The organism is Lysobacter yananisis (assembly GCF_031199375.1).
In the GTDB taxonomy this organism is placed as follows: Bacteria; Pseudomonadota; Gammaproteobacteria; order Xanthomonadales; family Xanthomonadaceae; genus Lysobacter; species Lysobacter yananisis.
In genome coordinates this window covers 1,977,233-2,032,382 of record NZ_CP133568.1, presented here as the reverse complement: position 1 = coordinate 2,032,382, position 55,150 = coordinate 1,977,233, and the positions used below count along the sequence as shown (strand labels likewise).

Annotated in this window: 52 protein-coding genes and 2 pseudogenes (2 of these 54 cut by a window edge); 23 read left to right on the top strand and 31 right to left on the bottom strand. The window is 72.1% G+C overall.

Annotated features, from left to right (window positions below):
* The 4 genes from RDV84_RS08580 to RDV84_RS08565 form a co-directional block, all read right to left on the bottom strand.
* Positions 1-2,457, bottom strand: the 5' portion of a protein-coding gene (locus RDV84_RS08580; RefSeq protein WP_309153082.1) for a DUF6624 domain-containing protein. It extends 51 nt beyond the left edge of the window; the window shows 2,457 of its 2,508 coding nt (coding positions 1-2,457); its start codon is at positions 2,455-2,457; the stop codon falls past the left edge of the window.
* Between the two features lie 154 nt (positions 2,458-2,611).
* Positions 2,612-2,752 carry a hypothetical protein gene (locus RDV84_RS08575; RefSeq protein ID WP_157490453.1) on the bottom strand — a complete coding sequence of 47 codons (141 nt, stop codon included), beginning with the start codon at positions 2,750-2,752 and terminating at the stop codon, positions 2,612-2,614.
* A gap of 94 nt (positions 2,753-2,846) precedes the next feature.
* Positions 2,847-2,978, bottom strand: a complete 132-nt coding sequence (locus tag RDV84_RS08570) for a hypothetical protein (RefSeq protein WP_256375635.1) — start codon at positions 2,976-2,978, stop codon at positions 2,847-2,849.
* A gap of 354 nt (positions 2,979-3,332) precedes the next feature.
* Positions 3,333-4,016 carry a YdcF family protein gene (locus RDV84_RS08565; protein ID WP_057949449.1) on the bottom strand — a complete coding sequence of 228 codons (684 nt, stop codon included), beginning with the start codon at positions 4,014-4,016 and terminating at the stop codon, positions 3,333-3,335.
* A gap of 476 nt (positions 4,017-4,492) precedes the next feature.
* On the opposite strand from RDV84_RS08565, the gene RDV84_RS08560 reads away from it, so the two are divergent.
* Genes RDV84_RS08560 through RDV84_RS08550 form a run of 3 tightly spaced genes read left to right on the top strand, consistent with a single transcriptional unit; the run spans position 4,493 to position 7,384 of the window.
* Complete coding sequence (locus RDV84_RS08560; protein ID WP_309153704.1) at positions 4,493-5,692, top strand: beta-ketoacyl-[acyl-carrier-protein] synthase family protein; 1,200 nt, start codon at positions 4,493-4,495, stop codon at positions 5,690-5,692.
* Positions 5,689-6,516 carry a beta-ketoacyl synthase chain length factor gene (locus tag RDV84_RS08555; RefSeq protein WP_309153081.1) on the top strand — a complete coding sequence of 276 codons (828 nt, stop codon included), beginning with the start codon at positions 5,689-5,691 and terminating at the stop codon, positions 6,514-6,516. Before RDV84_RS08560 ends, RDV84_RS08555 begins: the two co-directional genes overlap by 4 nt.
* Positions 6,509-7,384: a glycosyltransferase family 2 protein gene (locus RDV84_RS08550; RefSeq protein WP_082644719.1), complete on the top strand. Its 876-nt coding sequence runs from the start codon at positions 6,509-6,511 to the stop codon at positions 7,382-7,384. The genes RDV84_RS08555 and RDV84_RS08550 overlap by 8 nt, the downstream gene beginning before the upstream one ends.
* A 108-nt stretch (positions 7,385-7,492) precedes the next feature.
* Here RDV84_RS08550 and RDV84_RS08545 read toward each other — a convergent pair whose 3' ends face one another.
* The 9 genes and pseudogenes from RDV84_RS08545 to RDV84_RS08505 all read right to left on the bottom strand — a co-directional run bounded on the left by RDV84_RS08545 (position 7,493) and on the right by RDV84_RS08505 (position 14,912).
* Positions 7,493-7,981 carry a DUF4156 domain-containing protein gene (locus tag RDV84_RS08545; protein WP_138885433.1) on the bottom strand — a complete coding sequence of 163 codons (489 nt, stop codon included), beginning with the start codon at positions 7,979-7,981 and terminating at the stop codon, positions 7,493-7,495.
* Positions 7,982-8,110: 129 nt separating this feature from the next.
* A complete protein-coding gene (fabG, locus tag RDV84_RS08540) occupies positions 8,111-8,851 on the bottom strand; it encodes a 3-oxoacyl-ACP reductase FabG (protein ID WP_078997208.1) in 741 nt (246 codons plus the stop codon).
* Positions 8,848-9,348: a hotdog family protein gene (locus tag RDV84_RS08535; RefSeq protein WP_309153080.1), complete on the bottom strand. Its 501-nt coding sequence runs from the start codon at positions 9,346-9,348 to the stop codon at positions 8,848-8,850. The genes fabG and RDV84_RS08535 overlap by 4 nt, the downstream gene beginning before the upstream one ends.
* Positions 9,335-11,707, bottom strand: a complete 2,373-nt coding sequence (locus RDV84_RS08530; protein ID WP_425606292.1) for an MMPL family transporter — start codon at positions 11,705-11,707, stop codon at positions 9,335-9,337. The genes RDV84_RS08535 and RDV84_RS08530 overlap by 14 nt, the downstream gene beginning before the upstream one ends.
* Positions 11,707-12,423 (bottom strand): LolA-related protein, encoded by a 717-nt coding sequence (locus RDV84_RS08525; RefSeq protein WP_309153078.1) that lies wholly within the window; start codon positions 12,421-12,423, stop codon positions 11,707-11,709. Before RDV84_RS08525 ends, RDV84_RS08530 begins: the two co-directional genes overlap by 1 nt.
* A complete protein-coding gene (locus RDV84_RS08520; protein ID WP_057949455.1) occupies positions 12,347-13,336 on the bottom strand; it encodes a lysophospholipid acyltransferase family protein in 990 nt (329 codons plus the stop codon). Before RDV84_RS08520 ends, RDV84_RS08525 begins: the two co-directional genes overlap by 77 nt.
* A gap of 166 nt (positions 13,337-13,502) precedes the next feature.
* Positions 13,503-13,701, bottom strand: a pseudogene (locus RDV84_RS26055) (ApeI family dehydratase); the annotation flags it as partial.
* Positions 13,702-13,881: 180 nt separating this feature from the next.
* Positions 13,882-14,592 (bottom strand): COG4648 family protein, encoded by a 711-nt coding sequence (locus RDV84_RS08510; RefSeq protein WP_309153076.1) that lies wholly within the window; start codon positions 14,590-14,592, stop codon positions 13,882-13,884.
* A gap of 50 nt (positions 14,593-14,642) precedes the next feature.
* Positions 14,643-14,912, bottom strand: a complete 270-nt coding sequence (locus RDV84_RS08505; RefSeq protein ID WP_057949458.1) for a phosphopantetheine-binding protein — start codon at positions 14,910-14,912, stop codon at positions 14,643-14,645.
* 370 nt (positions 14,913-15,282) lie between these two features.
* Between RDV84_RS08505 and RDV84_RS08500 the strand changes: the two genes are divergently transcribed.
* Positions 15,283-16,299, top strand: a complete 1,017-nt coding sequence (locus RDV84_RS08500) for a chorismate transformation FkbO/Hyg5 family protein (RefSeq protein ID WP_309153075.1) — start codon at positions 15,283-15,285, stop codon at positions 16,297-16,299.
* Between the two features lie 187 nt (positions 16,300-16,486).
* On the opposite strand, the gene RDV84_RS08495 is transcribed toward RDV84_RS08500, so the two are convergent.
* From RDV84_RS08495 to RDV84_RS08480, 4 genes are all read right to left on the bottom strand, one after another.
* Positions 16,487-19,105, bottom strand: a complete 2,619-nt coding sequence (locus RDV84_RS08495) for a YadA family autotransporter adhesin (RefSeq protein ID WP_309153074.1) — start codon at positions 19,103-19,105, stop codon at positions 16,487-16,489.
* Between the two features lie 148 nt (positions 19,106-19,253).
* Positions 19,254-19,433, bottom strand: coding sequence for a hypothetical protein (locus RDV84_RS08490; RefSeq protein WP_250448794.1), 180 nt, complete (start codon positions 19,431-19,433; stop codon positions 19,254-19,256).
* Positions 19,434-19,688: 255 nt separating this feature from the next.
* Complete coding sequence (locus tag RDV84_RS08485) at positions 19,689-21,239, bottom strand: dipeptide ABC transporter ATP-binding protein (RefSeq protein ID WP_309153073.1); 1,551 nt, start codon at positions 21,237-21,239, stop codon at positions 19,689-19,691.
* On the bottom strand, positions 21,236-22,102 hold the full coding sequence (locus RDV84_RS08480) for an ABC transporter permease (RefSeq protein ID WP_250448792.1): 867 nt from the start codon (positions 22,100-22,102) through the stop codon (positions 21,236-21,238). Before RDV84_RS08480 ends, RDV84_RS08485 begins: the two co-directional genes overlap by 4 nt.
* 211 nt (positions 22,103-22,313) lie before the next feature.
* Between RDV84_RS08480 and RDV84_RS08475 the strand changes: the two genes are divergently transcribed.
* The 9 genes from RDV84_RS08475 to RDV84_RS08435 all read left to right on the top strand — a co-directional run bounded on the left by RDV84_RS08475 (position 22,314) and on the right by RDV84_RS08435 (position 30,794).
* Positions 22,314-22,829, top strand: a complete 516-nt coding sequence (locus RDV84_RS08475; protein WP_078997193.1) for an RrF2 family transcriptional regulator — start codon at positions 22,314-22,316, stop codon at positions 22,827-22,829.
* Positions 22,826-23,077 carry a hypothetical protein gene (locus tag RDV84_RS08470; protein WP_309153072.1) on the top strand — a complete coding sequence of 84 codons (252 nt, stop codon included), beginning with the start codon at positions 22,826-22,828 and terminating at the stop codon, positions 23,075-23,077. Before RDV84_RS08475 ends, RDV84_RS08470 begins: the two co-directional genes overlap by 4 nt.
* Positions 23,078-23,277: 200 nt before the next feature.
* Positions 23,278-24,729, top strand: a complete 1,452-nt coding sequence (locus tag RDV84_RS08465; protein WP_309153071.1) for an OprO/OprP family phosphate-selective porin — start codon at positions 23,278-23,280, stop codon at positions 24,727-24,729.
* Positions 24,730-24,802: 73 nt separating this feature from the next.
* Complete coding sequence (locus RDV84_RS08460) at positions 24,803-25,804, top strand: sulfate ABC transporter substrate-binding protein (protein WP_082644723.1); 1,002 nt, start codon at positions 24,803-24,805, stop codon at positions 25,802-25,804.
* A gap of 349 nt (positions 25,805-26,153) precedes the next feature.
* Positions 26,154-27,017 carry a sulfate ABC transporter permease subunit CysT gene (cysT, locus tag RDV84_RS08455; RefSeq protein WP_057949466.1) on the top strand — a complete coding sequence of 288 codons (864 nt, stop codon included), beginning with the start codon at positions 26,154-26,156 and terminating at the stop codon, positions 27,015-27,017.
* Positions 27,010-27,867, top strand: coding sequence for a sulfate ABC transporter permease subunit CysW (gene cysW / locus RDV84_RS08450; protein WP_057949467.1), 858 nt, complete (start codon positions 27,010-27,012; stop codon positions 27,865-27,867). Before cysT ends, cysW begins: the two co-directional genes overlap by 8 nt.
* A gap of 15 nt (positions 27,868-27,882) precedes the next feature.
* On the top strand, positions 27,883-28,926 hold the full coding sequence (locus tag RDV84_RS08445; RefSeq protein WP_057949468.1) for a sulfate/molybdate ABC transporter ATP-binding protein: 1,044 nt from the start codon (positions 27,883-27,885) through the stop codon (positions 28,924-28,926).
* 287 nt (positions 28,927-29,213) lie between these two features.
* The gene (gene hemB / locus RDV84_RS08440) at positions 29,214-30,206 is read left to right on the top strand and encodes a porphobilinogen synthase (RefSeq protein WP_057949469.1); all 993 of its coding nucleotides are present in this window, start codon (positions 29,214-29,216) and stop codon (positions 30,204-30,206) included.
* 9 nt (positions 30,207-30,215) lie between these two features.
* Positions 30,216-30,794, top strand: coding sequence for a hypothetical protein (locus RDV84_RS08435; protein ID WP_138885438.1), 579 nt, complete (start codon positions 30,216-30,218; stop codon positions 30,792-30,794).
* A 35-nt stretch (positions 30,795-30,829) separates the two neighbouring features.
* Here the strand turns inward: RDV84_RS08435 and RDV84_RS08430 are convergent, their stop codons facing one another.
* A complete protein-coding gene (locus RDV84_RS08430; RefSeq protein ID WP_309153070.1) occupies positions 30,830-31,735 on the bottom strand; it encodes a TolB-like protein in 906 nt (301 codons plus the stop codon).
* A gap of 49 nt (positions 31,736-31,784) precedes the next feature.
* Here RDV84_RS08430 and aroE point away from each other — a divergent pair, with 49 nt between their 5' ends.
* The 3 genes from aroE to RDV84_RS08415 all read left to right on the top strand — a co-directional run bounded on the left by aroE (position 31,785) and on the right by RDV84_RS08415 (position 33,335).
* Positions 31,785-32,654 (top strand): shikimate dehydrogenase, encoded by an 870-nt coding sequence (gene aroE, locus RDV84_RS08425; RefSeq protein ID WP_309153069.1) that lies wholly within the window; start codon positions 31,785-31,787, stop codon positions 32,652-32,654.
* Between the two features lie 70 nt (positions 32,655-32,724).
* Positions 32,725-33,069 carry a hypothetical protein gene (locus RDV84_RS08420; RefSeq protein ID WP_309153068.1) on the top strand — a complete coding sequence of 115 codons (345 nt, stop codon included), beginning with the start codon at positions 32,725-32,727 and terminating at the stop codon, positions 33,067-33,069.
* 11 nt (positions 33,070-33,080) lie between these two features.
* On the top strand, positions 33,081-33,335 hold the full coding sequence (locus tag RDV84_RS08415; protein ID WP_309153067.1) for a YkgJ family cysteine cluster protein: 255 nt from the start codon (positions 33,081-33,083) through the stop codon (positions 33,333-33,335).
* Positions 33,336-33,377: 42 nt separating this feature from the next.
* Here RDV84_RS08415 and RDV84_RS08410 read toward each other — a convergent pair whose 3' ends face one another.
* The 8 genes from RDV84_RS08410 to RDV84_RS08375 all read right to left on the bottom strand — a co-directional run bounded on the left by RDV84_RS08410 (position 33,378) and on the right by RDV84_RS08375 (position 41,651).
* Positions 33,378-34,763 (bottom strand): DUF58 domain-containing protein, encoded by a 1,386-nt coding sequence (locus RDV84_RS08410; RefSeq protein ID WP_309153066.1) that lies wholly within the window; start codon positions 34,761-34,763, stop codon positions 33,378-33,380.
* A complete protein-coding gene (locus tag RDV84_RS08405; protein WP_057949474.1) occupies positions 34,760-35,749 on the bottom strand; it encodes an AAA family ATPase in 990 nt (329 codons plus the stop codon). Before RDV84_RS08405 ends, RDV84_RS08410 begins: the two co-directional genes overlap by 4 nt.
* Positions 35,746-36,963 (bottom strand): DUF4350 domain-containing protein, encoded by a 1,218-nt coding sequence (locus RDV84_RS08400; RefSeq protein ID WP_078997201.1) that lies wholly within the window; start codon positions 36,961-36,963, stop codon positions 35,746-35,748. The genes RDV84_RS08405 and RDV84_RS08400 overlap by 4 nt, the downstream gene beginning before the upstream one ends.
* Positions 36,960-38,801 carry a DUF4129 domain-containing protein gene (locus RDV84_RS08395; protein WP_309153065.1) on the bottom strand — a complete coding sequence of 614 codons (1,842 nt, stop codon included), beginning with the start codon at positions 38,799-38,801 and terminating at the stop codon, positions 36,960-36,962. The genes RDV84_RS08400 and RDV84_RS08395 overlap by 4 nt, the downstream gene beginning before the upstream one ends.
* On the bottom strand, positions 38,798-39,811 hold the full coding sequence (locus RDV84_RS08390) for a stage II sporulation protein M (protein WP_078997203.1): 1,014 nt from the start codon (positions 39,809-39,811) through the stop codon (positions 38,798-38,800). The genes RDV84_RS08395 and RDV84_RS08390 overlap by 4 nt, the downstream gene beginning before the upstream one ends.
* A gap of 16 nt (positions 39,812-39,827) precedes the next feature.
* The gene (locus RDV84_RS08385; RefSeq protein WP_057949478.1) at positions 39,828-40,511 is read right to left on the bottom strand and encodes an RDD family protein; all 684 of its coding nucleotides are present in this window, start codon (positions 40,509-40,511) and stop codon (positions 39,828-39,830) included.
* Complete coding sequence (locus RDV84_RS08380) at positions 40,511-41,017, bottom strand: RDD family protein (RefSeq protein ID WP_309153064.1); 507 nt, start codon at positions 41,015-41,017, stop codon at positions 40,511-40,513. The genes RDV84_RS08385 and RDV84_RS08380 overlap by 1 nt, the downstream gene beginning before the upstream one ends.
* Before the next feature lie 91 nt (positions 41,018-41,108).
* Positions 41,109-41,651, bottom strand: a complete 543-nt coding sequence (locus RDV84_RS08375; protein WP_057949480.1) for a gamma carbonic anhydrase family protein — start codon at positions 41,649-41,651, stop codon at positions 41,109-41,111.
* Positions 41,652-41,747: 96 nt separating this feature from the next.
* Here RDV84_RS08375 and RDV84_RS26045 point away from each other — a divergent pair, with 96 nt between their 5' ends.
* From RDV84_RS26045 to xth, 5 genes are all read left to right on the top strand, one after another.
* On the top strand, positions 41,748-42,056 hold the full coding sequence (locus RDV84_RS26045) for a DUF6053 domain-containing protein (RefSeq protein ID WP_425606427.1): 309 nt from the start codon (positions 41,748-41,750) through the stop codon (positions 42,054-42,056).
* Entirely contained in the window at positions 41,945-43,372 is a 1,428-nt protein-coding gene (locus tag RDV84_RS08370; protein WP_309153063.1) for a coniferyl aldehyde dehydrogenase, read from the top strand. Before RDV84_RS26045 ends, RDV84_RS08370 begins: the two co-directional genes overlap by 112 nt.
* Before the next feature lie 67 nt (positions 43,373-43,439).
* Positions 43,440-44,705, top strand: a complete 1,266-nt coding sequence (locus RDV84_RS08365) for a hypothetical protein (protein ID WP_309153062.1) — start codon at positions 43,440-43,442, stop codon at positions 44,703-44,705.
* A 58-nt stretch (positions 44,706-44,763) separates the two neighbouring features.
* Positions 44,764-46,098, top strand: a complete 1,335-nt coding sequence (locus RDV84_RS08360; RefSeq protein ID WP_309153061.1) for a hypothetical protein — start codon at positions 44,764-44,766, stop codon at positions 46,096-46,098.
* Positions 46,099-46,174: 76 nt separating this feature from the next.
* The gene (gene xth / locus RDV84_RS08355) at positions 46,175-46,942 is read left to right on the top strand and encodes an exodeoxyribonuclease III (protein WP_309153060.1); all 768 of its coding nucleotides are present in this window, start codon (positions 46,175-46,177) and stop codon (positions 46,940-46,942) included.
* 207 nt (positions 46,943-47,149) lie between these two features.
* Here the strand turns inward: xth and RDV84_RS08350 are convergent, their stop codons facing one another.
* Positions 47,150-47,425, bottom strand: coding sequence for a GlsB/YeaQ/YmgE family stress response membrane protein (locus tag RDV84_RS08350; RefSeq protein ID WP_057949485.1), 276 nt, complete (start codon positions 47,423-47,425; stop codon positions 47,150-47,152).
* 588 nt (positions 47,426-48,013) lie between these two features.
* On the opposite strand from RDV84_RS08350, the gene RDV84_RS08345 reads away from it, so the two are divergent.
* Entirely contained in the window at positions 48,014-49,075 is a 1,062-nt protein-coding gene (locus RDV84_RS08345) for an IS30 family transposase (RefSeq protein ID WP_309152148.1), read from the top strand.
* Positions 49,076-49,499: 424 nt separating this feature from the next.
* On the opposite strand, the gene RDV84_RS08340 is transcribed toward RDV84_RS08345, so the two are convergent.
* The 3 genes and pseudogenes from RDV84_RS08340 to RDV84_RS08330 form a co-directional block, all read right to left on the bottom strand.
* The gene (locus RDV84_RS08340) at positions 49,500-50,522 is read right to left on the bottom strand and encodes a 3-oxoacyl-ACP synthase III (protein WP_057949486.1); all 1,023 of its coding nucleotides are present in this window, start codon (positions 50,520-50,522) and stop codon (positions 49,500-49,502) included.
* Between the two features lie 271 nt (positions 50,523-50,793).
* A pseudogene (locus RDV84_RS08335) lies at positions 50,794-51,096 on the bottom strand (DUF4156 domain-containing protein); the annotation flags it as partial.
* A gap of 211 nt (positions 51,097-51,307) precedes the next feature.
* Complete coding sequence (locus tag RDV84_RS08330; protein WP_309153059.1) at positions 51,308-54,178, bottom strand: M16 family metallopeptidase; 2,871 nt, start codon at positions 54,176-54,178, stop codon at positions 51,308-51,310.
* Positions 54,179-54,317: 139 nt separating this feature from the next.
* Between RDV84_RS08330 and RDV84_RS08325 the strand changes: the two genes are divergently transcribed.
* Positions 54,318-54,797 carry a tRNA (cytidine(34)-2'-O)-methyltransferase gene (locus RDV84_RS08325; protein WP_057949488.1) on the top strand — a complete coding sequence of 160 codons (480 nt, stop codon included), beginning with the start codon at positions 54,318-54,320 and terminating at the stop codon, positions 54,795-54,797.
* 136 nt (positions 54,798-54,933) lie between these two features.
* Here the strand turns inward: RDV84_RS08325 and RDV84_RS08320 are convergent, their stop codons facing one another.
* Positions 54,934-55,150, bottom strand: the 3' end of a protein-coding gene (locus RDV84_RS08320; RefSeq protein ID WP_309153058.1) for an MFS transporter. The gene runs 1,013 nt beyond the window's last position; 217 of the gene's 1,230 nt are visible here — the last part of the coding sequence; its start codon lies off the right edge, out of view; it ends in the stop codon at positions 54,934-54,936.

Sequence of the window (55,150 nt, the reverse complement as noted above, 5' to 3'; positions counted from 1 at the left end):
CAGCGGCTCCAGCCCCATCGCCCGGCGCCGCGCGTCGACCTGCGCCGGCTGCTCGATCGGACACGGCTCCAGCGCCGCGCCGCGGCGGCGGAACTTGGTGCCGAAGCGCTGCTTGCGGCCGCGCTGCACGCGCAGCGCGTCGGTGAGGTAGGCCAGCTCGCGCAGGCTCATGTCGCCGTCGCGGGCGGCGCGTTCGACCAGGCGCAGGCAGCGGTCCTGGAACGCGCGCGGCCCGTCGGCATGCTGCAACAGCCGGCACGCGGCCGCGGCGGCGTCCGCGCCGACCAGGGCCCGGCCGGGCCAGCCGTGGCGCGCGACCACGCGCTGCAGCCAACTCATCGCCGCATCCACGCGTTCGCGCAGCTGCGCGTCCAGCGCGGCGTCGGCGAAGCCGCTGGCGGTCCACGGCGCGCGCAGCGCCGCGTCGATGCGGTCGATGCGCAGCAGGCGCTCGGCGATCCGCGTGGGGTCGTCGAGCGCATCGTCCTCGACCGGATCGCCGTCGCTCGCCGTCGGCGCGGACAGCGCCTCGATCCGCAAGTGCATCGACTCGCCTTCCCAGCGATAGATCAGACGCCGGTCCTGCGCCGGCCAATCGAACGCGGCCTCGCCGTCGCGCGCGCCCCACCAGCGCAGCCACACGCCCAGGCGCGCGTCGCCGCGTTCGCCGCACACCGGCAGCCGCGCCGCCGGGTCGGCCAGCGCGTGCGCGACCGCGTCGCGCAGCGCCACGCACAGGTCCAGCGGCGCGAACTCGGGCCCGGCCAGCAACTCCGGCGCCGGATTCATCGGCGGGCGTTGCGGCCCGCGCAACGGCACGCGTTGCAGCCGCGACTGCGGCGGCGGCGACAGCGCCAACAGCGGCGCATCGGCGCGCAGTTGGCGAAAGAAATACGGCACGTCGCCGCGCGCGAGCTGGCGGCGTTCGGCGGCGTTGAACGGCCGCGCCGAGGCGGCGTCTTCGACCGCGCCCTGGTCGAACGCGCCGGCGTCGAGCGCGGCCAGGTAATCCGCGGTCGGCCGCAGCAATACCCGCGTGCAGCCCCCGCGCAGCGCGCGGCGCAGTTCGTCGGCGACGCGCTCGTTGTTCAAGTGCAGCAGCATCCAGGCATCGAACATGCCGCGCAGGAAGCCCGGCAAGTAAGCCGCGTAGCCGACCGCGCCGGCGCGGTCGCGCACCAGCGTGCGCGAGGCGCGGCGACGCCACGGCCGCCGGTTCGCGCACAGCCGCCAGCCGCCGGCCTCGATCGGCGCGCCGGCCGGCACTGCGCCTTCGCCCGCGCGCAGCCGCGCGCGATCGTCTTCGCGCAGCCACACCAGCGCCGGCCCTTCGCTCTGCGCCGGGCCGGCGCGCTCCAGCCCGGGCGCGTAACTGCCTTCGTCGCGCTCGCCGACGACCAGGCCGGTGTCCTCCAGCCGCCGCACCGGGAACAGGCAGATTTCCAGGTCCACCGGGATCAGCACGGTCTCGCCGTCGCGCTCGCCGGCCAGCACGTTGCCGGGGCCGAGATCGACCAGGCCGAAACCGAAGCACGCCGCGGCCAGATTGCCGGCCCGGCGCCACAGCTGCGCGGCCGCGCGCGGCGCCAGCACGGTGGCGCGCTCGTGCTCGCCGCGGTCGGCGCCGCGGATTCGGCGGTAAGCCGGCGGCGGTTCGATCCATTCCTGCCACAGGTAGCGGCCGCGATCGCGCGCGCGCGGCGCGCCGTGGAACGCGTCCAGGGTCGGCAATCGCACCGGGCCGGCCGCGGCCGGCAGGGCGTTGATCGCGGCGAACACGCCGGCGCGTTCGCGCGCGGCCAGGAACGCGATCTCGGCGTCGGCCGGGCGCGGCTTGTAGGCCAGCGCGCCGCCGCGCTCGAATTCGACCCGCAGCACGCGCTGGCGGCCGTTGTGGGTTTCTTCCGGATGCGCCCACAGCGCGACCGCCGCGCCGCTGCGGCCGTGGGCGCCGAGCGCGCCGGCCTCGCCGTCGCGGCGCAGCCGGCGCAGGAACAGTTCGAGAAAGCGCCGGTGGCTGTCGCGCAGCGCCTGCAGCCGCGCATGCAGGCGCGTGCGCCGCGGCGCCAGGCAGTGGCGCAGCGCCTGCAGCACCACCGGCGCGTGCAGGTCGCCGTTGTCCAGCGCCAGCGCGGCCGGCGCCACCCGCGCCGCGTGGCGGCGCGCGAGCGCGGCGCAATCGCGCTCCAGCGCGGCCAGGAATACGCGCCAGGCGCGCAGGCGCGGATCGGCCAGCCACTCGCGCAGGCGCGCGGCATCGACGGGGCCGCGCCACGCGCGTGCGGGTTCGAGCAAACCGCCCGCGCCCAGGCGCGCGCGCGGCGGCCACCACCACGCGTCGCCGCCGCGCTCCAGCGCGCACAGCCAGCGTTGCAGCAAGGCGCCGGCCTCGTCGCGCTGCGGGCGCGAGGCGGTGCGGGTCGGCGAAGGGGGCGGAACGGAGCGGGCGGACGTCATCGCGCGGCGCGGCGGCATCTCATCGTGGAGCGCGCGGCGGCGTACGCGGACGGCGGCGGCGGGCGGCGGCCGCGACGCACGCGTCCTCGCCGCGCGGCGGCGCAGAAACGACGGCCGGCGCGCGGCCGGCCGTCGTCGGGTGCGGCGATCGGCGTCAGAGGATGCAGTAGATGCGGATGCAGGTGGACGCGCGATAGGCGGCCTGGGCCGGCGCCTGCTTGCGCACTTCGCCCAGCTTCAGCGCGGCGTTGGCCGGCTTGGCGGCGGGCTTCACGGTGGCGGCTTGCTTCTTCATGGGTCGGTTCTCCTACGGTGGCGAAGCCGCGGCGACGGCCGCGGCGGGGGAACGTTGCGCGGGACGCGCCCGCGCGCCGCTGACGGGCGGCGACTCAGACGCAGTAGATGAAACGCGAGCACGAGCGCGGCGCGAACTGCTGGCCCTGGCCCTGGGTCTTCTTCTGCTGCTGGCCGGGCGCCAGCTTCGGCGACGGCGCGGCGGACTTGGCATTGGCGGTCTTCATACGGCTCTCCTTGACGTGATGTCGTCGCGGAACGCGTGGGTCCCGGACGTTGATGGCCTGAAGCAGGCGCGGGCTCCGCCGACCGTCGCCGCGCGATCGCGCGCGACGGCCCGGAGGCGTTCCGACTCTAGCCCAGGCTCACGCTTTTGCTTCCCACAGGCACCAGAAGCGTGAGCAGGTTCTCAGCCGAACGTGAACGTCGAGACGCCGCGCGGTCGCGCGCGGCGGCCGCGGGAGCGCGGAAAACAGCGGGTTTTCGCCGCTTGCGCGCGGCGCGGGCGGATTGCCGGCGGATGTGCGATTGCAGCAAGCCGCGGCAGCGCCGCGATCGATGAACGATTCAGCCGCGTCGCGTCAACTGACCCGCGCCAGCATGCGCCGGTTGCCGATCAAACGCGCCCAGCGCGCGCCCACGTCGCTCAGGCAGACATACGCCGCCTCGCCGGCCAGCCGCACCAGCATGCGCGCGTCCAGGCGCAAACGCGGTTCGGCCGCGCACAGTTCGAAGTCGTAGCCGAGCCGGCGCGCGAACCAGGCGCAGCGCGCCAGGTGATAGCGGCTGCTGAGCAGGGTCACCCGCGAACGCATGCCTTCGCCGAGCAGTTCGCGCGCGTTGCGCAGGTTCTGCAGGGTGTCGCGCGATTGGTTTTCCAGCCGCAGCGGCGCGTCGCTGGCCAGGCCGCGCGCGAGCAAGCCCAGGCGGGCCAGTTCGGCTTCGCTGGTTTCGTCCGCGGCGCCGCCGCCGAGCAGCACCACGCTGCGCGGCGGACGCTCGCGCCACAGCGACACCGCGCGATCCAGGCGCGCCTCGAAATCGCGGTCGAGGCGTCCGCCGGGCGCGTGCTTGCCGAACAGCAGCACGCATTCGCCGCGTTCGGGCCGGCACGGCGCGTTGCGCGCGACCCGCAGCACGTGGACGAAATAGCCCAGGTAGACCAGGCCGGCGCTGAGCGCGCACGCGGTCGCGGTCACCGCCGCGACCTGCAGGATGTCGCGGTCGCCGAACAGGGACAGGCGGTGGGCGGTGCGGGTGGTCAAGGCGGGCGCGCGGGATCGCAAGTCGGGCGGCCGCGGAGCGCGGCGCGGGCGCCATGATACTCGCGGCGGCCAGGGTTCGCGGGCGCCGGGCGGAGCGCGTCGGGCCTGAAGGCCCTCCCACAAAAGCCAAGGTCCTTCTGCAAAGGCCAAGGTGCTCCCACCCAAAGCTGAGGCCTTCCCGCAAACGCGCTGCGAACGCCAGCCTGCCCCGTGCGACGGGACGACCTACAGACCCGGCGCCGTTCGCTCCGCCGGCGGGGGGACCTTCAGGCCCGATGCTGTCCACTCCGATCGCAGGAGCAGCTTCCGGCGCGACACTTTCCGCTCCGGTGGCGGCAGGGCTTTTCGCTCTCGTCGTGGGAGGGCCTTCAGGCCCGACGCTTTCCGCTCCCGTCGCCGCGCGCCCCGGCTGGCTATACTTTCGCCGTCTCCATCCCAGCCGACCGCCCGCCGCAGTGACGCCCGCCGCTCCACCGATGCCGCCGCTGGCGATCCGCGCCTACACCGCGACCACCGCCCTGGGCCGCGGCCTGGACGCCCAGGCGCGGGCCTTGCGCGAGCGCCGCGGCGGGCTGCGCCGCAACGATTTCCCGACCACGGCGCCGCAGCAGGCGCCGCTGGACTGTTGGATCGGCCGCGTCGACGGCCTGGAAGACGCGCCGCTGCCGGCGCACCTGGCCGTCTGGGAATGCCGCAACAACCGCCTGGCCTGGCTGAGCCTGCAGCACGACGGCGTCGTCGAAGCCGCCGCCGCGCTCGCCGCGCGCTATGGCGCCGAACGCGTCGCGGTGATCGTCGGCACCTCCACCGCCAGCATCGGCGCGACCGAGGAAGCCTATGCCGGCTTGCGCGGCGATCCGCCGCGGTTCCCGCCGTCGCTGTCGCGCGCGCACCTGCACACGCCGCATTCGCCCGGCGCCTTCGTCGCCGCGGCCACCGGCCTGCGCGGGCCCTGCGTCACCGTCGCCACCGCGTGCTCGTCCAGCGCCAAGGTGTTCGCCCAGGCCGCGCGCCTGATCGGCGCCGGGCTCGCCGACGCGGCCCTGGTCGGCGGCGTCGACACGCTGTGCGGCAGCGTGCTGTTCGGTTTCAATTCGCTGCAGTTGGTGTCGCCCGACCCGTGCCTGCCGTTCGACGCCCACCGCACCGGCCTGTCGCTCGGCGAAGCCGGCGGCTTCGCGGTGCTGGAGCGTTGCGGCGCGGACGAGGCCGGATTGCAGCTGCGCGGCTACGGCGAATCCAGCGACGCCCACCACATGTCCACGCCGCACCCGCAGGGCCAGGGCGCGCGCCTGGCGATGGCCGACGCGCTCGCGCGCGCCGGCGTCGAAGCCGCCGAGATCGGTTATCTGAACCTGCACGGCACCGCCACGCCGGCCAACGACCAGGTCGAGGCGCTGGCGGTCGCGTCCTTGTTCCCGCCGCAGCTGCACGCGTCCTCGACCAAGGGCTGGACCGGCCACACGCTCGGCGCCGCCGGCATCGTCGAATCCGCCTTCGCCCTGCTCGCGCTGCAATCGGGCGAGCTGCCGGGCACCCTCAACAGCCGCGAGCCCGATCCGGGCAACGGCCCGCAGATCCGTTTCGACAATGCGCGCGCGCCGATCCGTTACGCCATGAACAATTCCTTCGGCTTCGGCGGCAACAACTGCTCGCTGGTGTTCGCGCGCGCATGAGCGCCGCCGCCCACTCCGCCGGCGCGCGTCCCGCCACCGCGCTCGCCGCCGCGATCGAAGGCGTCGGCTATTGGAGCCGCGGCCTGCCCGACTGGAACGCCGCGCGCGCCTACGCGCTCGGCGGCGAAGCGGCGCCGGACGCGCCGGCGCGACCGTCGCCGCAACTGCTGCCAGCCAACGAACGCCGGCGCGCGCCGGAGACGGTGGCGGTGGCGCTGGACGTGGCCGCGGCCGCCTGCGCCGCGGCCGGACGCGATCCGGCCGCGCTGTCGTCGGTGTTCGCTTCCAGCCACGGCGACATGGCGATCACCGACTACATGTGCGCGACCCTGGCCGCCGATCCGCGCGCGATCTCGCCGACCCGCTTCCACAACTCGGTGCACAACGCCGCCGCCGGCTACTGGACCATCGGCGTCGGCGCGATGCGCCCGGCCACCGCGCTGAGCGCGCTGGAGGCGAGCTTCGCCCAAGGGCTGATCGATGCGCTGGCGCAATTGGCGGCCGGCGAAGCGGCGGTGCTGCTGGCCGGCTACGACGGCGCCGGCTACGGCCCGCTCGGCGCGGCGGTGCCGAGCGAAGGCCTGCTCGGCGCGGCGCTGGTGCTCGGCCGCGCGCCGCGCGCGGGCGCGCCGCGCCTGCACGCCTGGCTCGGCGATCCGCCCGCCGCGCCGGCCGCGCCGGGCCGCCTGCTGCAGCGCGACGCCGGCAACGCCAGCGCGCCGATGCTGCCTTTGTTCGACGCGCTGGCGACCGGCGCCGTCCCTCGCATCGCCCTGCCCGCCGGCAGCGGCCGCAGCCTGTGGCTGGAACTGGACCATGACTGACACGTCTTCGCGCACGCGCGTGCCGGTGCTGGCGCCGGCCCCGCGCACCGAGCGCGCGCGCCTGCACCGCGACAACGTCGCCGTGGTGATCCCCGCGCTCAACGAAGCGCTGCGCATCCGCGAAGTGGTCGAAGGCGCGCTGGCGCAATGCGCGCTGGTGATCGTGATCGACGACGGCTCCGACGACGGCACCGGCGAGCGCATCGCCGACCTGCCGGCGGTGCTGCTGCGCCACCCGCAACGCCAGGGCAAGGGCGCGAGCCTGCGCGACGGTTTCGCCGAAGCGCTGCGCCGCGGCGCGGCGGCGGTGCTGACCATGGACGGCGACGGCCAGCACGCGGCCGCCGACATCGCCCGCCTGATCGACAGCGGCAACCGCCATCCCGGCCATATCGTGATCGGCGCGCGCCTGCGCAAGCGCGCGGCGCAGCCCACCTATCGCCGGCTGGCCAATAATTTCGGCGACTGGGGCGTGGCCTGGGGCACCGGCTACCAGGTCGCCGACAGCCAGAGCGGGCAGCGCCTGTACCCGGCCGAGGTGGCCGCGCTGGAGCGGGTGCCGGGCGAGGACTTCGTGTTCGAGGCGCAGATCCTGATGTCGGCCGCGCAGCGGCTGGGCACGCGCTGCGTCTCGGTGCCGATCGAATCGCGCTACAACGCCGACGGCGAGCAGGCCTACCGCGCCAGCCACTTCAAGCCGCTGCGCGATTTCAGCCGGATCACCTCGCACATCGTGCTGCAGTGCCTGCGGCGCGGGCGGGTGCCGGAGGTGTACCGCAGCATCCGCGCCAATCCGCCGCTGATCGACGATCCCAGCGGCGAATTCGCCAGCGCGCCGCGGCGCGAAGCGTCGACCGGGCCGCGCTGAGGCTTGCGGGCGTTGTCCGGCGAGCGGACACAAGAGCATCGGGCCTGACGGCCCTCCCACAAAAGCGCGAATGCCTCGGGCCTGAAGGCCCTCCCGCAAAAGCCGCGCTCAGCGGGTGGACGGCGGAGGCGGAGGCGGCAGGCCTTGCGGGCCGCGGTCGCTCATCGGCGGCGGATTGAGCACATAGATCGCCACGCCGCGCGCGAACTTCTGCCGCGGGCTGATGCTCACGCCGACGCCGCCGCCGCTGAAATGGCGGCCGCCGCCGTAGCTGCCGCCGCCCGCGCCGACGCTGACGCCGGTGCCGCCGTCGCCGTCCTGGGTGCCCTGGAACAACACGCCGTTGGCGCCGAGCTTGGCCGCTTCGGCGCGCAGCTTGTTGATCACCGAATTCATCTTGTTCTGCTCGCCGTAGGTGAACGCGCCGCTGTTGCTCTGCAGCAGGGCGATCTCCTCGTAGCGGCTCGGCGGCGGCGCGAAGTACACGCGCACCTGCTCGAGCGGCACCGGCGGCCGCGGCTGGCCGGTGATCACATGGGAGCTGGCGCAGGCGCTCAGGCCGAGCGCCAGGACCAGCAGCAAAAGAGGTGTGCGCATGGCGGCTTCCATCGACGGACCTGGCGCCATGCTAGTACGCCGCGGCCGACCGCGCGGTGAAGCGCGCCATGGCGGCCGCGGCCGCATTCATCGGCGGCCGCCGCGGGCCGACCGGCGGCGCCGACGCGCTCAGATCATGCCGCCGTTGACCCCGATCACCTGGCCGTTGACGTAGCTCGCATCGTCCGAACACAGGAACGCGACCACCGCCGCGACCTCGTCGGCGCGGCCGGCGCGGCCGGCCGGCACCATCTGCTTGATCGCCTCCGGCGCGAACGCCTCGGCGGCCATGCGTCCCTCGACCACTCCCGGCGCGACCACGTTGACCGTGATGCCGCGGCTGGCCATCTCGCGCGCCAGCGACTTGGACGCGCCGTGCAGGGCCGCCTTGGCCGCGGCGTAGTTGCTCTGGCCGCGATTGCCGAGCACCGCCGCGACCGACGACACGCTGACGATGCGGCCGAAGCGGGTGCGCGCCATCGGCAGCAGCAGCGGTTGGGTGACGTGGAAGAAACCGTGCAGCGACACATCGATCACCCGCCGCCACTGCGCGTCGCTCATGCCGGCCATCGGCCCGTCGTCGTGGATGCCGGCGTTGTTGACCACGCCCTGGATCGGCCCGGCCTGGAGCAGGCGCTCCAGCGCCGCGCGCGCGGCCTCTCCGTCGGCGACGTCGAACGCCACCGCCTCGGCCTGCCCGCCGTCGGCGCGGATCCGCGCCACCACCGCCTCGGCGCGCTCGACGCCGCTGTTGGCGTGCACGATCACCCGCCATCCCTGCGCCGCCAGGCGCAGGCAGATCGCCCCGCCCAGGTCGCCGCTGCCGCCGGTCACCAGGGCCCGCCGCACCGGCGTGTCCGCTGCGCTCATCGTTCGTCTCCTTCGGCGCCGGACGGCGTCGCCGCCGCGTCCGCCCGTGCGTGGTCGTCGACCGTTTCCTGTTCGCGCGCCATCACCGCCGCGCGGCCGCTGGCGAGCAGCTCGCCGGCGTGCAGGACCTCGAATTCGTACTGCCAGCTGCCCTCGCCCGCGGCGAGCTGGCGCGCGCGCCCTTCCAGCGCGCCGGGCAGGTCGTCGATGCGCGCCGCGCGCAACTCCACGCCGCGCAGCGCGACCAACACGCCGGGCCGGGCGCGGCCGCCGCGCGCGCGCGCCAGCAGGCCGCCGTGCACGGCCATCAGCTGCGCGCCGTATTCGCACAGGTGCAGCGCATGCAGACGCCCGCCCTCGCGCAGCGGATGGGCCGGATCGCGATGGCCTTCGCTGCGCGCGACGATGCGCTCGGGATCCCATTCGAGCACTTCTTCCCACAGGCACATCAGGCCCTGGTGCGGAATCAGCGCGGCGATCGCTTCACGGCTGCGCATCGGCGCCCTCCTCCGCGGTCGCCATCGCCGCCGGTTCGCGCACGATCAGCAGGGCCAGCGCGAAGTTGAACACCACGCCGAGCGCGACCGTCGCGCCGATCGCGCGCAGCACCGGGATCGAGGACAGCGCCAGCAGCGCGAACACCATGAACGTGGTCAGGCTGCAGACGATCACCGCGTGCAGGGTGCGCAGTTGTTCGTCGCGGTCGTCGCCGGCGTGGTCGAAGAACAGCGCGTAGTCCAGGCCCAGGCCGGCGGCGAGGATCAGCGAGACCAGGTGGAACAGGTTGAGCTCGACCCCGACGCCGCGCAGCGCGGCCAGGATCAGCAGCGTGCTCAGCGCCATCGGCGCCAGCACCCGCAGCACCCGCCGCGGCGAGCGCAGCGCCACCCACACCGCCAGCGCCAGCAGCACGCCGGCCAGGGCCAGCGCGGTCAGCACCCGGCCGCGGTATTCGGCCACCAGCGATTCGGACGCCTGCTTGAGATCCAGCAACTGCCCGCCGTGCCTGCGCACCACCGCGTCCACCGCCTCGGGATCGTGCAGGCCGGTCAGCGACACCAGCGCGGTGGCGCGGCCTTCGCGTTCGCGCAGCAGGCCTTCGATGCTGGCCGCCAGCGCGGTGCCGGCGAGGTCGCGCGGGCGCAGCGGCGGCGCATGCCGCGCGGCTTCGACGTCGCGCAGGAAGTCGGCGAAGGCGTCGCCGCGGAACGGCGTCGCCGCGACCGCGGCGTCCAGCGCCGCGCGCAGCACCTGCGGTTCGGGCAGTCGCTGCTGGCGCTGCAACTGGGTGCGCGCGCTGGGCAGGTAGCGCGCGGCCAGGTCGTAGCCGGCGATGGCGCCGCGCTGGCGCAGCAGCGGCAGTTCCGCGAGCAGGCCTTCGGACTTCTGCAGCGCGGCTTCGGCGTCCTTGGCCTCGATCGCGATCACGTAGCGCACGTCCGGCGCGCCGAGCGCTTCGCGCAGCTGCGCGTCGCGCGCCAGCGCCGCTTCCGGCACCGGGGTCAGCTTGGCCAGGTCGTTCTGCCAGAACGGCCCGGGCACGAACAGCACCACCGCCAGGGCTAGCGCCGCCAGCAGCGAGACGCTGGCCACGCCGAGCCGCGGCCAGCGCGCCAGCGCGCTCCACACCCGCGCCAACCGCCGCGACTGCGCGACGTCGCGCGGCGCCGGATCGATCAGCGCCGGCAATACGAAGCGCGTGGTCAGCGCGGCGGTGGCGAGGCCGACGATGGTGAACACCGCCAGTTGCTGCAGGCCATCGACGCCGGAGACGAAGAAGGTCAGGTAGGCGATGCAGGTCGAGGCCACGCCGGTGCCCAGCGTCGGCCACAGGCTGCGCGCGCTGGCCCACGGCGACAGGCCCGGGCGCTGGTGGCTGTAGAGGTGGATCGGATAGTCCTGGACCACGCCGATCAGGGTGAAGCCGAACGCCACGGTGATGCCGTGCACGCCTTCGAAGATGCACGCCACCGCGCCGAGCCCGGCCAGGCCCGCGGTCGCCAGCGGCAGGCCGCCGATCAGCGGCGCCTTCCAGCTGCGGTAGGCCAGCCACAGCAGGGCGACGAACAGCAGGCTGTCGATGGTGCCGATCAGGCTGGCCTCGCGCTGGGTGCGTCCGCCGATCTCCAGCGAGAACGCGCCCGGGCCGCTGACGGTCAGCCGCGTCGGGCTGGCGCCGCGCGCGCGCTCGAACGCGGCGCGGATCGCGGCGATCGCCTGCTCCTGCCCGGCCGGGTCGAAACCGGCGGCGCGGGTTTCCACCGCCAGCAACGCTTCCTTGCCGGCCGGATCGAACCACACCCCGTCCAGCGTCTGCGGCGCCTGCGCCGGCTGCCAGGCCTCGGCCACGCGCAGCATTTCCATGGTCGGGTCGCTCGGCAGCAGCGGCTCGATCAGCTCGCCCGCGGGCGAGCCCAGGTCCTGCACCCGGCTGTCGAGCTGTTCGCGCAGGTAGCCGGCGTCGAGGCGCTGCGCGTCGAGCGTGGGCGAGAGCAGGTAGCGATACGGGCGCAGGCGTTCGGGCACCGCGTCCAGGCCCAGGCCGGCGCCGTTGGCGACCAGCTTGAACGCCGGCTGCGTCGCCAGCGCCGCGCGCAACGCCTGCGACTGCGCGGCCAGCGTCGCCGGCGCGTCGCCGTCGATGGCCAGCAGCAACAGGCGCGAACCCGGGCCTTCGCCGAGTTCGTCGATCAGCAGCTTCTGCGCCGGCGTGCGCGCGCTGGGCATGAACCGGCGCAGGTCGCCGCTGAGCTGCAGGTGCGCGCCGATCGCCCAGCCGGCTACGGCCAGTACGCCCAGCCACAGCAGGGCGAAGGCGATGCGGCGGGCGGGGGTCATCCGGATCGGCGCGGCCATCAACGCGCCGGGCCGTGGCTGCGGCACAGCGCGGCCAGCTGGCCGGCATCGGCGATGCCGGCGGCGGCGCGCGCGGCGCTGCCGAGCAGGGTGCGCTGTTGCTCGCTGCCGCGGGCCGGGCGGGTCTCGATGCAGCGCAGTTCGTCGTCGCGGCCGAGCAGCACGATCTCGCGCACGCGCGCGGCGACCTGCGGATCGCGCGGCTTCATCGCCACGATCCACTGCTTGCGCGTGCCCTGCGCGTCGAGCGCGTAGTGCCGCTCCAGTTCGGCGCGGTCGCCGCCGAGCAGGGCGCCGAAGCTGGCCTGCAGCGCGACCAGTTCCGGCGCGCGCGACAGCGAGAAGCGCCGCGGCGGCTTGCCGGCGCGGGCGATGCTGACCTCGCCCTGGCCCGGCTTGGCGCCGGTGCGGATGGTGGTGGTTTCCGGGTACGGCTCGCGCACCTCGCGCACCAGGGTGCCGGGGTCGGGGCGGCGGTATTCGCCGGACACGCGCAGCGGCGCCTTGAGCAGGGCCGAGCCGCGCACCTCGACGAAGTCGGTGCGCGCCGGCACCGGCTGGGCCAGGCGCGGCAGGATCCAGGCCGCGTCGGCCGGCTGCGCGCCTTCGTCGGCGACGCGCGCGGGCGCGGCGGCCTGCTCAGCCGGCGCGGCGAGCGGCCACGTCGCGGCCAGCAGCAGGGCCAGCATCGGGCAGAGCAGCGTCGGGCGGAACATGGGAAGCGTCATCGGCATGCCAGAAATCGTAGAAGTTGAACCAGTTGTACGGCGCGCTGCGGGCGTGATGCTGCAGGCGTTCGGCGTAGCGCTGGACCAGCGCGGCCAGCCGCGCGGGACGCTCGCGCCGTTCGATGTGCAACGCCGGCTCGAAGGATTCGAACGCCAGCTCGTAGCGCGCGCCGCCGCGGTACAGGCCGAAGGCCAGCACCACCGGCAGCTTGAGCGCGGCGGCGACCAGCCACGGCGAGGTCGGGAACCGCGCCGGCGCGCCGAAGAAGCGCGCGGCCTGCACCGGCTCGCCGGGCCCGGCGCGATCGACCAGCATCGCCACGATCGCGCCGTGGTCGACCGCGTGCTTGATCTGCAGGACGATGCTCGGCCCGTCCTGGCCGGCGTCGATGACGTTGGCGGCGATCTGCGGGTCGAGCGCGTCGAGCATGCGCATCAGCGCGGCGTTGTGGCCGCGGTCGAGCACCACCTTGACCTGCAGCTGCGGCCGCCGCCGCGCCAGCACCCGCAAGGCTTCGAAACTGCCCAGGTGCGAGCCGAACAGCAGCACGCCCTGGCCGCGTTCCAGGTACGGGTCCAGCGAGTCCAGGCCGCGCACGTCCACCGCGAAGCCGTCCATGCCGCGGCTGAGCATGTAGACCCGGTCGAGGATGGTCGCGGCGAAGGTGTGGATGTGGCGGGCGACCTCGAACAGGCTCGGCGCGCGCTCCAGCGCGCGCGCCAGCCAGGCGCGCGAGGCGCGGCGCTCGGGCCCGCGCATCAGCAGGTAATAGGCGACGATGGGATACAGCGCCAGCCGCGCCACGCCGCGGCCGCCGCGCTGGGCGATGAAGGCGATGACGCGATAGGCCAACGGACTGCCGCCCTCGGGCCGGTCCTTCCAGTGCGCCGACGCGCTCATGCGCGCGCGTCCGCGGGCGGCGCGGACGCGGCGACGATCTCGCCGCTGGCCAGCAGCTCCTCGCCGCGGCGCACGCGAAAACGCCAGCGCAGCGGCGGCGCGGGCGCCGGCTCGGCCTTCGCTGCGTCGGCCGGCGCCTGCTCGATCCGCGCCTGCTCGATCCGCTCCAACTCGACCCGCGCGGTCTGCCCCGGCAGCAGCGGCTGCAGGAACTTGACCTGCGGCAGGCGCAACGCCGGCAAGACGCCGTGCTGCGCCTGCAGCGCGTCGAGCACGCGCTCCAGCACCACTACGCCGGGCACCAGCGGCCGGTCCGGGAAATGGCCCGGCAGGCAGGGATGGTCGGCGGCGACGACGAAGTTCATCAGGCGGCTTGGGCGGCAGCGGAGCCCGAAGAATAAAACACGCGTGTGTGAAACGCGCCCGAACGGCGGCGCTGCAAGCGTTTTCTCGCGATCCGCGCGCGCCGCGCCGGCCGGTCCGGTAGCGCTGCGTTCACCCGCCCGGCGTCCGCGGCGTCGGCGCCGCCGCGTCGCGGCCGCGCGTCACGTGGAAAACAGCTCCTTCCAGAAACGCGGCCCGAGCCGGGCCATGCGCCGCAGGAAGTCGAAGAAGCCGCTCTCCGGCCGCTCCGGGAAACGCTGCCGGCGGACCAGGTACTCGCCGGCGAACATCGCGCCGAGCACGCCGTAGTTGATGATGTTGGCGAACCACGACCACTGCTCCTGGGTGATCGACGGCGAGGGCAGATAGCCCAGCCGCGCCAGCAACCCGTCGGGCACCGCGATCAGCGCCAGCGCGGCGTTGGCCGCGGTCAGCAGCGCCATCGTCCACGCCCACAGCGCGGTCAGGCTGCGGGTGTAGCGGTACAGCGCCGGGTCCAGGTCGCGCGGCGCGCAGTCGTGCAGGGCGGCGACGATCCGGGTGATCAGGCCCTCGCGCGGCGCGCGCAGGCTGCGCGCGAACCACCAGGCCAGCCAGGCGTTGAACAGCACCGGCGGGGTCAGCAGCAGCATCTGCGCATACGGCGTGCGCGCCAGCGCGGCCAGCGCGGCCAGCAACGCCGCCGCGATCGCCCACGGCGCCGGGCGCAGCGCCAGCAGGCCGTCGAGGACGACGAACACGACCAGATCGGCCAGCGCCAACGCCGCCAACGCGCCGCCGCCGTCGTGGCTGGCCCAGTGCGCGAGCAGCGGATAGGCGACCGCCAAGGCCACGCGCGCCGGACCGCTGACGCTGGACGCTGCTTCGTTCACGGCAAATCGGCTCCGGCGGCGGAAGGACGCCGCGCCCGCGCGCGGCGCGCTCAGGCGGCGCGGTGCTGCTCGATGTGGCTCGACAGCGCGCGCAGCGAGGCGAAGATGCGGCGGTTCTCGTCGTTGTCCGAGCGCAGCTGGAAGCCGTAGCGCTTGGTGATCGCCAGCGCCAGTTCCAGCGCGTCGATCGAGTCCAGGCCGAGGCCGTCGTTGAACAGCGCCGCGTCCGGATCGATCTGCTCCGGCGCCACGTCTTCCAGGTTCAGGCTCTCGACCAGCAGCTGCGCCAGTTCGCGTTCGGCGGGGCTTTGTTCAGACATCGTGTGTTCCGTAACCGCTATCGCAAGGGGCGCCACGATCCTTCATCGCGCGGCACGGCGCAACCGCCGGCTTCGGCACGGTCGCCGCCGACGCCCGCCCGTGCGCGGGTAAACGCTTCGGCATCAATCACTTGCGCCAGTGAAACGCTGCGTTGCCGGGGTTCGCCTGCGACCGCGCGGATGCGCGGCCGGCGCCGCCCGCGAGCTATCATTTGCGCATGAAGCCTTCCGTTTCCGCGTTCGCGACGGCCCTTGCGGCCCTCGCCGCGGGCGGCTCCGCCGAGCCGTCCGCGCCCGTTCCGACCGTACGCCCCACCCCGCTCCCGGCGCCGCGCGCCGCCCCGGCCGCCCGGCCGCCGCGAGGCGGCGCATGAGCGCGGCCGCCGCGACCGTCGCCGGCCCGCGCCTGGACGTCGACTACCTCGACGCCGACCCGGCCCAGGCGCTGGCCCAGGACGACACCCTGGCGCTGTTCGGCTTCGGCCACGACGCCCCGCATCACGACGACCCGCGCTACCTGCGGGTACCGCTGGAACCGGTCGGCGACCGCCGCCTGGAACGCTGGCGCGGCAGCGGCCCGGTCGCGCGCGGGCGCGACGGCGACCTGGCCTGGGCGGAGGACGGCGCGCTGCAGTTCGGCGTGATCGAAGTCGACGAGCCCGCGCCGCTGCCGGGCGAACCGGCCAACGGCGAGATCGGCCGCGCCGCCGAATACCTCTACCGCAAGCTGCTCGCGTTCACCGCGCAGCGCGGCTACCCGCAGTTGCTGCGGATCTGGAACTACCTCGACGGCATCACCCTCGGCCACGGCGACGAGGAACGCTACCGCGTGTTCTGCGTCGGCCGCGCGGCCGGCCTGGGCGAGTTCCCGATCGCGCGCCTGCCGGCGGCGACCGCGATCGGCCGCGTCGACGGCGCGCGCCGGCTGCAGGTGTACTGGCTGGCCTCGCGCACGCCGGGTACGCCGCTGGAGAACCCGCGCCAGGTCAGCGCCTACCGCTACCCGCGCCAGTACGGTCCGCAATCGCCGAGCTTCGCCCGGGCGATGCTGCCGCCGGGTCCGGCGCGGATGCCGCTGCTGCTGTCGGGCACCGCGGCCGTGGTCGGCCACGAATCGCGCCACGCCGAATCGGTGCTGGCGCAACTGGAAGAAACCCTGGCCAACTTCGACAGCCTGATCGGCGCCGCGCGCCAGCACCGTCCCGACTTGCCGCCCGCGTTCGGCCCCGGCTCGCGCCTGAAGGTGTACGTGCGCGACCTGCCCGACCTGCCGATCGTCGCCGCCGAACTCGACCGCCGCTACGGCGACCGGGTGCCGCGGATCCTGGTGCATGCGGCGGTGTGCCGGCACGAGTTGCTGGTCGAGATCGACGGGGTGCACGGCTGAGGCCGGGGACCGGGGACCGGGGACCGGGGACCGGGGACCGGGGACCGGGCAAGAGCGTAAAACACCGCGCCGGACTGCACGGCTGAAACGATCCGCGAAAAGCAGGAAGGCCCGCCGAAGCGGGCCTTCCTGCTTTTGCGGGTCCCCGGTCCCCGGTCCCGGGTCCTGGGGCCCGCAGCCCCATCACTTACAGATCGACGCCGAACCCCACGCCGCCGGAGCTCTCCGAGCCCGAGAACGCCGCGCCTATGCTGATCGACACGTTATCGTTGATGCGCCGGCCATAGCCGATGGCCAGGCCGCTCTCGCCGTCCTGGAAGCCCGCGCCGACCGACAGGCGGCCGCGGCCGGGCTTGGCGTAGGCGCTGTTGGCCGACATCTGCGCCATCGCCGCCGACATCGCGCCGTTGCGACGGATGCGCCGGTCCAGGTCCTCGAAGCGGTCGTTGACCTCGGCGCGGAAATTGCCGAAGTCCAGGTTCAGGCCGTTGATGCGCTGGTCGGTGTAGCTGTTGGCCGACTGCAGGGTGCGCGCGTCGCCGGCGTCGGCGCGGGCGTTGGCCTGCTGCACCTGCTGGTTGGTGTAGCCGTTGGATTGCTGCACCGCGGCCGCGTCGCCGGCCTGCATCTGGCGCAGGTTGACCGCGTCGGTCGCGGCGGTGGCGTCGGCGACGTTGGCCACGCGGGTGCCGTTGGCGCCTTCCAGGGTCAGGGTGCCGCGCGAGGCGTCGTCGTAGTTCGCCGACAGCGGCGAGCCGCCCGAACCGCCCGGGCCGGCCGGCCCCTGCGGACCTTGCGGTCCCTGGGGGCCTTGCGGACCCTGCGGCCCTTGCGGGCCCTGCGGACCGGCCGGAATGTTGGCGATGCGCCCGTACAGGTCGGTCAGGCGGCCATCGACCGCGCCGAACGCCGAGGCCACGTCGTTGAACGCGCTGCCCTGGACGGTGAAGGTCGGCGCGGCGAACACGCCGCCGGCGAAGCTGGCGCCGCCGCCGAACACGCCCATGACCCGGCCGAGCTGGGACAGGTTGACCGCATCGGTGTCCTGGGTCGCCGCGGCGACGTTGACGATCTGCCGTTCCGCGCCGGCCGCACCGACCGACACGGTGTTGGCGCGATCGGCGACCGCGTTGTTGCCCAGCGCCACCGCATCGTCGGCAGTGGCCTGCGCGTTGTAGCCGGCCGCGAGACTGCGCGCGCCGCTGGCGACGTTGTTGTTGCCGATCGCGGTCGCGTCCACGCCGCTGGCGTCGTTGTCGCCGCCGAACGCATTCGCGCGATCCGCGCGCGCCCGGTTGCTGCGGCCCACCGCGTTCGCGCCGACGCCGTCGGCGACGTTGAAGTTGCCCAGCGCGCTGCTGTCCTGCACGTTCGCGCTGTTGACGTAGCCGACCGCCGTCGCGCTCGCGCCGGCGGCCTGGTTGCCCAGGCCGACCGCGGTGGCGTCGTCGCCGCTGGCCACGCTCGAGGCGCCGACCGCGGTCGCATTCACGCCGATGGCCTGCGCACCGTTGCCCAGCGCGCTGCTGCCGACGCCGCTGGCGGCGCTGCCCGCGCCGGCGGCCACGCTGTCGGTACCGGTCTGGGCGCCGCGCACCACGAAACCGTCGCCGATGGCGCCGACCGCGCCTTGCAACTGGCGCAGGTTCACCGCATCGGTCGCCTGGGTGCCGTCGGCGACGTTGACGATTTGACGCTCCGCGCCTGCCGCACCGACCGACACGGTATTGGCGCGGTTGGCGACCGAGTTGTTGCCCAGCGCCACGGCATCGTCGGCCGTGGCCTGCGCGTTGAAGCCCGCCGCGAGGCTGCGCGCGCCGCTGGCGATGTTGCCGTTGCCGACCGCGGTCGCATCCACGCCGCTGGCGTCGTTGTCGCCGCCGAACGCGTTGGCGCGATCCGCGCGCGCCCGGTTGCTGCGGCCCACCGCGTTCGCGCCGACGCCGTCGGCGACGTTGAAGTTGCCCAGCGCGCTGCTGTCCTGCACGTTCGCGCTGTTGACGTAGCCGACCGCCGTCGCGCTCGCGCCGGCGGCCTGGTTGCCCAGGCCGACCGCGGTGGCGTCGTCGCCGCCGGCCACGCTCGAGGCGCCCACGGCCGTGGCGTTCACGCCGATGGCCTGCGCGCCGTTGCCGAAGGCGCTGCTGTTGATCCCGCTGGCGCTGGCGGCTACGCCGACCGCGACCGCATCGTCGGCGCCGGCCTGCGCGCCGAAGCCGGCGGCGAGGCTGCGCGCGCCGCTGGCGACGTTGTTGTTGCCGAGCGCGGTCGCGTCCACGCCGCCGACGTCGTTGTCGCCGCCGAACGCGTTGGAACGATCCACGCGCGCGCGGTTGCCGCGGCCGACCGCGTTGGAACCCACGCCGTCGGCGAAGTTGAAGTTGCCCAGCGCGCTGCTGTCCTGGGCGTTGGCGCTGTTGATGTAGCCCACCGCGCTGGCGTTGGCGGCGGCGGCCTGGTTGCCGCGCCCCAGCGCCACGCTTTCGTCGCCCGAGGCGGCGTTGTCGGCGCCCACCGCGGTGGCGCTGACGCCGCCGGCGAAGTTGCCGTTGCCGATGGCCTGGGCGTCGATGCCGTCGACGGTGTTGTTGCGGCCCAGCGCGACGCCGCCGTCGGCATTGGCGTTGTTGCCGCGGCCGCAGGCGATCGCATCGACGCCGTTGGCGGTGCTGCCGCCGCTGTTTTCGTTGCCCGCGACGCCGTCGTTGAGGTCGCAGTTGTTGCCTGCGAACGCCTGCCCTGGCGCGGCCATGTTCATAGCGATGACGCTGGCGATGGCCAGCGCCAATAAGGTGCTGCGATTCATTCCTTGTTTCCCCTAAGACTGACAAGAACCGATTCGGAACCGTCGTGGCGTGCGTGCTGCTCGATCGGAAGACCGCGCCCTCCCCGGCACCGGCCTTGCCAACCATAAAGCGAATTGATGCACTTTTATACGGCTAAACACGTACGAATTACTTCACCGACACCGCCAGTTCCGGCACGCTCGCGGTCATGCTGTTGCAACGCAGCAGGCGGATGCTGTCCGGTGGCCTGGCATTCGCTTCACCGCGCCGATGCGCGAGGCCGCATCCGCGCGCCGCCACACGCGCCGCGCCGGCGCGGCGGCGGCTTGCGGTGTCGGCGGAAGCCAAGCGCGGCCGCGACGCGCGATTTGCGCCAATTGCAAAGCGGACTGCGTCGTGCCGTCCCGGCATGCGGCACGGCGGCGGACGACGCCCGAATCGCCGCGTTCAGCCGCCGACCGCGTCGTCCCGAGCAGCAGCGGCGCAAGCCGCGACCGCGCCGCCGCGACTACGACGAACCCGATCCACGCAGGCGTTCCGCGCGAGCGGCGCGACCGCCCCGGCATCGATGCAGCGCCGGAATCCGGCCGCTGCGCGCTAACTTCACAACGTCGCGCGCGCCGCCAGCAACGCCCGCGTATGCGCGTGCGCCGGCGCCGCCAGCACCTGCGCCGTCGTGCCGGACTCGACGATCCGCCCCGCCTCCAGCACCGCGATGCGCTCGGCCACCGCGGCGGCCGCCGACAGGTCGTGGGTGACGAACAGCAGCGCCAGCCCGTGCTCGCGCTTGAGCCGCGCCAGCAACTGCAGCACCGCCGCGCGATGGTGCGCATCCAGCGCCGACACCGCTTCGTCGCAGACCAACAGCTGCGGCCGCGTCGCCAATGCGCGGGCGATGGCGATGCGCTGGCGCTGCCCGCCGGAGAACTGGTGCGGGTAGCGTTCGAGCATGGCCTCGTCCAGACCGACCGCGCGCAGCAGTTCGGCGGCGCGGGCGCGGCGCGCGCCGGCATCGCCGTGGCGATGGATGCGCAGCGGCTCGGCCACGATCTCGGCGACGCTCAGCCGCGGGTCCAGCGAGGCGTAAGGGTCCTGGAACACCACGCCGGTGCGCGCGCGCAGGCGGCGCAGCGCGGCGGCGTCCAGCATCGCCAGGTCGACACCGTCGAACACCACCCGCCCCTGCGCACCGCGCAACAGCCGCAGCAACGCGCGGCCGAGCGTGCTCTTGCCGCTGCCGCTCTCGCCGACCAGGGCCAGGCCTTCGCCGCGGCGCAATTCGATGTCGACCCCGTCCAACGCGGCGCGCGGCGCGCGCGGGTAGCGCATGCGCAGGCCCTCGCCGCGCAGCAGCACCGGCGCGTCGGCGGCGGTGGGCGCCGGCAGCGGCGCGATCCGGTCGGCGGCGATCAGCTCGCGGGTGTAGGCCTGCGCGGGCGCGGCGAACACCTGCGCGGCGTCGCCGCGCTCGATCGCCGCGCCGCGCCGCAGCACCAGCAGTCGCTGCGCGTAGGCGCCGACCAGCGGCAGGTCGTGGCTGATCAACAGCAGGGCCAGTCCGTCCTCGCGGCGCAGGCGGTCGAGCAGGTCGAGGATGTCGCGGGCGATGCGCGCGTCCAGCGCCGAGGTGGGTTCGTCGGCGATCAACCCGCGCGGCTCGGTCGCCAGCGCCAAAGCGATGGCGATGCGCTGGCGCTGGCCGCCGGAGAACTGGTGCGGATAGCGCGCCAGCGCCGCGGCCGGTTCGGGCAGTTGCACGCGTTCGAGCAGCGACTGCGCCTGCCGCTGCGCGTCGCCGGCCGGCAAACCGCGCACCGCGCGCAGGGTTTCGACCAGTTGCGCGCCGACCCGGCGCAGCGGATGCAGCGAAGCCAGCGGGTCCTGCGGCACCCAGGCCAGGGTGCGGCCGCGCAGGCGCGCGTGCGCGGGCGAGGCCAAGGCGATGTCCGCGCCGTCCACGCGCAACCGTCCCTGCGCGCGCAGCGGCGGCGGCAACAGGCCCAGCAGCGACAGCGCGGTCAGGCTCTTGCCGCTGCCGCTTTCGCCGACCACGCCCAGGCATTGCCCGGCGCGCAGTTCCAGGTCGAGCGGGCCGAGCAGTTCGCGCCCGGGCAGCGACACCCGCAGTTCGCGCAGTTCCAGCAGCGCGCTCATGCCGCCGCGGCCTCGGGCGCCGGCCCGTCGCCGCGCGCCTGCGCCTGGCCGCGCACGTCGAGCCAGTCGCGCAGGCCGTCGCCGAGGAACTGGAACGCGGCCAACGTCGCGACCAGGAAGCCGGCCGGGAACAACAAGGTCCACGGCGCGCTGTCGAGTTCCTGCACGCCCTCGGCGAGCAGGCCGCCCCAGCTCGAGGACGGCTCGTCGATCGACAGGCCGAGGAAGCCGAGGAAGCTCTCGACCAAAATCGCCTGCGGCAGGATCAGGCCCAGGTAGACCAGCGCCAGCGGCAGTAAGTTGGGCAGCACGTGCCAGCGCAGGCGCTGGCCGAAGCTGGCGCCGGCGGCCTGCGCGGCCAGTACGAACGCGGCCTCGCGCAGGCGCGCGGCCTCCGCGCGCATGACCCGGGCCAGGTCGATCCAGACGTAGCCGCCGATCGCCGCCAGCAACAGCCACAACGAGCGGTCGAACAGGGTCAGCAGCAGGATCACCACCAGCAGGAACGGCAGCGCCGAGAACACGTCGAGCACGCGCAGCATCCAGCGCTCGACCCAGCCGCCGGCGAGCCCGGCGACCGCGCCGTAGCCCAGCCCGATGACCAGCGCGACCACGCTGGCGAGCAGGCCGATGCCCAGCGACAGGCGCCCGCCGGCCAGGGTGCGGGCGAACACGTCGCGGCCGATGGCGTCGGTGCCGAACCAGTGCCCGGCCGTGCCCGGCGCGGCCGACAGCGCCTCCCAGTCCGGCAGCACCGGCCCGTAGCGGCCGAGCCACGGCCCCAGCCAGCACGCGGCGGCGAGCAGGCCCAGCACGGTCAGGCAGGTGCGGGCGAGCGGAGGCAGGGGAGTGGCGAATCGCATCGGGGGCATCGTAACGGTTTGGCTTCGACGTTCGGGACCGGGGACCGGGGACCCGGGACCCAGAGGCTGGATGCGGTCCCGGGTCCCGGGTCCCGGGTCCCGGGTCCCCGGGTCCCACCCGCCACATTCCCACCCGTCATATCCCCATCACCCAATACCTTTTCCCCCGCCCGGCCCCGCCGCGCCACATTTCCTACATGGTGACTGGGAAATGCTGACGATGAAGGCCAAGTACGCCCTGCGCGCGATGTGCGCGCTGGCGCGCGCCGAGAGCGGGCGGACCGCGCCGGCGGTGCGCCACGGCCGCCTGCAGGCGAAGGCGATCGCCGAGCACAGCGGGGCGCCGAGCAAGTTCCTCGAATCGATCCTGGTGGACCTGCGCGAGGCCGGCTTCATCCACAGCCGGCGCGGGCAGAAGGGCGGCCACACCCTGGCGCGGCCGGCCGACCAGATCATGGTCGGCGACCTCATCCGCGCCATCGACGGCCCGCTGGCGCCGGTGCGCTGCGCCAGCGTCAGCGCCTACCAGCCCTGCGCCGACTGCGCCGACCCGGACGCCTGCAGCCTGCGCGCGCTGATGCGCGAGGCCCGCGACGCGCTCTCGCACGTGCTCGACCGGCGCAGCCTGCGCGAGCTGGCGCTGGCGCCGGACTTCGGCGCGGCGGCGATCGACCCGGCCCTGCTCGACGCCACCTTCCTGTCCGGCGAGCCCGGAGGCGGCCGGTGAGCCGGGCGCGCAAGCCCTCCGGCAAGCGCGCCGACGCGCAGGTGTCGACCGTGCGCTACGAAGCCGGGCGCGCGCCGGAGCCGGAGATCAACATCGTCAACCTCAGCGACAGCGAGTTCGTGCTGTTGCAGGCGCTGCGCGGACTCGCCGCGGGACGGATCGAGGTGGTGGTGCAGGGCGCGCGGATCGTCGAGATCACCCGCAGCGAGCGGGTGGAGGTGACGGTGGCGGGGGAGTCGTGGGGGTGAGGGGGCGCTGTTGTTGAACTGAGAGCGCGGCCGCCGGGGGGTGGGCGCGGGTACTCGAAGACTTTTGTTATTGGGGAGATCGTGGGGACGCCTGGGGGCGGCTGCGGTTTCTATCGGGAACACCTTTGTTGTTTTTTCTGCCAGTTCCGTGGTCCGCGCCACCGGGCCCTTCCACCGTTTTCGATGAAAGGAGCACACCGATGCCAATCCAGGTTCGCCGCCGACCGCGCCCGTTCGCGCGCCTGACCGCCGCGCCGCTGTGGGCCGCGCTGGCCTGCGCCGCCGGCCTGCCGGCGCACGCGGCCGAACTCACGGTCGAGCAGTTGGCGCAACGGCTCAAGGCGATCGAACAGCGCCTGGGCACCGCCGCGCCGGCCGACGCCGGCGGCGAAGGCCTGGCCGATCTCGACCAGCGCCTGCGCATCATCGAGCGCAAGCTCGAACTGCAGGCCGAGGACAGCGCGGCCAAGGCCGCCAGCACGCCGACGGTGGCGCTGAGCGCGAGCAAGGGGCTGTCGATCAAGTCGCCGCCGCCGGGCGATGTCGAAGTCAAGTTCAAGGCGCTGCTGCAGGCCGACGGCCGCTTCTTCGTCGGCGATTCGCAAGCGCCGCAGAACGACACCTTCCTGTGGCGTCGGATCCAGCCGAGCATCGAAGGCAGCTGGGGTTCGCTGGTCGGCTTCCGGATCCTGCCCGAGTTCGCCGGCGACAGCGCCACCATCAACGACGCCTACCTCGACCTCAAGTTCGATCCGCGCGCGACGCTGCGGGTCGGCAAGTTCAAGAGTCCGGTCGGCCTGGAGCGGCTGCAGTCCAGCGGTTCCACCGGGCTGATCGAACTGGGCCTGGCCTCCGAGCTCACCCCCAACCGCGACCTCGGCCTGCAGCTGCAGGGCGAGTTCGCCGGTTCGACCGTGTCCTACGCGCTGGGCGTGTTCAACGGCGCGGTCGACGGCCGCGACAGCCCGACCGCCAATCCCGACAACGAGTTCGAATACGCCGGACGGATCTTCCTGGAACCGTGGAAGAACGCCGGCGGCGCGCTGCAGGGCCTGGGTTTCGGCCTCGGCGCCAGCGCCGGCGACCGCGCCGGCAGCGGCAACAATGTCCTGCCGCGCTACCGCACGCCGGGGCAGTCGCAGTTCTTCAACTACCGCAGCACGGTGCTCGCCGACGGCGCGAGCAAGCGCTGGTCGCCGCAGCTGTACTTCTACCGCAACGCCTTCGGCCTGCTCGGCGAATACGTCAGCTCCAGCCAGGAAGTGCGGGTGGGCGCGGCGCGCGAGGAACTCGACCACCGCGCCTGGCAGCTCACCGCCGGCCTGGTGCTCACCGGCGAAGACGCCGGCTACCGCGGCGTCGCCCGGCCTAACCAACCTTTTACCGTGGGTAGTGCAGGCTGGGGCGCGTTCGAGCTGGTCGCGCGCTACGGCCGCCTGGAGATCGACGACGCCGCGTTCCCGCGCTTCGCCGATCCCAACGCGGTCGCCGCCGCGGCGCGATCGTGGGGGCTGGGCTTGAACTGGTACCTCACCGCCAACCTGAAACTGGTCGCCAACTACACTCAGACCGCATTCGACGGCGGCGCCGCCAACGGCCGCGACCGCGAAGACGAAAAGGCGTTCTTCACCCGCGCCCAGCTCGCGTTCTGATGCGCGGCCGCACCACGCCGCGACCGCCCCACACGCTGTATTGGACTTACGCCACTTCGCAGAGGATCGACCGATGAAAACCGCATTCCGATGGGTTCTGCTCAGCGTGGCGCTCGCCGCCGGCACCGCCGCGGCCAAGGACGCCGAACTGCTCAACGTCTCCTACGACCCCACGCGCGAGTTCTACGCCGAGGTCAACCAGGTCTTCGCCGCGCAATGGAAGCAGCAGACCGGCGAGACGCTCAACATCCGCACCTCGCACGGCGGCTCGGGCAAGCAGGCGCGCGCCGTGGTCGACGGCCTGGAGGCCGACGTGGTGACGCTGGCCCTGGCCGGCGACATCGACACCGTCGCCAACGCCAAGCAGCTGCCGGCCGACTGGCAGAAGCGTCTGCCGCACCAGAGCTCGCCCTACACCTCGACCATCGTGTTCCTGGTGCGCAAGGGCAATCCGAAGGGCATCAAGGACTGGGACGACCTGATCAAGCCGGGCGTCGGCGTGATCACCCCCAACCCGAAGACCTCCGGCGGCGCGCGCTGGAACTACCTGGCGGCCTGGGCCTGGGCCTCGACCAAGTTCCGCGAGGGCGACAAGGTCACCGGGTATCTGACCCAGCTGTTCAAGAACGTGCCCGTGCTCGACACCGGCGCGCGCGGCTCCACCACGACCTTCGTCGACCGCAAGATCGGCGACGTGCTGATCGCCTGGGAGAACGAGGCGCTGCTGACGCTGGATCAATCCAACAGCCGCGGCCAGTTCGAGATCGTGGTGCCGAGCCTGAGCATCAAGGCCGAGCCGCCGGTGGCCTGGGTCGACAAGAACGTCGACAAGCACGGCACCCGCAAGCAGGCCGAGGCCTACCTGCGCTTCCTCTACACCCCCGAAGGCCAGCGCCTGGCGGCCAAGCACGGCTACCGCCCGGCCGAACCCGACAAGGTGCCGGCGGCGGAGCTGGCCAAGTTCCCGGCGGTCAAGCAAGTGACCATCGACGGCGCGTTCGGCGGCTGGAAGAAGGCGCAGGCCGCGCATTTCTCCGATGGCGGGTTCTTCGACAAGATCTACCAGCCCAAGTGAGTTCCGCCTGAGACCGCGGCCGCGCCGGCGTGCGAGAGCCGGCGCGGCCGCGGCTCGCTGTCTGTCGAAGCCGGGTTGTGCTGTTGTGGGAGGGCCTTCAGGCCCGAAGCTTTTCTCTCAGGTCATGGCGATCTGAAACAAGCTTCGGGCCTGAAGCCCCCCCACAACAGCCTGGTTCTTCCACCAGGCGCCGCCCATTCACCGTACGGAACTTCCCGGCCATCTCCGACTCAGACCCCATATCGCCATCGCGCACCTCGAAACAACCAACGCGCATTTCCACCGGTTCGGGAAACCGCGATAGCGTCGCCACCCTGCGTCCCTCAAAACTTCTGCCGCCCACCGCCACATGAGCGAGCAAGCCCTCCCATTGCCGGCCTCCGGTCGCTGGCGCCGTCCCCTGCCCGGTTTCGGGCTCGGCCTCGGCATCGGCCTGACCTGGCTCGGCCTCATCGTGCTGCTGCCGCTGGCGGCGCTGATCCTGCGTTCCGGCGGGCTCGGCTGGGCCGGCTGGGCGCGCGCGATTTCCGATTCGCGGGTGATCGCCTCGCTCAAGGTCAGCTTCGGCGCGTCGTTCGTCGCCGCGGTCGCCGCGCTGCTGTTCGGCGCGCTGATCGCCTGGGTGCTGGTGCGCTACCGCTTCCCCGGCCGGCGCCTGATGGACGCGCTGGTCGACCTGCCGTTCGCCCTGCCGACCGCGGTCGCCGGCATCACCCTGGCGGCGATCTACGACGAGAACGGTTGGGTCGGACAACTGCTGCAGCCGTTCGGCATCCAGTTGGTCAACAACTTCACCGGCATCGTCATCGCCCTGATCTTCGTCGGCCTGCCGTTCGCGGTGCGCACGGTGCAACCGGTGCTGGAAGCGCTCGGCCGCGAGCAGGAAGAAGCCGCCATCTCGCTCGGCGCCTCGCGCCTGACCACGCTGCGGCGGGTGATCCTGCCGGAATTGCTGCCGGCGCTGCTGACCGGCTTCGCCCTCGCCTTCGCCCGCGCGCTCGGCGAATTCGGCTCGGTGATCTTCATCTCCGGCAACCTGCCGTGGAAGACCGAGATCGCGCCGATGCTGATCACCATCCGCCTGGAAGAGGACGGCGGCGTGCCCGCCGCGATCGTGCTGGCGACCTTGCTGTTGCTGATGTCGTTCGCCTGCCTGCTGGCGATCAACGCCGCCTCGACCCTGTTCGCCCACGGGAACCGCCGCGATGGCTGAGCGCGACCACCTGCAGGAACCGGCCTGGGTGCGCTGGCTGCTGATCGGCCTGGCCGCGGCCATCATGCTGCTGGTGGTGGTGCTGCCGCTGTTCGCCCTGCTCGGCGCGGCGTTCGGCAGCGGGCTTGCGGTGTGGTGGAACGCGGTCGCCGAGGAACACACCGTCGCCGCGCTCAAGCTCACCCTGCTGACCGCGGCGATCGTGGTGCCGGTCAACGCGGTCTGCGGCGTGTTCGCGGCCTGGGCGCTGACCCGCTTCGAGTTCCGCGGCAAGCGCGCGCTGTTGTCGCTGATCGACCTGCCGTTCGCGGTCTCGCCGGTGGTCGCCGGCCTGTGCCTGGTGCTGTTGTTCAGCCCGACCCACGGCTTCCTCAAGGACGTATTGAACGCTTACGACCTCAAGATCCTGTTCGCCACGCCCGGGATCGTGCTGGCGACCTTGTTCGTGACCTTCCCGTTCGTGGTGCGCGAGCTGATCCCGCTGATGGAGCAACAAGGCAGCGACGAGGAACTCGCCGCGCGCTCGCTCGGCGCCAACGCCTGGACCATGTTCTTCAAGGTCACCCTGCCGAACATCAAATGGGGCCTGCTGTACGGCGTGCTGTTGTGCAGCGCGCGGGCGATGGGCGAGTTCGGCGCGGTCACCGTGGTCTCGGGCAACGTCATGGGCAGCACCAACACCCTCTCGCTGCATGTGGAAGTGCTGTACAAGCAACTCGGCGGCGAAGCCGCGGCGGCGTTCGCGGCGGCCTCGCTGCTGGCCGGCCTGGCGCTGGTGACGCTGGTGGTGAAACTGTGGCTGGAAACGCGGCACGGCGATGCGCTGGCGCAATCGCACCGGCGCAATTGATCGAGCGGATACCGAATGGACCTTCATCTCAAAGCCATCGCCAAGCGTTACGCGAACGTGGCCGCGCTCGACGCGGTCGACCTGGACGTCGCCTCGGGCGAACTGGTCGCGCTGCTCGGCCCGTCGGGTTCGGGCAAGACCACCCTGCTGCGGGTCATCGCCGGCCTGCTGCAACCCGATTCGGGGCAGATGCTGTTCGGCCAGACCGACGCCACCCGGCTCAGCCTGCGCGAGCGCAACGTCGGCTTCGTGTTCCAGCATTACGCGCTGTTCAAGCACATGACCGTGGCCGAGAACATCGCCTTCGGCCTGCGCAGCCGGCCGCGCGCGCGGCGGCCGGACAAGGCGGCGATCGCCGCGCGCGTGCGCGAACTGCTGGGGCTGATCCAGTTGCCCGAACTGGGCTCGCGCTATCCGGAGCAGTTGTCCGGCGGGCAGAAGCAGCGCGTGGCGCTGGCGCGCGCGCTGGCGATCGACCCGACCGTGCTGCTGCTCGACGAACCCTTCGGCGCGCTCGACGCCAAGGTCCGGGTCGAACTGCGGCGCTGGCTGCGCCGCCTGCACGACCAGACCGGCCAAACCACCTTGTTCGTCACCCACGACCAGGAAGAAGCGCTGGAACTGGCCGACCGCGTGGTCGTGCTCAAGGACGGCCGGATCGAGCAGATCGGCACGCCCGACGAGATCTACAGCGCGCCGGCCTCGGCCTACGTGTTCGATTTCATCGGCCGCGCCAACGTCATCGACGGCCAGACCGAAGGCGGCGAGCTGTCCGTCGACGGCCACGGCCTGCGCCTGCCGGTGGACCTGCACAGCCGCAGCCGCGCGCGGCTGTACGTGCGCCCGCACGACATCGGCCTGGTCGGCGAAGGCGAAGGGCTGCCGGCGCGGGTGCTGTCTTCTCACCGGCTGGCCGAGCGCATCACCCTGGAACTCAACGTGGAAGGCCAGGCGCGGCCGCTGGAGCTGGACCTGGTGGCGACCCCGGACGCGGTGACGCCGGCGTCGGGCAGCCTCGTCCACGTGCGGCCGCTGCGCTACCGCGTCTACTCGGACTAGCCGAAGCCTCCTGTAGGAGCGGCGCAAGCCGCGACCAACCGAAGCGACGTACGCAAGCGCAACCACCGGAAAACCGGCCCTCCAAGCCCTCATGGGCGATTCTGGGGATCGCCGCAGGCTCCGGGCGCCGACGCTTACATAAACCGTTTCGGTTGGTCGCGGCTCGCGCCGCTCCTACAGGGCGCTTTGCCGCATCCGCGGCATCCGGTTGACGCAACGCGCTGTCCCACCCATCCGCGACCCTCGGCCGCAGGCCCCCGCCCCGCGCGGGAGTAGACTAGGCCGCCATGAGCTACCCCTACACCCGCCCGCGGCGGATGCGCCGCGACGACTTCTCGCGCCGGTTGATGCGCGAGACCGTCCTCACCGCGAACGACCTGATCTACCCGGTCTTCGTCCACGAACTCGACGGCCGTGCCCCGGTCGGCTCGATGCCCGGCATCGAGCGCCTGTCGATCGACGAACTGCTGCGCGTGGCCGAACGCGCCAGCGAACTGCGGGTGCCGGCGCTGGCGCTGTTCCCGGTCACCGCGCCGGAAGCCAAGTCGCTGACCGCCGAAGCCGCGTGGCAGGACGACGGCCTGTGCCAGCGCGCGGTGCGCGCGCTCAAGCAGCGCTTCCCGGACCTGGGCGTGATCACCGACGTCGCCCTCGACCCCTACACCACCCACGGCCAGGACGGGCTGATCGACGACAGCGGTTACGTCATGAACGACGAAACCGTCGAAGCCCTGGTCAAGCAGGCGCTGTCGCACGCCGCCGCCGGCGCCGACGTCGTCGCGCCGAGCGACATGATGGACGGCCGCATCGGCCAGATCCGCGCCGAGCTGGAAAGCCAGGGCCACATCCACACCCGCATCCTGGCCTACAGCGCCAAGTACGCCTCCAGCTTCTATGGCCCGTTCCGCGACGCGGTCGGCTCGGCCGGCGCGCTCGGCAAGGGCAACAAGTACACCTACCAGATGGACCCGGCCAACAGCGACGAAGCGATGCGCGAGATCGCGCTCGACCTCGACGAAGGCGCCGACATGATCATGGTCAAGCCCGGGATGCCGTACCTGGACATCGTGCGCCGGGCCAAGGACGAATTCGGCGCGCCGACCTTCGTCTACCAGGTCAGCGGCGAGTACGCGATGCTGCGCGCGGCGATCGGCAACGGCTGGCTCGACGAACGCGGCTGCGTGATGGAAGCGCTGACCTCGATCAAGCGCGCCGGCGCCGACGGGGTGCTGACCTACTTCGCATTGGATGCGGCGCAGTGGATGCGCGAGGCGGGCTGAGGCCGGACAATGAAGCAAGCCGATTACATCAGATATGACACAGAATCTGATGCGATATCGTCCGTTGAGCTAGCTTCGATCTTTTTCTTACTAAGCCTTTCAGATGAAAGGTACTGGAAATGGTTTGTGGTCGCCCTGCACTCCGGCTTGCAAGGCGCACTTGTTTTGGCCCTGAGACATGGCGACTCCCTTCTCGTGCAGAAGCCCGGTACCGCAAAGAAAATGCTAGAAGCCTGGAGCACAAACGAACCCAGCCCATTGCCGTACATGGACAATTTGACCGGGCTCTACCAAAAGCTATCGAAGACAGACAATCCCCATCCTATTCATTTCGCTATCGAACAGAAAGTCGAATTTGAAGCGGCGATTAGCAAAATCGACTCAACCAGACACGATCTACTTCACTTCAACTCGAAGAGCTGGAGTATCGGTAAAAACTATCTTCGCGAAGAAGCTCTTTTGGCATGCAAGATCATTGCTGCTCTTTGCGCTCCGACATCAACCATTGTTTGGCACGATGAAGAAGGGAGCGTTCGCATGCAATTGGCTGTGACAAAACTCAACAAGGCCCTAAGAGACGAAGCGTGACACCGGGAAAACCTTTGGTGTGAGCGTCGCTGCTTCTATCGACGGTCAACGCATCCATCCTTCCCCGTCACCGCCGGCGCCGCGATCCGGTAGATGTCCTGCTTGCCCGCCTTCGGCGCCTTGGCCATGCCGTTGAGCAGCATCTCGCCGGGCTTGTTCCAGTCGATCACCGGTCCGTAGGTGAAGCCTTCGGCGGTGTTGAACGACAAGCCCAGCGGCACCGCTTCGCCATAGCGCTTGCCGTCGCATTGCGCGACGTACAGCCGCACCGGTTGTTCGTTGACGTCGTCGGAGCGGGTGAACACGATCGCGCGGCCGTCGCCGAGCCAGGTCGCGTCGAATTCGTCGGCGGCGGTGTTGATGCCCGGCGCCGGTCGCGGATCGACGAACGCCTGGCCGTCCCAGCGCGCGATCCACAGATCCTGGCGGCCGGCGCCGCCGCGTCCGTCGCTGGCGAACAGCAGGTGGCGTCCGTCGCGGCTCGGCGCCGGCGCCCACTCGCGTCCCGGCGTGTTGACGCCGGGGCCGAGGTTCTCGGCCGGGCCGTAGCCGCCGTCGGGCCGCACCGCGGCGCGATAGAGGTCTTCGCCGCCGAGCCCGCCGGGACGGTCGGAGAAGAAATACAACCAGCGGCCGTCGCCGCTGAACATCGGGTCGTAGTCCTTGGCCGCGCTGTTGATCGGCAACGGCTCGGGGTTCTGCCAGCGGCCGTCGACCAACGTCGCCTGCCACAGGTCGCGCCCGCCCGGGCCGCCGGGACGGTCGCTGCCCCAGACGATGCGCCGGCCGTCGGGACTCACGCTCGCACGCACTTCGCTGTGCGGCGTCGACACCACGCCCATGCCTTCTATGCCGAATTCGTTCAGGGCCGCGGCCGGCGGGCTGGCTACGGCGCAGACGAGGAGTACACTCGGAATCCACCAGACCCTGGCGTGGCGCATGCGCGTCTTGCTCCCATCGGAAGGGTCACCAGTCTAACGAGGCGCGCCCATGTCGATCGACTCCAGTTCGTCCAGCCCGGTCCTGCGCTTCGCGGTCTTCGGCCATCCGGTCGCGCACTCGCTGTCGCCGCGCATCCACGCGCACTTCGCGCGCCAGTTCGGGATCGCGCTGGAATACGCGGCGATCGACGCCGCCGCCGAGCGCTTCGACGTGGCCCTGGCCGAGTTCGCCGCCGAGGGCGGCCTCGGCGCCAACATCACCCTGCCGCTGAAGACCCGCGCCGCCAGCATCTGCACCCACCTGAGCGAGCGCGCGCGCCGCGCCGGCGCGGTCAACACCCTGATCCGCAGCGCCACCGGCTGGGAAGGCGACAACACCGACGGCGTCGGCCTGATCCGCGACCTCACCGAACGCCACGGCCTGGACCTGCGCGAGCGCCGCACTTTGCTGATCGGCGCCGGCGGCGCCGCGCGCGGAGTCGCGCCGGCGCTGCTCGACGCCGGCATCGGCGACCTGTTCATCGTCAACCGCACCGGCGAGCGCGCCGACGCGCTGGCCGACACGCTCGGCCAGCCCGGCCGCGTGCATCCGCGCTATCTCGACGACGTCGGCAACCTCGGCAACTTCGACCTCATCGTCAACGCCACTTCGGCCGCGCGCGAACATGAGTTCCCGAGCCTGCCGATGAGCCTGGCCACGCCGCGCACCGCGGCCGTGGACCTGAGCTACGGCGAAGCCGCGATCCCGTTCCTGGCCTGGGCCAAGGTCGCCGGCGCGCACGACCGCATCGACGGCCTCGGCATGCTGGTCGAGCAGGCCGCCGAGAGCTTCGAGCGCTGGCATCGCCGCCGTCCGGAGACCGATCCGGTCTATGCGCTGCTGCGCCAGGGCGCGGGCACGCTGGTGACCGCGGACTGATGCCGGCAGCGTTCGCCGCCGCATTCGACCGAACCCCCATCTTCGCCGCGCCCATGGCAAGGAGCCGCGCATGACGTTCAACGACTGGCTGCCCGCCATCCTGTCCCAGGCGGCGTTCATGACGCCGAGCCTGCTCGCCTACATCACCGGCATCGTGCTGTGCCTGTCGTGGCGGCGGCGCATCGGCGTCGGCGCGACCTATGCGGTGGCCGCCTTCGCGCTGCTGGTGTTCGGCCAGGCGCTGAGCCTGCTCGGGCAGGTCTGGATCTACCGGGCGATGGCCGACGGCATCAGCGCGAGCTCCACCTCGCTGGGCCACAGCGTGATCGGCGTGGCGCACGTGCTGATCTCGCTGGTGTCCACCGGCCTGCTGATCGCCGCGGTGCTGGCCAAGCGCCCGCCGTCGCCGGTCTGAGCGGCGCGCCGATGCAGTGCCGCGACCGCTGCGGCACCTGCTGCATCGCGCCTTCGATTACTTCGCCGATCCCGGGCATGCCGCACGGCAAACCGGCCGGGATTCCGTGCGTGCAGCTCGACGACGAGCTGCGCTGCCGCCTGTTCGGCCGGCCCGAGCGGCCGCGCTTTTGCGGGTCCCTGCAGCCGCAGGCGGAGATGTGCGGGCAATCGCGCGAGCAGGCGCTCGCGGGGCTGCTGGAACTGGATCGGGCGACCGCGCCTTAGCGCCGAACGCGGACGCCGCGCGTCGCTGCGGGCGAACCGGGCCTACAGCAAGCGATCGCGCTTCACCGCCAGGTACTTCTCCACCAGCGACGCCGCCAACTGGTCGCAGGCCACGTCCAGCACCATCACGCCCTGGCTGCGCAGCGCCTCGTGGGCCTGGGTGCGGTGTTCCAGGTATTGCGCGGCGGCGCCGGCGCGGATCGCGCCGGACAGGTCGTCGACTTCGTCGCCCAGCGCCTGGTCGAGCGAGCCTTCGCGCAGGCTGGCCACGCACACCAGGTGGCGGCCGCGCAGCATCCGCACCGCGGCCAGCAGGTCGTCCATGTCTTCGTCGCGCAGGTTGGTCACCAGCATCACCAGCGAACGCCGGCGCTGGCGCAGCGACAGTTCGGTGGCGGCGGCGAGGAAGTCTGTCGCGACCGGCTGCGGCTGCAGCGCGTAGCTGGCGCGCAGCAGGTTGTCGATCGCGCCGACGCCGCGCTGCGGCGGCACCCAGCGGCTCTGGCCGCCGCTGGCGAGCAGGCCGACGCCATCGCCCTGGCGCAGCGCCAGGTACGACACCACCAGCGCCGCGTCGAGCACGTGGTCGAAGTGCGAGAGTTCGCCGTCGCGCGCCATCAACCGGCGGCCGGTGTCGAGCATCAGCACCAGTTGCTGGTTGCGCTCGTCCTGGTACTCGCGCGAGATCAGCCGGCGCGCGCGCGCGGTGGCCTTCCAGTCGATCTGGCGCAGGCTGTCGCCGACGCGGTACTCGCGCATCTGGTGGAAGTCGGTGCCTTCGCCGCGGCGGCGCTTGACGTGCGCGCCGACCAGGCGCGAGGCCTGTTCGGCGCTGAACATCGCGAACTTGGCCAGCGGCGCGAAATTGGGGAACACGCGCACCCGCTGCGGCGCGCCGGCCACCCGCGATTGCCACCACAGGCCCCACGGCGAATGCAGCCGCAGTTGGATTCCGTCGAACTGGAAATCGCCGCGGCTGTTGGCGCGCAGGAAGTATTCGAAATCCGTCGATTGGCCCGGCGCGAGGTCGAGCCGGCGCGGCAGATCGCGCATCGCCCAACCGCCCGGATGCAGGTCGAACGCGTCCAGGCGCTGGCGCCGGTCGCCGTCGATCTGCAACGTCACCGCGCGCTCCACCCCGATCGCCCAAGTGTCGTGCATGCGCCGCTGCACGCGCGGCGTCGGCGCACGCATCACCCGCCACAGGTCCAGCGCGAGCGCCGCCAGCGCCAGCAACGCCGCGAGCTGCCACCACTGCGGCGCCAGCCAGCCTGCGCTCGCCGCCAGCCCCAGCGCCGCGCACGGCAGCGCCAGCCAGCCCAGCCGCAACGACGGCCGCGGCCAGGCCTGGCGCGCCTGCGCGCGCTCGCGCGGCACCGCGGGCGCGGCGCCGGCGACGGCGGGCAGCGGCGGCGGCGCCGGACTCATTGCCGCGGCGCTTCGACCGTGGCCAGCAGCGCGTGCAGCACGTCGTCGGCGGACTGGCCTTCGATCTGCAGTTCCGGCGCCAACGCGATGCGATGGCGCAGCACCGGTTTGGCGATCTCGCGCACGTCGTCGGGGGTGACGAAGTCGCGCCCCGACAGCACCGCCTGCGCGCGCGCCGCGCGCACCAGGCCGAGGCTGCCGCGCGGCCCCGCGCCGAGCGCGATGCCGGCCCAGTCGCGGGTCTTGGCGACGATGCGCACGGCGTAGTCGATCACCGCCTCGTCCACCCGCACCAGCGCGGTGCCGAGCTGCATCGCGACGATCTCCTCCGGCCCGAGCACGCGCTGCACCTGCGAGAGATCGAAGTCCGACGCGCTGCGGCCCAGGCTCACCGCGGCGACCATGCGCTTCTCGTCGGCCAGGGTCGGGTAGCCGATCAGCACCTTCAGCAGGAAGCGGTCGAGCTGGGCTTCCGGCAACGGATAAGTGCCTTCCTGTTCGACCGGGTTCTGGGTGGCCAGGGTCAGGAACGGCGGCGGCAGCTCGAAGCTGTGGCCTTCGATGGTGACCTGCAGCTCCTGCATCGCCTCCAGCAGCGCCGACTGGGTCTTGGCCGGCGCGCGGTTGATCTCGTCGGCCAGCAGCAGGTTGGTGAACACCGGGCCGCGGCGGATGTTGAAGCTCTCGGTCTTGGGGTCGTACACCGCGTGGCCGCTGATGTCGCTGGGCATCAGGTCGGGGGTGAACTGGACGCGCGCGTACCCGCAGTCCAGGGCCTTGGACAGCGCCCGCACCACCAGCGTCTTGCCGAGCCCGGGCACGCCTTCGAGCAGGGCGTGGCCGCCGGCGAGCAGCGCGATCAGGATCTGGTCGAGCACGTCGGCCTGGCCGATGAAGGCCTTGCCGACCTCATCGCGCACGGCGGCGGCGCGTTCGGCGAGCGCGGGGCCGGTGATCGGGACGAGCGGAGCGGCGTCGAGGCTCATAGTCGGTTTCTCATGCGGATCAAGGTGGCGATGCGGGTGCGGAACGCGGCGTGGTCTCGCGCCAGCGGATGGGCCAGGGCGTCGCGGATCTGCGCCGGTCCCAGGCCGGGTTCGTTCTTGTAGCGCTGGGCCAGCAGTTCCACCTGCGCCTCGCCTTCGATCGAGGCGGCGTAGGGGTCGCGCCGGCGCAGGCGCAGCAGGAACGCGGCGCGCACCGAGGCGTACAGGCTCGGGCCGTAGCCGTAGCGGTAGATGTGCTCGCCGCTGGCGACGATGTGTTCGAGCAGCGAGCGCCGCTCCATCGCCGGCGCCGGCCGCAGCGGGCCGAAGCGCTGCATGCGCTGCCACAGCCACGCCGCCAGCCACAGCAGCAGCGGCAGCCAGGCCATCCAACTGTTGCGGATCAGGGTCTGCCACAGCGACGGGACGTCGGCGGCGTAGATCAGGTGGATCGTACCGGCGCGGTAGTTCGGCGCCAGCACCTGGCGGGCGAAGGCGGCGTTGGACGGCTGCGCGACCTCGTCGTCGCCGTGGCGGACGCCGGCGAAGGCCGCCAGCGCCGAACCGCCGCGGTTGGACAGGAAGTCCATGTCCGCCAGCACGTCGACCCGGCCCTCGCCGTAGGGCAGGCGCGCGTAGACGTAGGCGCTGTCCTCGTCGCCCCAGGCCGCTTCGGGCGCGGCGTCGGCGTTGTAGAAGTAGAAGCGGCGCGCGCCGCAGAACACCAGTTGCGACTCGCGCCCGCGTTCGTACAGATTGGCGCAGCCGCTGCGCTGGCCGTTGTCTTCGTTGTCGGCGGCGTCGAGCAGGGTCACCCCGACTTCCTCGAGCACCGGCACCTTGGCCTCGCCCAGGCGCTCGCGCCACGGCGGCGTGCGCACGATCAGGTGGCCGCCGCGCGCGACCCATTCCAGCAGCGCCTTGGCGTCCGGCGCGGCCAGGGTGCGCGGGTCGCGGTAGATCAGCACCGTGTCGCGCGGCTGCAGCGGATGCTGCGACAGCAGCAGGCGCTGGCGCGCGTCGACCTTGACCCCGTCCTTGGCCAGCGCCAGCTTGAGCACGTACAGCGGATTGCTCGCCGCCTCGCCGGTGCGCGGCAGGTCCACCATCTCTTCGCTGCGCACGTAATCCTTGCGCCACAGGCTGTAGCCGCCGAACCCCAGCAGCGCGACCAGCGCGAGCAGCGCCAACGCGATCAGGCCCTGGCGGCTCATGCGGCCCACCCGAAGCGCCGGCTCAGCAGCGCCACCAGATCGTCGAAATCGTCGCCGCCGGGCAGGGTCTGGGCATAGGCCGCGTACTGCCAGACCCGCACCGCGCGCGCGAACGCATCGCGGTCCTCGGCCAGCGGCAGTTTGCGCGAGGCGCGCAGGCACTGCGCCTCGGTCGCGCCGGGCACCAGGGTCACCTGCGCGCGCTGCGCCATCGACTCGACCGCGGCGCGGTACATCAGCGCCAGCGCGTCGCGCGCGCGGCCGCCCTGCCACAGCCGGCGGATCGCGGTCGGGATGTCGTCGGGCAAGGGCTCGGGTTCGGCCAGCGCGGCGTTGCGCAGCTCGCCCGGCGCCGGTTCTTCCTCGAACGCGCCGCCGCGGAACCAGCCCAGCCAGCGGCCCATGCTGAACAACAGCGCGCCGACGACCAGCGCCACCACGCCCCACAGCGCCAGTTCCAGGCCGGTCGCCAGGCCGCCGCTGAGGCCCTTGAAACCGTCGAAATCGCGCGAGTCGCGGCGCCGTTCGGTCTTGGGCTTGTCGGCCTCGGCGCGCGACTTCCACACCGTCTGCTTCTGCTTGGGCGCGACCGTGGGGTCCTTCATCGCCTGCTCGACCGCGTTGCGCAGCGAACGGTCGTCGCTGCGCGCCGGGCCGTACAGGCCGTCGAGCGTGGAGGGCTGGTCGGCGGCCTTCTCGCCAGGGCCGCGGATCGGCACGCTGGGGAAGGACGGCGCGTCTTCTTCCTCGTAGGACGCGTCGTCCTGCGCTTCTTCGCTGGCCGGCTCTTCGCTGGCCGCGTCCTCAGTGACCGTCTCTTCGCCAGTCGCGTCCTCGCTAACCGCCCCGGCCGCGTCGCGCGCGGCCGCCTCGGCTTCGCGCCGCATCTGCGCGGCGACCGCTTCGCCGCGCTCGCGCGCCTGCCGTTCGATGCGCGCCTGATCGGTCTCGCGGTCCGCCGCCGGCGCGTCGCCGCCCTCGAACTGCGCCGAACGGTCCGCGCCCGATTGCGCCATCGCCTGCGGCAACCACGCGCCCAGGCCGACGCCGACGCACAGCGCCAGCAGCGCCGGCGCCGCCGCCGCGCTCAGGCGCGCGCGCAGGCGACGGAACACGATCTCGATGTCCCAGCCTTCGATCTCGGTGCGGCGGTTGAGGTACAGGCCGAAACCGGCGCCGACGTAGAACGGTTCGATCAGGCTGGCCGCGATCCAGGCCAGCGCGTTGAACAGCGCGTTCATCCAGTGCGGCTGTTCGAGGAAGGCGTCCCACAGCGACTTGAACGTGTCGGGCAGGTAGTCGAAGGGCACGAACATGATCCCGGCGAACACCAGCCCCAGGATCATCACCAGTTCGAAGTTCGCGCACACCAGGGTCAGCAGCGAGCACACCCCGTACACCGGCGCGCCGAGCGCGGCGCGGCGCTGGCGCGCTTCGCCGCTGTCGCCGCCTTCGAGCAGGTCCACCGGCAGGTACAGCGGCCGCGCCGGGCCGAGCCGGCGCCAGGTCAGGTACGGCAGCCACCAGCGCCCGCCCCAGCGCAGCGCGGCGCGCACGGTCTGGCGCGGAGTCGGGGTTTCGCCGAACACCGCGCGCGAAATGACGTACAGCGGGATGCGGTCGAACCAGGGCTTGAGCCACCACATCAGCAGGCCCGACAGCCACAGCAGGTCCAGCGCCCAACCGGCGGCGTTGAGCAGCACCAGCAGCGGCAGGGTCACCAGCAGCCACGGCTTCCAGATCGCGCCGGCGTTGCGGCGGACCAGGGCCATGCCCAGTTCGCAGGCTTCCCAGGCGGTGCGCGGGCGCAGGGCGACGGTGAGCGCTTCGAGCTTCATGCGGCGTCTTCGTCGTCCTGGTGGGCCGCGTTGCGGCCGCCGCGCAGCAACCACAGTGCGGTCAGCGCCCACAGCAGCGCGCCGACCGCGTACTTGATCGACGCCGGCATGTTGGCGATCGACGACCAGAACGCCTCGACGAAGGCGGCGAACACCAGCATCGCGAACACGCCGATGCAGATCTTGGCGCCGCGGCGACCGCCGTGGATCAGCGAATCCACGCGCCGGCGCTGGCCCGGCGCGATCAGGCTCAGGCCCATGCGCAGGCCGGCGCCGCCGGCGATCACGATCGCGGTCAGCTCCGGCGCCGAATGCCCGGCGACGAAGCGCCAGAACGGATCGCCGTGGCCGACCGCCTGCAGGTGCCCGGCCACGCCGCCGATCATGATGCCGTTGAAGATCAGCACGAACACCGTGCCCACCCCGGCGACCAGGCCGGTAGCGAAGGTCTGGAAGCCGATGCCGACGTTGTTGCCGATGTAGTGGGCGAACATCTGCAGGTCGTCTTCGTTGGTGCGGCCCAGGCTGCGCTTGGAGGCCGGGTCGTACATCTGTTCGAACTGCGCCAGCATCTGCGGCGGGAACAGGCCCGAGGCCAGGTCCGGCTTCATCTGGATGGCGACGAAGATGCTCACCAGCGGGACCAGGAACAGCAGCGCCGCGGCCAGCATGCAGCGCCACTCGGCGCGGACCAGGCGCGGGAAGCCGGCCAGCAGGAATTCGACCGCGCGGCGCGGATGCGCCGGCTTGGTCCGGTACAGCACGCTGTGGCCGCGCTGCATGAGTTGCTGCAGGCGGTCGGTGACCACCGCGCTGTAGCCGCGCCGGCGCGCCAGCGCCAGTTGCTGGCACAGGCGGCGGTGGCGCGCGGGCATCTCGTCGTCGCGGATGCCGGACCATTCGCGCCGGGTCGAGCGCGCGCGCCGCGCGCTGTCGCTGCGGCGCTCCAGCCACAGTTCGAATTCGCGCCACTCGGCCTGGTGGCGTTCGACGAATCGTTCCTGCTTCATGGCCGTCCGCCCCGGGTCATCGCCGCCCCAGCAACCAGTTGGCGATGCCGTACAGGCGCGCCACCGCGGCCTGGCCGCGCGCGTGCACCAGCGGCTCGGCGAGGTCGGCCAGTTCGGCCTGGCGCGCCGCGGTCAGGCCCGGGCCGCGCTCGGCGAAGGCCACCACCGCGGCCTGTTCGTGCGCCAGCAGCAGTTGGTCCGGCGCCACCGCCGGCGCCGCCACCGCCTCGTGCAGCAGCGCCTGGCGCGGCGCGTGCACGACCAGGGTGCGCGCGACCATGTCGCCCAGGCGCCGGCCCCACGGATCGATCAGGCTGGTCGCCAGCCCGACCGCATAAAACAGCGGCAGCGCGTCCACCACCCGCAGCAGGTTGCGCGCGAACGCGGCCATCCAGCCCACCGGCGCGCCGTCGGCGGCGACCACGCGCAGCCCCAGCGCCCACTTGCCGGGCGTGCGGCCCTGCATCAGCACTTCGAACAGCACCGGGTAGAACCAGGTCAGGGCGAAGCTGGCCAGCATCACCAGCGCGCCGCCGGCCTGGCCGAACGGGATCGCCAGCAACTGCACCAGGGCGACGTAGATCGCGCCGCGCGCGAGCAGGTCCAACAGGTACGCCAGCGCGCGCGGCACCGGGCCGGCGGCGCGCAGGTGCAAGGCCACGCCTTCCGGCGTCACCACCTGGCGGTAGGTGTCCAGCATCAGGCGTTGACGACCTTGGTATCGCACATCAGATCGTGCAGGCAGCGGCTTTCCGCGCCGAAGATCCACAACGCGTTGACCAGGGCGAACAGCGCGCCCAGGCACGGCACCTGTTCGATCAGCGCGATCACGAACATGCGCAGGCCGAAGATCCGCCCGAACGAGCACGGCGAGCCGTCGTTGCGCACGATCTTGATCTTCAGCCAGCGCTTGCCGAGGGTCTGCGAGTGCTGGTTCAGCAGCACGCACTGATAGACGAACAGCCCCAGCGCGGCGAGCACGCTGAGCGCCATCATCGCCATCTGCAGCCCCGAGGGCTCCTTGTTGCCGGGATCGATCGCGATGGCCAGGAACGTCGGCACGAAGCACACCATCATCAAGGCGCCGTCGATCAGCCGCGCGACCAAGCGCAGGCCGCGGTCGGCCTTGACCGAATCGTCGACCAGTTCGCCCGGCAGCGGCGGCGGCGCGGTCGGCGCCGCGTACGGATTCTGCGTATCTTCCATGTAGCGATGACTCCTTGAGTCCTGCTTTTCCCCTGCCGCGACTGTAAACGCGGCCGGCGGGCCTGGCTAGCCGGCCGCCGCAGCGGCGCGCTCAGGCCGCGGGCATGCCCAGGTAGCGGTCCTTCAACCGCACATAATGCTGCGCGCTGTATTGCAACTGCTCGATCTCGCGCTCGCTCAGCCGCCGCGCCAGCCGCGCCGGGTTGCCCAGCCACAGCTCGCCCTCGCCGACCACCTTGCCCGGCGCGATCACCGCGCCGGCGCCGACGAAGCCGTAGCGGCACACGCGGGCGCCGTCGAGGATCTTGGCGCCCATGCCGATCAGGGCGAACTCATCGATGGTGCAGGCGTGGACGATGGCGCCGTGGCCGATGGTCACGTCGTTGGCGATGACCGTCGGCAGGCCGCCGGGGCGGGTGAACGGGCCTTCGTGGGTGACGTGGACGATGGTGCCGTCCTGGACGTTGGTGCGCGCGCCGATGGCGATCGAGTTGACGTCGCCGCGGACCACGCAGCCGGGCCAGATCGAGACGTCGTCGCCGAGGCCGACCGCACCGATCACGGTCGCGGCCGGGTCGACGTAGACGCGCTCGCCGAGGGTGGGGAAGGTGTCGAGATAGGGTCGCAGGCTCATCCGCGCATTGTAAGCGCTGGCGGCGGCGCGCTGCGGACGCGGCGGCGGAACGCCCGATCCGGGCAGGCCTCGTTCTTGCAGGAGGGCCCAGCCGTTGTGGGAGGGCCTTCAGGCCCGATGCTTTTGTTTCAGATCGCGGCGATCGGACCGGAAAGCATCGGACCTGAAGGCCCTCCCACAAAAGCCTGCGCCTCGCCGCGCTCCCAACTCGACCGCCGCGCCCCCCGCGCCTGTCCTCTGCCGCCCCACCGCGTTCGCGTTTTCCCGCCCCGGGCCGTACTAGACTGCGGCGTATGGACATCCTCGCCGACACGCCCATCGCCGACCTCGCCGCGACCCGCGAACGCCTGCGCACCGCCTGGCAGGCGCGCAAGCCCGATTACGCCCAGCGCCGCGCCGACCTGATCCGCCTGCGCGACGCCTTCCGCGCCCACATTCCGCAGATGGACGCGGCGATCCGCGCCGACTTCGGCCACCGCTCCAGCCACGAGAACCTGCTCTCGGAGGCGATGATCACCCTGGCCGAGATCGAGCACGCGCTGTCGCACCTGCGCGCCTGGATGCGCCCGCGCCGGGCCGCGGTCGGCTGGCGGTTCTGGCCGGCGCGCGCGCAGATCCGGCCCGAGCCGGTCGGCGTGGTCGGCATCCTGTCGCCGTGGAACTATCCGGTGAACCTGGCCCTGGTGCCGCTGGTGTCGGCGATAGCGGCAGGCAACCACGTCTACCTCAAGCCGTCCGAACACACCCCGCGCACCTCGCAGTTCCTGCGCGAACTGCTCGCCGACGTGTTCCCCGAAGACCGCGTCGCGGTCGCCCTGGGCGGGCCGGAACTCGGCGCGGCGTTCTCGGCGCTGCCGTTCGACCACCTGCTGTTCACCGGCTCCACCGCGGTCGGGCGCAAGGTCATGGCCGCGGCCGCGCCGAACCTGACCCCGGTGACCCTGGAACTCGGCGGCAAGGCGCCGGCGCTGGTGTGCGCGGACTATCCGCTGGATCAGGCCGCCGCGCGCATCGCCACCGGCAAGTGGTTCAACGCCGGGCAGACCTGCATCGGCGTGGACTACGTCCTGGTCGACCACGCGCGCCGCGACGCCCTGGTCGAGGCGCTGCTGGCGCAACTGAAGGCGCGCTACGGCGACATGACCGCGCCGCAGGACTACACCCGCATCATCAACGCCAGCCAGTACGCGCGGCTGGCGTCCTACCTCGACGACGCGCGCGCGCGCGGCGTGCAGGTGGTCGAGCCGTTCGAAGACGGCAGCACGCGCGAGGCCAACGCCGCGCAGCGGCTGTTCCCGCCGACGCTGGTGATCGAACCCGGCGACGACGCGCAGGTGATGCAGCACGAGATCTTCGGCCCGATCCTGCCGGTGCTGTCCTACCGCAGCCTCGACGAGGCCATCGCCCGCATCAACCGGCTCGACCGGCCGCTGGCCCTGTATCCCTTCAGCCGCGACGCGGCCCAGGTCGACAAGATCCTCGCCCAGACCCTGGCCGGCGGCGTCACCGTCAACGACACCCTGCTGCACTTCGGCGCCCACGACCTGCCGTTCGGCGGCATCGGCCCCAGCGGCATCGGCGCGATCCATGGCCGCAACGGTTTCGACGCCTTCAGCAAGCTGTTGCCGGTGTTCTACCAACGGCCGTGGGCCGGCAGCGACCTGCTCAAGCCGCCGTACAAGGGCAAGATCGACGCGATGATCCGCTTCCTGGCGAAGTAGGCCGCGCCGGCGCGCGATGCGATGATGCGGACGCGGCGTACCGCCGCGCCGATGGACCGCATCGCCCATGCAAGGAACGCCAGGCCCCGCCGCCGCGCGCGCGCGCACCGAACCGCCGCGCTCCAACGCGCCGACCTGGACCGCGCTCGCGCTGCCGCCGCTGGCCTGCGCGCTGTGGCTGGCCTGGGCCGCGTACCGGGTCGGCAACGCCGAGGCCGACACCGGCCTGGCCTACGACACCGTGCTGCAGGGCATCGTCGGCGCCGCGGTCGCCGCCGTCGTGGCGCTCGCGGTGCTGCTGTGGGCCGGTCGCCGCGGCCACGCCGGCCACGCCCTGCTCGCCCTGATCGCCGGCACAGCGCTGTCGCCGCTGCTGCTGTGGTTCGGCCTCGGCGCGGTGCTGTCCTCGCGCCGCCACGATTTCGAACGCCGCCAGCAACAGGTGCAGGCGCTGTCGGCGACGATCCGCGGCGGCGACGCCGCGCGCATCCGCGCCGCCATCGACGCCCTGCCCGACAACCCTGGCCCGGCGCGCACGCTGTGCATGCTGCAGGGCCGGGAAAGCTATCGCCTGGTCAAATGGCTGTGGGTCGACGAACACGGCTACGGCCCGAACCTGCCCAGCGACGAACTGCTGGCCGCGGCCGCGGCGGTGGTCGGCGGGCCGGCGTCGGCGCAGGACAAACAGGCGAGCCTGCGGGTCGTCCTGCGCGCCTTGGCCGACCGCAACGAACCGCAGCGCCTGGGCGAATGGGTCGCGCTGTGGCGGCGCACGCTGCCGCAGCCGGCGCCTCAGCCGCTGCCATTGTCCGCGCCGGCCGAGGAATACGGCGATTGCACGCTCGGCGACCCGGCCGAACGCGTACTTCGCGAGTGGGGCGACGACGGCGTGCGCGCGTGGCTGGACGCGGGCCTGGGCTTCGAGCCCGGCCGCGGCCAGGCCATCGTCGCGCTGCGCGCGGTGCGCAGTACCGACACCCTGCGCGCCCTGCTCGCCGCCGATCCGCGCTTCGCCGAACTGCTGCGCAGCGACCGCGACGCCGGCGAAGACGCGCTGTCGGCGCAGGCCGACTCCCTGAGCGCCGCACTGGACGCCTCGTCGCAGCCTTCGCAGCAGGCCGAACTGGTCGAAGCGCTGCGCGCCGCCGGCGCGCGGCCGCGCGAGATCGGCCCGGTCACCAGCTGCGAGTTGTTCGACAACAGCGAACAGCGGCGCGCGCAACCGCACGATCCGCCCGCGCGGCAGGCGGCGGCGCGGCGCATTCGCGCGGTGCTGTGTCCGGGCGCGGCGGACGCGCCCACGCCGAAACCGCGCAAGCCGGCCGCTGCGTGAGCGCGCTGGCATCGTCCGCGGCGGTGCGGTAGAACGGTTTTTTCCAAGGATTCGAACCATGGCCCCGGACGGCAGCCCCGACCAGACCGCGCGCCGGCGCCGCCGCGCCTTCTACCGCTGGCTGCTGGCCTATCCGCTGGCCGCGCTGGCGTTGACGGTCTACTACACCGCCACCTCGGCCCGGACCGACATGGGCGAGTTCCTGTTGCTGATCGTCATCGTCATCGTCGTGGCATCGGCGATCCCGGTGGCGGCGCTGATCGACGGCGCGCGCTGCCGCGCGATCGGCCCGGCGCTCGGCGGTTGCCTGCTCGGCATCCTCCCGGCCCTGCTGGTGTTCGCCGGCATCGATGCGTTCGATCGCGCCCGCTTCAAACACAGCCTGCAGGTCCAGCGCGATCGCATGGCGGCCCTGATCGAGGCCAGCGCGCGCGGCGACCGCGCCGGCGTGCGCGCGGCGATGACGCCGCTGGAAAGCGCGTACGGCCCCGGCCACGCGCTGTGCCTGATCGGCGGCGCCGGCAAGAGCGACGACTGGGTGTTGCCCGAACCCGACGGCGGCGCCGTTCGCGTGTCCAGCGAGCGCTTGTTCGACGCCGCCGAAGCGCTGATGCAGGGACGCACGCGCGAGCAGCGGCAAACCGTGCTCGGCGCGCTGCTGGTGCGGCTGAGCGAACGCCAGGAAACGGTCGCCGTCCTGCCCCGCTGGCTGCGCCTGTGGCGCGGCACCGACGCCGACGCGACCGCGCGCGCGCTGGAATTCGCGCAACCCCGCGAAGCCCAATCCGCCGGCGATTGCTTTCTCGAAAACGACACCGACCTCGCCCGGATCGTCGCCGATACCTGGCACGACGAAGGCCTGCGCGCCTGGATCGCGGCCGGCTACGATTTTTCTTCCGAACAGGCGCCGTTGGCGCTGGACGGCGTGCGCAGCCAGGCCGGCCTCGACGCGCTCGCCGCGACCGGCCTGGAGATGGGCGCGCTGATGCTGCGCGCCGACTCTCGTGGCGATGCGCTCAACCGGCTCGCCACCCGGCTGCCGCAGCGGCTGGACGACAGCGACGCCCCCGAAGCGTTGGCCGACCTCGTCGACGGCTACCTGCGCGCGGGCGCGCGCCTGGACCGCGCCGCTTTCGGCAAGACGCCGTGCGAGACCTTCGTCGACGGCGAGCGCTACCAGGCGAACATCCGCAACGCCACGCCCGCGCCGGCGCGCGAGGCCGCCGCGCAGCGCATCCGCCTGTCGCTGTGTCCGCAGGGCCGGCCGCCGGTGGCGACGTCTTCCTCGACCGACGCGCACCAGGACCGCCTCAACGCCGCCGTCGAAGCCGCGCAGCGCGAGGGTCGCGGCGAAGGCGGCGAGGACAGCCGCGACACCGATCCCACGCCCTGACCGGCGCGGCGCCCCGGCCGCCCGAAACCGGGCCGCCGGCCGACGACGCGGCGGCAAACGCGGCTACACTTCGCCCATGAAAATCATCAGCTGGAACGTCAATTCCCTCAACGTGCGCCTGCCGCACCTGCAGCAGTGGCTGGCCGCGTTCGCCCCGGACGTCGTCGCGCTGCAGGAAACCAAGCTCGAAGACAGCCGCTTCCCCGACACCGCGCTGGCCGAAGCCGGCTACCGCAGCGTGTTCGCCGGGCAGAAGACCTACAACGGCGTGGCGATCCTCTCGCGCGAAGCCGCGCAGGACGTGCAGATCGGCATCCCGGGTTTCGAGGACGAACAAAAGCGCGTCATCGCCGCCACCGTCGGCGGACTGCGCATCATCGACCTGTACGTGGTCAACGGCCAGGACGTGGGCACCGACAAGTACGCCTACAAACTGCGCTGGCTCGATGCGGTGCATGCCTGGGTGCAGGACGAACTCAGCCGCCATCCCGACCTGATCGTGCTCGGCGATTTCAACATCGCCCCGGAAGCGCGCGACACCCACGACCCGGCGGTGTGGAACGACAGCCACATCCTCACCTCCACCGCCGAGCGCGACGCGCTGCAACGGCTGCTGTCGCTGGGCCTGCACGACGCGTTCCGGCTGTTCCCGCAAGAAGAAAACGCATTCTCGTGGTGGGACTACCGCCAGGCCGGCTTCCGCCGCAACCTCGGCCTGCGCATCGACCTGACCTTGGTGTCCGAATCGCTGCGCGCGCGTTGCGTCGCCGCCGGCATCGACCGCGAACCGCGCACCTGGGACCGGCCGAGCGACCACGCGCCGGCGTGGGTCGAACTGGCCTGAGCGGGCTTGTTCGGAGCGGGCTTGTTCGACGCGAGCTTGTTCGAAGCGGGCTTGTACGAAGCGCGCCCGCCTGAAACGTAGCGCCGCGCAGCGGCCGATCGACTAGGCGATACCGCGACACCCAAAACGAAGGCCCGGCGGATGCCGGGCCTTCGTCGTTTCATGAACGCGGATCGCGAAGCGCCGCGCTCGCGGCCGACGCCCGGCTCAGCGCACGCGGCCGCGCCGGAACAGATTGACGATGCCGAGCAACACGATCGCGCCGACCAGCGACAGCGCCAGACCGGCGATGTTGAACGCGCCGCTGTTGATGGTGCCCGCGCCGATGCCGAGCACCCCGCCGAGCCAACCGCCGAGGAAGGCGCCGACGATGCCGACGATGATGTTGAGGAACACGCCTTGTTGGCCGTCGGTCCTCATGATCATGCTGGCGATCCAACCGATGATGCCGCCCACGATCAACCAAATGATGATGCCGAGCATTGCGTCTTCTCCTGAGAATGGCAGGCGATGCATGCGGCGCCGCGGCGTACCTGATCGTTTCGCGGACCGCCGTCCCTGAACGGGTATGGACGCAGTCTGCTGCGCCGTGCGTGATGGCAACGTCGAATTGCGCATCATCGCCATGTGAAGGAGCGCGCGAGCGTGAGGTTCGTGAACGGTGGTGCGGGCGTGCGCACGGCGCTCTTCTTCATCCGAAATCCGGCGATGCCGCGACCTTAGTCTCGATGGCCATCGCGAGACGGATCAAGACGGCAGCGGCCTCGACGGCGGCCAGCGACGAACTCCCTCACCACCGTTCCGGCGCAAGCCGGACCCAACAAAATCTTGCCGTTGCTGTTGCTGTTGCTGTTGCTGTTCGCTTTGACGCAACCTCAAGCAAAGCACACGTTCCGCAGCCCCGGAGGGCGTGCGCATGGATGCGCACGCGCGACATGGGGCAGGATGCCCCTTATGGCGCGGCCCCGCGCCCGTTTCGAGCCATAGTGGCTCTTGATCCGAAAAAACAAGGCCTTTTCTTTGGTTGCTGGTCTCTAACCTCAAGTGCATCACCTCAGTGAGGCACTGTGAATGGGCCAGCAGTATTCACATCTGAGCGCAGAAGAGCGCGGGGCCATCATGGTCTTGATCGCCCAAGGGGCGAGCGGACGGCAAATCGCCCAGACGTTGGGTCGGGCGCAAAGCACCATCGCTCGCGAGTTGCGCCGTAATGGGTTTCGGTCCCATTCGGGGCCGCCGCTGCGCGGACGCCCCCGTTTCGACCCTGGCTACGATGCGACCCGGGCGGGCCGGCGGGCCCAGCGACTGCGGCGACGGGCGCGGGTGCGCCGCAAGCTGCGACGCGACACCGTGCTGTGGCGACGCGTGCGCTATTGGCTGGAACGGTGCTGGTCGCCGCAACAGATTGCCGACAAACTGCGGGATCTGTACCCGGACCGGCCCTGGCTGCGCGTGTCGCACGAAACGATCTATACCGCGATTTATGCGATGCCGCGCGGCGAATTGCGCCGCCAGGTGCCCCGTCTGCTGCGGCAGGGGCGCAAGTCCGGCCGCCGCACGCGCCAGGGAATCGACGCCCGCGGCCATCTGCCGGATCTTCCCAACATCCGCCTGCGGCCGCCGGCCGCGCATGAGCGCCTGATGCCGGGGCATTGGGAGGGCGACCTGATCGTGGGCGCGCACAATCGCTCGGCGATTGGGGTATTGGTCTGCCGCCGCACCTTGTACGTCAAGCTGGTCAAGCTCGCCGACGCGACCGCGCACACGGTGCTGGAGGCCTTCAGCTCGGCGTTCGCAGGCGTGCCGGAAAGTTTGAAGAAGACCTTGACCTACGACCAGGGCAAGGAAATGGCATCGCATCGGCAGTTGAGCGAACGCACCGGTTTAGCGATCTACTTCGCCGCCCCCCATAGCCCGTGGCAACGCGGAACCTGCGAAAACACCAACGGCTTGTTGCGGCAATACTTTCCCAAGGGCACCGATCTGTCGGTGCATTCTGCGCAGCGCCTCAAAGAGGTGGCGTGGGAAATGAACAACCGCCCCCGTCGTAGCCTGGGCAGGCGCTCGCCCGTCGAGGTGCTCTATGAGGAACTCAAAAACCCGCGGGCGCAGGGTGATGCACTTGGACATTGACTCCGCCAGCCAAAGAAAAACGCTTGTTTAAGGTCACAAGCCACTAGGTCCAGCACCTTTCGCGGGGATGCGCCGTAAGGGGCGTCCATGCCCCTACGGCGCACGCGCGCATCCATGCGCGCGCCCTCCGGGTCTGCAGGGCAGCGCGTGAGTTCGGGGGCGAGCAAAATCAACAGCAACAGCAACAGCAACAGCAGCAACGGCAACGGCAGCAGCGGCAGCGGCAGCGGCAGCGGAATCGATTCTGGCCCCTGTCCGGACGATGGACAGGCCGATTCGATATGACCATCGCTGGCGCAGTCGCTGCTTGCCCGCCGCCACACCCCTCGACCACGAAAAACAAAACGGGCCCGGCGCTGTAGCGACGGACCCGTTCGTTTGTCGGTACAGCGCAGCGCCCGCGGGCGCCGTGCTCAACCCGCGATCACCACACCACTTCGGCCATCGAGCAGTTCAAGCCCGAACCGATGCCCAGCAGCGCGACCCGGTTGCCCTTCTTCAGGCGCCCCATCTCGCGCAGCTTGCTCAGCACGATCGGCACCGAGGCCGGGCCGATGTTGCCGTGCTCGCCGAAGATGGTCATGACTTTGTTCGGGTCGATGCCGAAGGCCTTGAGGAAGGCCTGGGTGTGGGCGCGGCTGACCTGGTGGATGACGAATTCGTCGAGTTCCTCGACCGCCCAGCCCAGCGCGGCGCGCGCGGCGGTGAAGGTCTTCTGGCCGAGCTTGAGGCCCTCGATCATCAGCATGCGGCCGTCGGCGACCATGCGGTCGTGGTGCAGGTCGCCCACGCACAGGTGGTTCCACTCGGTCGCCGAACGGGTCACGCCGCCGCGGTAGCGCGGCGCGCCCGGGGCCAGTTCGGCGCGCGCCAGGACCATCGCCGCGGCGCCGGAACCCAGGGTCAGCGTCGCCATCTCGTCGCGCAGCTGCGCTTCGGTGACGTCGGCGCGCGAGAGCCGGTCGAGCGTCTTCTCGTAGGCCTTGTTGGCGGTCTCGCCGTCGACGACCAGGGCGTAGTCGATCTCGCCGCGCTCGATCATGCGGCCGGCGATGTCCATGCCGTTGATGAAGGCCAGGCAGGCGTTGGCGACGTCGAAGTTCTGGCAGTTCTCGCCCAGGCGCAGGTTGCCGGCGACGATGGAGGCGGTGGACGGCTCCAGGTAGTCGCGGCTGACCGAGGTGTTGACCAGCAGGCCGATGCGGTCGGCGTCGACGCCGGCGTCGGCCAGCGCCTTGACCCCGGCCAGGGTGGCCGCTTCCGAGGGCTTGACCTCGCCATCCCACAGGCGGCGCTCGCGCACGCCGGCGATGTTCTGCAGCACGTCCACCTTGATGCCGAGGCGATCCAGCGTCGGCTTGAGCCGGGCGTTGATTTCCTCGGTGGTCAGCTTTCGCGGCGCGTCGACATGGGCGAGGCCGGCGATGGCTACGTGTTGGAACAGCATGGGCGCGAACCCTTGGCAGGCAGAAAAGTGCGACAGGTTAGCGCCTTCGCGCCCCCTGTGCACCAGCGAAAGTCACGCTTCGGCCTCGACCTGAACCCTGCCGAACGCGAATTTCCCTTTATTTTTCAGCCACTTATGCAGTTTTTTGCGTCGCAAAAAACCCGTACGCCGGCGTTTGGATTTGCGTTCAACCGCCGACGGGATAGGTCTGGGCGCCGCCCGAGGCGGGGTTTTGCGCGGCCGGGGCCGCCGCCGGGACCGCGCCGGCGCCGCAGCGGTAGGCGGCGAAGCGCTGCGCGCCCTCGGCCGGGGCGGCCAGCGCCTGGATGGTGTCGGCCTGCAGGCTTGGGGCCTCGTTGCGCGCCAGGGTTTCCAGTTCCTCGCGCACGCGCAGTTCGTTGCGCTCGTAGAAGGCGACGTTGTGCTTCACCGCGACCTGCACCTCGCCGCGCTTCTCGCACGAGGGCGCCGCGCCGGGGGAGATCACCCGCACGCTCTGCGCGCCCGGGGCCATGTCGACCCAGGTGCAGGCGGAAACGCTGAGGGCCAGGAGCAGGATTGCCGGTGCGCGCATGCGGGAGCCTCGTTGGGTGCGGTGAGCCGGGCGGCATTGTCGCCGGAATCGGCTGAGTACGATAGGAACGGCGCGCGCGCGGCGGCAAGCCCGGCGTCGCGGCGCGCGGCGCGCACGCCTGCGGCGGCGCGACGCCATCCGCATGCGCCGCAACGAAAACGGGCCGCCTGCTCGCGCAGGCGGCCCGCCGTCCGGCCCGCGGCCGCCGCGCTCAGCGCACCGGCTTGCCGTCGTTGTCGATCACCTTGACCTCGCCCAGGCCCAGCGCGCGCACCGGCTGCTCGATCTTGGACAGGTCGCCGACCACCACCCAGGTCAGCGCGGCCGGGTCCAGGGTCTTGGCCGCGGCCTGCGCCAGCGCCGGGGTCATCGCGTCGTTGCGCGCCTTGTACTGCAGGATGTAGTCGGCCGGGCGGCCGTAGCGCAGGTCGGCGCCGATCTGGTCGAGCACCGCGTCGTTGGTCTCGTACGCGCCCGGCAGGCTCAGGGTATTGGCGGCGCGGACCTTGGCGACCTCGGCGTCGAGGATCGGCCGCTTGCCGTCGCTGAAGGTCTCGATCTCGCGCTTGAGCTCGGCCAGCGACTCGGCGGTCTTGTCCGACTGCACCGCCGCGCGGGCGATCCACGGACGCTGGCCCAGCGCGCTGCCCGAGCCGCTGTAGGCGCCGTAGGCCCAGTGCTTGTCTTCGCGCAGGTTCATGTTGAGGCGCGAGCTGAACTCGCCGCCGAGCACGCCGTTGGCGAAGTCGAAGTCGATCGCGTCCTTGTCGCCGGTCGGCGCGGTCAGTTCGCCGACATAGACATTGGACTGGATCGCGCCGGGCTGGTCGACCAGGAACACCCGCGGCGCCTTCGGCCGCGGCACCGTCGCCAGGGCCGGCGCGGCCGGAGCGTCGGCGGCGCCCTTCCAGTCGCCGAAGCGCCGCTCCAGCAGCGGCACGATCTGCGCCAGGGTGGTGTCGCCGACCACGATCACGCGCGCGCGCTGCGGCTGCAGCCAATCGCCGTGGAAGCGCAGCAGGTCCTCGCGCTGGATCGAGGCGATCGAGGCCTCGGTGCCCGAACCGGTGAACGGGATCGCATAGGCGTGGCCCGCGCCGTACAGCAGCGGCGGCAGCACCCGCAGCGCCGCGGTCTGCGGGCGCGCCTTCTCCTGCTTGATCCCGGCCAGCCACTGCGCGCGCACACGCTCGATCTCGCCGGCCTCGAAGCGCGGGCGGCGGACCACGTCGGCGAGCAGGTCCAGCGAGGGTTCGAGCTTGTCGCTCAGCGCCGACAACGCGACGCTGGCCGAATCCAGCGCGGCGCCGCTGCTGAGTTCGGCACCGAGGGTTTCCTTGCGCGCCGACAGTTGCAGCGCGCCGTAGTCGCCGGCGCCCTCGTCGAGCATCGCCATGGCGAAGCTGGCGGTGCCGGTCTTGCGGCCGAGGTCGGCGCTGAAACCGCCGGGGAACTCCATCTGCACCTGCACCACCGGCGTTTCGTGGCGCTCGACCAGCACCACTTCGATGCCGTTGGCGAGCTTCGCGCTCTGGCGCGAGGGGAATTTCAGCGCCGGGAACGCCTGGGTCTGCGGCACGCCCTGGCTGCGGTCGACATCGGACTTCACCGTCTTGAAGCGCGCATCCGGCGCCGGCAGCGCGGCCGGACGGCTGGCCGGCGCGGCGCGCGCGGTCTCCGGCAACGCCGACGCCGGGGTGTCGCCGGGCACCACCACGATGGTGTGCGAACCCACGCCCAGCCACTTGCGGCCCGCGGCCTGCACGCTGGCGACGCTGGCGCGGTCGAGCGCGGCGAGGTCGTCGCGGTAGCAACCGGGCTTGCCGGCGAACACCGCGCAACGCGCGAGCACGTCGGACTTGCCGCCGAAGCCGCCGATGCGCTCGACGCCGCGCACGAATTCGGCGCGGCTGGCGGTCTTGGCCCGCTCCAGTTCTTCCGCGCTGGGGCCCTGCGCGATCAGGCGCTGGATCTCTTCGTCGATGGCCGCGCGCACCTTGGCCGGCTCCACGCCCTGCTTGACGTTGGCCACCACCACCAGGGTGCCGGCGATCTCGGCGGCGTTGTAGGACACGCTGGCGCTGTCGGCGATGCGGTCGCGATGGACCAGGCGTTCGTCCAGGCGCGAAGCGGCGCTGCCGCCGAGCACCTGCGCGAACAGCTCCAGGTCGGTGCCGTCGGCGGCGCCGAACTCGGCGACCGGCCAGGCGCGGTAGACGCGCGCCTGCGGCACGCGGTCGGGGATGTTCTCCTCGGTGTCGCGCGCGCGCTTGGGGATGCGCGCGGGCAGGTCCTTGAGCGTGGCGGTGGCGGGGATGTCGCCGAAATAGCGCAGCGCCTTTTGCTTGGCGGTAGCCGCGTCGATGTCGCCGGCCAGCACCAGCACCGCGTTGTTGGGGCCGTACCAGCTGCGGAACCAGGTCTTGACGTCGTCGAGCGAGGCCGCGTCGAGGTCGGCCATCGAGCCGATGGTCTGCCAGCTGTAGGGATGGTCGGCCGGGAACAGCGCCTCGTACAGGCGCGCGCTGATGCGGCGGCCGTAGGGCTGGTTCTCGCCCTGGCGCTTCTCGTTCTGGACCACGCCGCGCTGCTCGTCCAGGGTCTTCTGGTCGATCGCGCCGAGCAGGTGGCCCATGCGGTCGGATTCCATCCACAGCGCCATGTCCAGCGCGGTGGTCGGCACGTTCTGGAAGTAGTTGGTGCGGTCCAGGTTGGTGGTGCCGTTCTGGTCGGTGGCGCCGACCAGTTCGAACGGGCCGAAGAATTCGTCGCGGTGGTTCTCCGAGCCCTGGAACATCAGGTGTTCGAACAGGTGGGCGAAGCCGGTGCGGCCGGGCTGCTCGTTCTTGCTGCCGACGTGGTACCAGACGTTGACCGCGACGATCGGCGCCTTGCGGTCGGTGTGCACGATCACCCGCAGGCCGTTGGGCAGGGTGAACTCGTCGTACGCGATGTTGACCGCCGCGGCGGGCCGGGCCGGCGCGGCCTCGGCCGCGAGCGCCGCGGCGGGCGCGGCCAGCGCGGCGGCCAGGGCCAGTGCGAGCGCGGCGGCGCGCGGGAAGGACGAGGCGGGATGGGACATGACGGCTCCGGTCGTGAAAGGACGGCCGCGGACGGCCCGGCGGCCATCTTAGGCCGGCCGCGGCGCGCGCGGCACGGGCCGGCGGTCACGAGGGGGTGGCGGCGCGCTTCTGCGTTGCGCCGCCGCGCATAATGCGCGGATGTTCAACGTCATCCTGTTCCAGCCGGAGATTCCGCCCAACACCGGCAACGTCATCCGCCTGTGCGCGAACACCGGCGCGGCCCTGCACCTGATCGCGCCGCTGGGCTTCACCCTGGAAGACAAACAGCTCAAGCGCGCCGGGCTGGACTACCACGAATACGCCAGCCTGCAGGTCCACGACGGCCTGGACGCGGCGCTGGCGGCGATCGCCGCCGCGCAGGGCGCGCCGCCGCGGCTGTTCGCGCTGAGCACGCGCGGGCGCGAGCGCTTCGACGCGCCGCGCTACGCCGCCGGCGACGCCTTCCTGTTCGGCCCGGAAACCCGCGGCCTGCCGCAGGACGTGCTCGACGCGGTGCCGCAGGCGCAGCGCCTGCGCCTGCCGATGCGGCCGGACAACCGCAGCCTGAACCTGTCCAATTCGGTCGCGGTGGTGGTGTTCGAGGCCTGGCGGCAGTTCGGCTTCGCCGGCGGCGAATAGCCGCGCAGCCGCGGGCGCGGCGCACGCAGCTGCGAGGCCGGAAAACGCTCGCCGATAAAAAGAGCCCTCTCCTTTCGCCGGAGTCGAGGAGAGGGCAAGTATCGCTACGGGGAAGGGAGAGAGCGCGACCCGAGCGTTACGACGGCGCCGCGCGCCCGCGCGGGGCCAGGTGCAGACCCAGCGCGCTGGACAATCCGACCGCGCAGAACACCGCCCACGGCAACCACGGCCGCTGCGTCGCCGCGGCCACGTCCATCAGCCAGCCGCCGGCGATGTTGCCCAGGCCGCCGCCGACCGCCAGGCTCAGCGAACTCACGCCGAGGAAGGTGCCGAGCGCGCGCGCATCGGCCAGG

Bases quoted from the DNA above. Each gene is read 5' to 3' on its own strand.
- RDV84_RS08410 (WP_309153066.1), bottom strand. From the start codon at position 34,763: ATGAGTCCGGCGCCGCCGCCGCTGCCCGCCGTCGCCGGCGCCGCGCCC.
- RDV84_RS08390 (WP_078997203.1), bottom strand. From the start codon at position 39,811: ATGAAGCAGGAACGATTCGTCGAACGCCACCAGGCCGAGTGGCGCGAA.
- RDV84_RS08480 (WP_250448792.1), bottom strand. From the start codon at position 22,102: ATGCGATTCGCCACTCCCCTGCCTCCGCTCGCCCGCACCTGCCTGACC.
- RDV84_RS08505 (WP_057949458.1), bottom strand. From the start codon at position 14,912: ATGTCTGAACAAAGCCCCGCCGAACGCGAACTGGCGCAGCTGCTGGTC.
- RDV84_RS08550 (WP_082644719.1), top strand. From the start codon at position 6,509: ATGACTGACACGTCTTCGCGCACGCGCGTGCCGGTGCTGGCGCCGGCC.
- RDV84_RS08570 (WP_256375635.1), bottom strand. From the start codon at position 2,978: ATGAAGACCGCCAATGCCAAGTCCGCCGCGCCGTCGCCGAAGCTGGCG.
- RDV84_RS08385 (WP_057949478.1), bottom strand. From the start codon at position 40,511: ATGCTGGACACCTACCGCCAGGTGGTGACGCCGGAAGGCGTGGCCTTG.
- RDV84_RS08500 (WP_309153075.1), top strand. From the start codon at position 15,283: ATGAGCGCGGCCGCCGCGACCGTCGCCGGCCCGCGCCTGGACGTCGAC.
- RDV84_RS08555 (WP_309153081.1), top strand. From the start codon at position 5,689: ATGAGCGCCGCCGCCCACTCCGCCGGCGCGCGTCCCGCCACCGCGCTC.
- RDV84_RS08405 (WP_057949474.1), bottom strand. From the start codon at position 35,749: ATGAGCCTCGACGCCGCTCCGCTCGTCCCGATCACCGGCCCCGCGCTC.
- RDV84_RS08460 (WP_082644723.1), top strand. From the start codon at position 24,803: ATGAAAACCGCATTCCGATGGGTTCTGCTCAGCGTGGCGCTCGCCGCC.
- RDV84_RS08485 (WP_309153073.1), bottom strand. From the start codon at position 21,239: ATGAGCGCGCTGCTGGAACTGCGCGAACTGCGGGTGTCGCTGCCCGGG.
- RDV84_RS08520 (WP_057949455.1), bottom strand. From the start codon at position 13,336: ATGAGCGCGTCGGCGCACTGGAAGGACCGGCCCGAGGGCGGCAGTCCG.
- RDV84_RS08375 (WP_057949480.1), bottom strand. From the start codon at position 41,651: ATGAGCCTGCGACCCTATCTCGACACCTTCCCCACCCTCGGCGAGCGC.
- RDV84_RS08415 (WP_309153067.1), top strand. From the start codon at position 33,081: ATGCAGTGCCGCGACCGCTGCGGCACCTGCTGCATCGCGCCTTCGATT.
- RDV84_RS08360 (WP_309153061.1), top strand. From the start codon at position 44,764: ATGGCCCCGGACGGCAGCCCCGACCAGACCGCGCGCCGGCGCCGCCGC.
- RDV84_RS08430 (WP_309153070.1), bottom strand. From the start codon at position 31,735: ATGCGCCACGCCAGGGTCTGGTGGATTCCGAGTGTACTCCTCGTCTGC.
- RDV84_RS08495 (WP_309153074.1), bottom strand. From the start codon at position 19,105: ATGAATCGCAGCACCTTATTGGCGCTGGCCATCGCCAGCGTCATCGCT.
- xth (WP_309153060.1), top strand. From the start codon at position 46,175: ATGAAAATCATCAGCTGGAACGTCAATTCCCTCAACGTGCGCCTGCCG.
- RDV84_RS08530 (WP_425606292.1), bottom strand. From the start codon at position 11,707: ATGGCCGCGCCGATCCGGATGACCCCCGCCCGCCGCATCGCCTTCGCC.
- RDV84_RS08365 (WP_309153062.1), top strand. From the start codon at position 43,440: ATGCAAGGAACGCCAGGCCCCGCCGCCGCGCGCGCGCGCACCGAACCG.
- RDV84_RS08340 (WP_057949486.1), bottom strand. From the start codon at position 50,522: ATGCTGTTCCAACACGTAGCCATCGCCGGCCTCGCCCATGTCGACGCG.
- RDV84_RS08350 (WP_057949485.1), bottom strand. From the start codon at position 47,425: ATGCTCGGCATCATCATTTGGTTGATCGTGGGCGGCATCATCGGTTGG.
- RDV84_RS08545 (WP_138885433.1), bottom strand. From the start codon at position 7,981: ATGCGCACACCTCTTTTGCTGCTGGTCCTGGCGCTCGGCCTGAGCGCC.
- RDV84_RS08560 (WP_309153704.1), top strand. From the start codon at position 4,493: ATGCCGCCGCTGGCGATCCGCGCCTACACCGCGACCACCGCCCTGGGC.
- RDV84_RS08420 (WP_309153068.1), top strand. From the start codon at position 32,725: ATGACGTTCAACGACTGGCTGCCCGCCATCCTGTCCCAGGCGGCGTTC.
- RDV84_RS08370 (WP_309153063.1), top strand. From the start codon at position 41,945: ATGGACATCCTCGCCGACACGCCCATCGCCGACCTCGCCGCGACCCGC.
- fabG (WP_078997208.1), bottom strand. From the start codon at position 8,851: ATGAGCGCAGCGGACACGCCGGTGCGGCGGGCCCTGGTGACCGGCGGC.
- aroE (WP_309153069.1), top strand. From the start codon at position 31,785: ATGTCGATCGACTCCAGTTCGTCCAGCCCGGTCCTGCGCTTCGCGGTC.
- RDV84_RS08475 (WP_078997193.1), top strand. From the start codon at position 22,314: ATGCTGACGATGAAGGCCAAGTACGCCCTGCGCGCGATGTGCGCGCTG.
- cysW (WP_057949467.1), top strand. From the start codon at position 27,010: ATGGCTGAGCGCGACCACCTGCAGGAACCGGCCTGGGTGCGCTGGCTG.
- RDV84_RS08445 (WP_057949468.1), top strand. From the start codon at position 27,883: ATGGACCTTCATCTCAAAGCCATCGCCAAGCGTTACGCGAACGTGGCC.
- RDV84_RS08325 (WP_057949488.1), top strand. From the start codon at position 54,318: ATGTTCAACGTCATCCTGTTCCAGCCGGAGATTCCGCCCAACACCGGC.
- RDV84_RS08465 (WP_309153071.1), top strand. From the start codon at position 23,278: ATGCCAATCCAGGTTCGCCGCCGACCGCGCCCGTTCGCGCGCCTGACC.
- RDV84_RS08330 (WP_309153059.1), bottom strand. From the start codon at position 54,178: ATGTCCCATCCCGCCTCGTCCTTCCCGCGCGCCGCCGCGCTCGCACTG.
- RDV84_RS08535 (WP_309153080.1), bottom strand. From the start codon at position 9,348: ATGCGCAGCCGTGAAGCGATCGCCGCGCTGATTCCGCACCAGGGCCTG.
- RDV84_RS08400 (WP_078997201.1), bottom strand. From the start codon at position 36,963: ATGAGCCGCCAGGGCCTGATCGCGTTGGCGCTGCTCGCGCTGGTCGCG.
- RDV84_RS08435 (WP_138885438.1), top strand. From the start codon at position 30,216: ATGAAGCAAGCCGATTACATCAGATATGACACAGAATCTGATGCGATA.
- RDV84_RS08575 (WP_157490453.1), bottom strand. From the start codon at position 2,752: ATGAAGAAGCAAGCCGCCACCGTGAAGCCCGCCGCCAAGCCGGCCAAC.
- cysT (WP_057949466.1), top strand. From the start codon at position 26,154: ATGAGCGAGCAAGCCCTCCCATTGCCGGCCTCCGGTCGCTGGCGCCGT.
- RDV84_RS08395 (WP_309153065.1), bottom strand. From the start codon at position 38,801: ATGAAGCTCGAAGCGCTCACCGTCGCCCTGCGCCCGCGCACCGCCTGG.
- RDV84_RS08525 (WP_309153078.1), bottom strand. From the start codon at position 12,423: ATGTTCCGCCCGACGCTGCTCTGCCCGATGCTGGCCCTGCTGCTGGCC.
- RDV84_RS08380 (WP_309153064.1), bottom strand. From the start codon at position 41,017: ATGGAAGATACGCAGAATCCGTACGCGGCGCCGACCGCGCCGCCGCCG.
- RDV84_RS08345 (WP_309152148.1), top strand. From the start codon at position 48,014: ATGGGCCAGCAGTATTCACATCTGAGCGCAGAAGAGCGCGGGGCCATC.
- hemB (WP_057949469.1), top strand. From the start codon at position 29,214: ATGAGCTACCCCTACACCCGCCCGCGGCGGATGCGCCGCGACGACTTC.